Annotated in this window: 44 protein-coding genes and 2 tRNA genes (1 of these 46 only partly in view); 28 read left to right on the forward strand and 18 right to left on the reverse strand. The window is 58.5% G+C overall.

What is annotated here, in order from left to right; all coding sequences use genetic code 11:
* The 14 genes from folP to FW764_RS17515 form a co-directional block, all read left to right on the forward strand.
* On the forward strand, positions 1-291 hold the end of the coding sequence (folP, locus tag FW764_RS17450) for a dihydropteroate synthase (RefSeq protein ID WP_446434943.1). 561 nt of this gene lie to the left of the window's left edge; the window shows 291 of its 852 coding nt (coding positions 562-852); the start codon falls outside the window, past its left edge; it ends in the stop codon at positions 289-291.
* A 16-nt stretch (positions 292-307) separates the two neighbouring features.
* Positions 308-1645, forward strand: a complete 1338-nt coding sequence (gene glmM, locus FW764_RS17455; RefSeq protein ID WP_446434944.1) for a phosphoglucosamine mutase — start codon at positions 308-310, stop codon at positions 1643-1645.
* A gap of 66 nt (positions 1646-1711) precedes the next feature.
* Positions 1712-2467: a triose-phosphate isomerase gene (gene tpiA, locus FW764_RS17460; protein ID WP_446434945.1), complete on the forward strand. Its 756-nt coding sequence runs from the start codon at positions 1712-1714 to the stop codon at positions 2465-2467.
* A 4-nt stretch (positions 2468-2471) separates the two neighbouring features.
* Entirely contained in the window at positions 2472-2855 is a 384-nt protein-coding gene (gene secG, locus FW764_RS17465) for a preprotein translocase subunit SecG (RefSeq protein WP_083356723.1), read from the forward strand.
* A 22-nt stretch (positions 2856-2877) separates the two neighbouring features.
* Positions 2878-2963 (forward strand) — tRNA-Leu (locus tag FW764_RS17470).
* 96 nt (positions 2964-3059) lie between these two features.
* Positions 3060-3136, forward strand: a tRNA-Met gene (locus FW764_RS17475).
* A 140-nt stretch (positions 3137-3276) separates the two neighbouring features.
* The gene (gene rimP, locus FW764_RS17480; RefSeq protein WP_003235029.1) at positions 3277-3735 is read left to right on the forward strand and encodes a ribosome maturation factor RimP; all 459 of its coding nucleotides are present in this window, start codon (positions 3277-3279) and stop codon (positions 3733-3735) included.
* Between the two features lie 47 nt (positions 3736-3782).
* Complete coding sequence (nusA, locus tag FW764_RS17485; protein WP_083356724.1) at positions 3783-5264, forward strand: transcription termination factor NusA; 1482 nt, start codon at positions 3783-3785, stop codon at positions 5262-5264.
* A 27-nt stretch (positions 5265-5291) separates the two neighbouring features.
* Positions 5292-7817, forward strand: coding sequence for a translation initiation factor IF-2 (gene infB, locus FW764_RS17490; RefSeq protein WP_446434946.1), 2526 nt, complete (start codon positions 5292-5294; stop codon positions 7815-7817).
* Between the two features lie 159 nt (positions 7818-7976).
* Complete coding sequence (gene rbfA / locus FW764_RS17495; protein ID WP_057725021.1) at positions 7977-8372, forward strand: 30S ribosome-binding factor RbfA; 396 nt, start codon at positions 7977-7979, stop codon at positions 8370-8372.
* A gap of 3 nt (positions 8373-8375) precedes the next feature.
* On the forward strand, positions 8376-9293 hold the full coding sequence (gene truB, locus FW764_RS17500) for a tRNA pseudouridine(55) synthase TruB (protein ID WP_025857114.1): 918 nt from the start codon (positions 8376-8378) through the stop codon (positions 9291-9293).
* Positions 9294-9408: 115 nt separating this feature from the next.
* Positions 9409-9678 carry a 30S ribosomal protein S15 gene (gene rpsO, locus FW764_RS17505; RefSeq protein ID WP_003177875.1) on the forward strand — a complete coding sequence of 90 codons (270 nt, stop codon included), beginning with the start codon at positions 9409-9411 and terminating at the stop codon, positions 9676-9678.
* 194 nt (positions 9679-9872) lie between these two features.
* Positions 9873-11978 (forward strand): polyribonucleotide nucleotidyltransferase, encoded by a 2106-nt coding sequence (gene pnp, locus FW764_RS17510; protein WP_446434947.1) that lies wholly within the window; start codon positions 9873-9875, stop codon positions 11976-11978.
* A gap of 294 nt (positions 11979-12272) precedes the next feature.
* Complete coding sequence (locus tag FW764_RS17515; protein WP_083356728.1) at positions 12273-12893, forward strand: BON domain-containing protein; 621 nt, start codon at positions 12273-12275, stop codon at positions 12891-12893.
* Between the two features lie 290 nt (positions 12894-13183).
* Here the strand turns inward: FW764_RS17515 and FW764_RS17520 are convergent, their stop codons facing one another.
* The 14 genes from FW764_RS17520 to dksA all read right to left on the reverse strand — a co-directional run bounded on the left by FW764_RS17520 (position 13184) and on the right by dksA (position 32694).
* Positions 13184-16117, reverse strand: coding sequence for a DUF748 domain-containing protein (locus FW764_RS17520; protein WP_446434948.1), 2934 nt, complete (start codon positions 16115-16117; stop codon positions 13184-13186).
* A gap of 87 nt (positions 16118-16204) precedes the next feature.
* Positions 16205-17221, reverse strand: a complete 1017-nt coding sequence (locus FW764_RS17525) for a class I SAM-dependent rRNA methyltransferase (RefSeq protein ID WP_446434949.1) — start codon at positions 17219-17221, stop codon at positions 16205-16207.
* Positions 17222-17281: 60 nt separating this feature from the next.
* Complete coding sequence (locus FW764_RS17530; protein ID WP_446434950.1) at positions 17282-18151, reverse strand: oxygenase MpaB family protein; 870 nt, start codon at positions 18149-18151, stop codon at positions 17282-17284.
* 15 nt (positions 18152-18166) lie between these two features.
* Positions 18167-20104, reverse strand: a complete 1938-nt coding sequence (gene acs, locus FW764_RS17535; RefSeq protein WP_446434951.1) for an acetate--CoA ligase — start codon at positions 20102-20104, stop codon at positions 18167-18169.
* A gap of 105 nt (positions 20105-20209) precedes the next feature.
* Positions 20210-21874 (reverse strand): glucose-6-phosphate isomerase, encoded by a 1665-nt coding sequence (gene pgi, locus FW764_RS17540; RefSeq protein WP_446434952.1) that lies wholly within the window; start codon positions 21872-21874, stop codon positions 20210-20212.
* Between the two features lie 241 nt (positions 21875-22115).
* A complete protein-coding gene (gene panC / locus FW764_RS17545; RefSeq protein WP_446434953.1) occupies positions 22116-22967 on the reverse strand; it encodes a pantoate--beta-alanine ligase in 852 nt (283 codons plus the stop codon).
* The gene (panB, locus tag FW764_RS17550) at positions 22964-23764 is read right to left on the reverse strand and encodes a 3-methyl-2-oxobutanoate hydroxymethyltransferase (protein WP_446434954.1); all 801 of its coding nucleotides are present in this window, start codon (positions 23762-23764) and stop codon (positions 22964-22966) included. The genes panC and panB overlap by 4 nt, the downstream gene beginning before the upstream one ends.
* Before the next feature lie 284 nt (positions 23765-24048).
* Positions 24049-24528 carry a 2-amino-4-hydroxy-6-hydroxymethyldihydropteridine diphosphokinase gene (gene folK, locus FW764_RS17555; protein WP_446434955.1) on the reverse strand — a complete coding sequence of 160 codons (480 nt, stop codon included), beginning with the start codon at positions 24526-24528 and terminating at the stop codon, positions 24049-24051.
* Positions 24529-24530: 2 nt separating this feature from the next.
* Positions 24531-25934, reverse strand: coding sequence for a polynucleotide adenylyltransferase PcnB (locus FW764_RS17560; protein WP_083356737.1), 1404 nt, complete (start codon positions 25932-25934; stop codon positions 24531-24533).
* Between the two features lie 709 nt (positions 25935-26643).
* Complete coding sequence (locus FW764_RS17565) at positions 26644-28083, reverse strand: sigma-54-dependent transcriptional regulator (RefSeq protein WP_446434956.1); 1440 nt, start codon at positions 28081-28083, stop codon at positions 26644-26646.
* A gap of 22 nt (positions 28084-28105) precedes the next feature.
* Entirely contained in the window at positions 28106-31060 is a 2955-nt protein-coding gene (locus FW764_RS17570; protein ID WP_446434957.1) for a sensor histidine kinase, read from the reverse strand.
* Positions 31044-31220, reverse strand: a complete 177-nt coding sequence (locus FW764_RS17575; protein WP_003176118.1) for a hypothetical protein — start codon at positions 31218-31220, stop codon at positions 31044-31046. The genes FW764_RS17570 and FW764_RS17575 overlap by 17 nt, the downstream gene beginning before the upstream one ends.
* Positions 31221-31282: 62 nt before the next feature.
* Positions 31283-32170 (reverse strand): tRNA glutamyl-Q(34) synthetase GluQRS, encoded by an 888-nt coding sequence (gene gluQRS, locus FW764_RS17580; RefSeq protein ID WP_446434958.1) that lies wholly within the window; start codon positions 32168-32170, stop codon positions 31283-31285.
* Positions 32171-32253: 83 nt separating this feature from the next.
* Positions 32254-32694, reverse strand: coding sequence for an RNA polymerase-binding protein DksA (dksA, locus tag FW764_RS17585; protein ID WP_034100675.1), 441 nt, complete (start codon positions 32692-32694; stop codon positions 32254-32256).
* A 320-nt stretch (positions 32695-33014) separates the two neighbouring features.
* Here dksA and FW764_RS17590 point away from each other — a divergent pair, with 320 nt between their 5' ends.
* Positions 33015-34187, forward strand: coding sequence for a pyridoxal phosphate-dependent aminotransferase (locus FW764_RS17590; protein ID WP_446434959.1), 1173 nt, complete (start codon positions 33015-33017; stop codon positions 34185-34187).
* Complete coding sequence (gene sfsA, locus FW764_RS17595; RefSeq protein ID WP_446434960.1) at positions 34187-34900, forward strand: DNA/RNA nuclease SfsA; 714 nt, start codon at positions 34187-34189, stop codon at positions 34898-34900. The genes FW764_RS17590 and sfsA overlap by 1 nt, the downstream gene beginning before the upstream one ends.
* On the opposite strand, the gene FW764_RS17600 is transcribed toward sfsA, so the two are convergent.
* A complete protein-coding gene (locus FW764_RS17600) occupies positions 34897-35214 on the reverse strand; it encodes a Rieske (2Fe-2S) protein (protein WP_446434961.1) in 318 nt (105 codons plus the stop codon). The genes sfsA and FW764_RS17600 overlap by 4 nt on opposite strands.
* Positions 35215-35370: 156 nt before the next feature.
* On the opposite strand from FW764_RS17600, the gene FW764_RS17605 reads away from it, so the two are divergent.
* Genes FW764_RS17605 through FW764_RS17615 form a run of 3 tightly spaced genes read left to right on the forward strand, consistent with a single transcriptional unit; the run spans position 35371 to position 38050 of the window.
* Complete coding sequence (locus FW764_RS17605; RefSeq protein WP_446434962.1) at positions 35371-36249, forward strand: heme/hemin ABC transporter substrate-binding protein; 879 nt, start codon at positions 35371-35373, stop codon at positions 36247-36249.
* Complete coding sequence (locus FW764_RS17610; RefSeq protein ID WP_446434963.1) at positions 36246-37283, forward strand: FecCD family ABC transporter permease; 1038 nt, start codon at positions 36246-36248, stop codon at positions 37281-37283. The genes FW764_RS17605 and FW764_RS17610 overlap by 4 nt, the downstream gene beginning before the upstream one ends.
* Positions 37283-38050: a heme ABC transporter ATP-binding protein gene (locus tag FW764_RS17615; RefSeq protein ID WP_446434964.1), complete on the forward strand. Its 768-nt coding sequence runs from the start codon at positions 37283-37285 to the stop codon at positions 38048-38050. Before FW764_RS17610 ends, FW764_RS17615 begins: the two co-directional genes overlap by 1 nt.
* A 244-nt stretch (positions 38051-38294) precedes the next feature.
* Here FW764_RS17615 and FW764_RS17620 read toward each other — a convergent pair whose 3' ends face one another.
* From FW764_RS17620 to FW764_RS17630, 3 genes are all read right to left on the reverse strand, one after another.
* A complete protein-coding gene (locus tag FW764_RS17620) occupies positions 38295-38567 on the reverse strand; it encodes a TfoX/Sxy family protein (RefSeq protein ID WP_446434965.1) in 273 nt (90 codons plus the stop codon).
* A 201-nt stretch (positions 38568-38768) separates the two neighbouring features.
* Entirely contained in the window at positions 38769-39113 is a 345-nt protein-coding gene (locus tag FW764_RS17625; protein ID WP_446434966.1) for a pentapeptide repeat-containing protein, read from the reverse strand.
* A 93-nt stretch (positions 39114-39206) separates the two neighbouring features.
* Positions 39207-40763, reverse strand: coding sequence for a bifunctional aminoglycoside phosphotransferase/ATP-binding protein (locus tag FW764_RS17630; protein ID WP_446434967.1), 1557 nt, complete (start codon positions 40761-40763; stop codon positions 39207-39209).
* 118 nt (positions 40764-40881) lie between these two features.
* Between FW764_RS17630 and mrcB the strand changes: the two genes are divergently transcribed.
* The 9 genes from mrcB (at position 40882) to msrQ (ending at position 50698) form a co-directional block, all read left to right on the forward strand.
* A complete protein-coding gene (mrcB, locus tag FW764_RS17635; protein ID WP_446434968.1) occupies positions 40882-43206 on the forward strand; it encodes a penicillin-binding protein 1B in 2325 nt (774 codons plus the stop codon).
* A 16-nt stretch (positions 43207-43222) separates the two neighbouring features.
* Positions 43223-43957: a tetratricopeptide repeat protein gene (locus FW764_RS17640; protein ID WP_407020620.1), complete on the forward strand. Its 735-nt coding sequence runs from the start codon at positions 43223-43225 to the stop codon at positions 43955-43957.
* Positions 43957-44286, forward strand: a complete 330-nt coding sequence (locus FW764_RS17645; RefSeq protein ID WP_446434969.1) for a YqcC family protein — start codon at positions 43957-43959, stop codon at positions 44284-44286. The genes FW764_RS17640 and FW764_RS17645 overlap by 1 nt, the downstream gene beginning before the upstream one ends.
* Positions 44287-44717: 431 nt before the next feature.
* Entirely contained in the window at positions 44718-46442 is a 1725-nt protein-coding gene (locus FW764_RS17650; RefSeq protein WP_446434970.1) for an acetolactate synthase 3 large subunit, read from the forward strand.
* Between the two features lie 2 nt (positions 46443-46444).
* Positions 46445-46936 (forward strand): acetolactate synthase small subunit, encoded by a 492-nt coding sequence (gene ilvN / locus FW764_RS17655; RefSeq protein WP_057008762.1) that lies wholly within the window; start codon positions 46445-46447, stop codon positions 46934-46936.
* Positions 46937-46982: 46 nt separating this feature from the next.
* Entirely contained in the window at positions 46983-47999 is a 1017-nt protein-coding gene (gene ilvC / locus FW764_RS17660) for a ketol-acid reductoisomerase (RefSeq protein ID WP_007948647.1), read from the forward strand.
* Between the two features lie 144 nt (positions 48000-48143).
* Complete coding sequence (gene pssA / locus FW764_RS17665; RefSeq protein ID WP_446434971.1) at positions 48144-49001, forward strand: CDP-diacylglycerol--serine O-phosphatidyltransferase; 858 nt, start codon at positions 48144-48146, stop codon at positions 48999-49001.
* A gap of 63 nt (positions 49002-49064) precedes the next feature.
* Positions 49065-50078: a protein-methionine-sulfoxide reductase catalytic subunit MsrP gene (gene msrP / locus FW764_RS17670; RefSeq protein WP_446434972.1), complete on the forward strand. Its 1014-nt coding sequence runs from the start codon at positions 49065-49067 to the stop codon at positions 50076-50078.
* Positions 50078-50698, forward strand: coding sequence for a protein-methionine-sulfoxide reductase heme-binding subunit MsrQ (msrQ, locus tag FW764_RS17675; RefSeq protein ID WP_446434973.1), 621 nt, complete (start codon positions 50078-50080; stop codon positions 50696-50698). The genes msrP and msrQ overlap by 1 nt, the downstream gene beginning before the upstream one ends.
* Positions 50699-50705 lie beyond the last annotated feature (7 nt).

The raw sequence follows: 50705 nt of genomic DNA on the forward strand, positions 1-50705 counted from the left end.
AAGATCATCCTTGATCCTGGGTTTGGTTTCGCCAAGACCCTTCAGCACAATTTAAGCCTGTTCAAGCATATGCAAGCCTTGCATGCCCTTGGTCGGCCCTTGTTGGTCGGCGTTTCGCGCAAGAGCATGATAGGGCTGGCCTTGAACCGTCCTGTAGGCGAGCGACTTTACGGTGGGCTGGCGCTGGCAGCGCTTGCTGTGACCAGGGGTGCGCGTATTTTGCGTGTGCATGACGTCGCCGAGACGGTCGATGTGGTGCGTATGCTTGCTGCTGTAGAATCAGCCGAATAAGAATGATGGAGCACTTATGACTAAAAAATATTTTGGCACCGACGGTATTCGTGGTCGGGTCGGCGAATTCCCGATTACTCCTGATTTCATGCTCAAGCTGGGGTGGGCGGCAGGCATGGCGTTCCGCAGCATGGGCGCGTGCCGCATCCTCGTGGGCAAAGACACCCGAATTTCGGGGTATATGTTTGAGTCAGCGCTGGAGGCGGGTTTGTCCGCAGCCGGTGCTGATGTAATGCTGCTGGGTCCTATGCCGACACCGGCGATCGCCTACCTGACGCGTACCTTTCACGCTGAAGCCGGTATCGTGATCAGTGCCTCGCACAATCCCCATGATGACAACGGCATCAAGTTCTTTTCGGGCCAGGGCACCAAGCTGCCGGACGAGATCGAGCTGATGATTGAAGAACTGTTGGACGCACCGATGACGGTGGTCGAGTCCAGCAAGCTGGGCAAGGTCTCGCGCATCAATGACGCCTCTGGTCGCTATATCGAATTCTGCAAAAGCAGCGTGCCGACCAGTACCAATTTTGCCGGGCTGAAGATCGTTGTCGATTGTGCGCACGGTGCAACCTACAAGGTCGCCCCGAGTGTATTCAAAGAGCTGGGCGCCGACGTGACAGTGCTGTCGGCCCAGCCGAATGGTTTGAATATCAACGATAACTGTGGCTCTACCCACATGGAGCAGCTGCAGGCGGCGGTTCTGGCTGAGCATGCTGACTTGGGTATTGCCTTTGATGGCGACGGTGATCGCGTGTTGATGGTGGATCACACCGGTACCGTCGTTGATGGCGATGACCTGCTGTTTATCATTGCCCGCGACCTGCATGAGCGTAACAAGCTGCAAGGTGGCGTTGTCGGTACGTTGATGAGCAATCTAGGGCTTGAGCTGGCCTTGGCAGAGCTGGGGATCCCATTTGTTCGCGCCAATGTCGGTGACCGCTATGTAATCGCTGAGCTGCTGGAGCGCAACTGGCAGGTAGGTGGTGAGAACTCCGGGCATGTTGTCTGCTTCCAGCACACCACCACTGGCGATGCGATTATTGCTGCGTTGCAGGTGTTGTTGTCCTTGCGTCGTCGCGAAGAGAGTCTCGCGCAGGCGCGTCAGGCACTGCGCAAGTGCCCGCAAGTTCTGCTCAATGTGCGTTTTGCCGGTGGTGAAAATCCGATTGAGCACCCTGCTGTCAAAGACGCCTGTGAGCGTGTGACCCTGGCAATGGCGGGGCGTGGGCGGGTGTTACTGCGCAAGTCCGGCACAGAGCCTCTGGTGCGCGTCATGGTCGAAGGTGAAGACGAAGCACAGGTTCGCGGGCATGCCGAAGACCTGGCAAAACTGGTAACTGAAATTTGCGCCTGAATTCGGCTTGCCAGTGATGATGTGGTTGGGTAACATCTGCGCCCACTTTGACCGACGAGGTACAGCATGCGTCGCACTATGGTTGCTGGTAACTGGAAGATGCACGGTACCCGCGCCAGTGTCGCTGAGCTGATCAATGGCCTTCGTCACTTGGCCTTGCCTAGCGGTGTTGATGTTGCGGTTTTCCCGCCTTGCTTGCATATCAACCAGGTAGTTGATGGCTTGAAGGGTAAGTCGATTCAGGTCGGCGCGCAGAACTCTGCGGTGGAGCCCATGCAAGGTGCGTTGACCGGTGAAATCTCGCCGAGTCAGCTGGTCGATGCGGGTTGTTCCTATGTGCTTGTCGGGCACTCTGAGCGCCGTCAGATGATGGGCGAGCGTGATGTGACGCTCAATCGCAAGTTCGCAGCAGCACAGGCTTGTGGCTTGATTCCGGTGTTGTGCATAGGGGAGACCCTTGAGCAGCGTGAATCGGGCAAGACTCTGGAAGTTGTCTCGCGTCAGTTGGGCAGCATCATTGAGGAGCTGGGTGTTGGTGCATTTGCAAAGGCAGTAATTGCTTACGAGCCGGTCTGGGCCATTGGCACTGGGCTGACTGCTACGCCGCAACAGGCGCAGGATGTGCACGCAGCCATCCGCGCACAGTTGGCGGCAGAGAATTCTGAAGTCGCGCAAGGTGTGCGGCTTCTATACGGCGGCAGCGTGAAGGCGGCCAATGCGGTCGAACTGTTCGGCATGCCGGATATCGATGGGGGGCTCATTGGTGGAGCTTCCCTGAATGCAGATGAGTTCGGTGCGATCTGTCGCGCCGCGGGAAACTGAAAAAATGCTGGAAACAGTCGTAGTCGTTTTTCATCTGTTGGCTGCCCTGGGCGTAATTGCCTTGGTTTTGTTGCAACAGGGTAAAGGTGCGGATGCTGGTGCGTCTTTCGGTGCAGGTGCTTCAAATACTGTATTCGGAAGCCAAGGTTCCTCTACCTTTCTTAGTAAGTTTACTGCTATACTTGCCGCCGGTTTCTTCATAACCAGCTTGGGGTTAGGTTACTATGCTAAAGAGAAAGCTCATGTGCTGACTCAAGTAGGTCTCCCAAACCCAGCAGTGTTGGAAGTGCCAAAAGCAAAACCGGCTTCTGATGATGTTCCGGTGCTTCAAGAGCAAAAGTCGGCTACTCCAGCGACTGACGTGCCTCCAGCTCAAGAGCAAAAGTAAGAAGAGTTGTAATCGCTGTATTGCCGAGGTGGTGGAATTGGTAGACACGCAACCTTGAGGTGGTTGTGCCCATAGGGTGTAGGGGTTCGAGTCCCCTTCTCGGTACCAATTGTCAGGAGAGCCCGCTGTTGCGGGCTTTCTTGTAGGTGGAAGGTTACATTGACCCTGTAAGGGATCGGTCGTATACTTCCGCCCCAGCTTTGTCGCGGGGTGGAGCAGTCTGGTAGCTCGTCGGGCTCATAACCCGAAGGTCGTCGGTTCAAATCCGGCCCCCGCAACCAGTTTTAGCGGAGCCCCTTTTAAGGGGCTTTTTGTTAGCTGGACACTTTCAACGCCGCTGTTCGACGGCGTTTCAAGGATGGGCGTTTCGCCCATTTTTTTATTTTGCACAGCATGCACATACATGCACGAGGGGGTTCAGGTGTCGAGCAAGCTAGAAGAGTTGCAGGCCTTGTTGGCCCCGGTGGTCGTGGCCCTAGGCTATGAATGCTGGGGTATTGAGTTTTCGGCTCAAGGTCGCCACTCAATGTTGCGCGTTTATATCGATAAAGAGGGCGGCGTGCTGGTGGACGATTGTGCCATTGTCAGCCGTCAGATCAGCGGTGTGCTGGATGTTGAAGATCCGATCTCTGTTGAATACACCCTCGAAGTTTCCTCGCCTGGCATGGAACGCCCACTGTTCACTATTGATCAGTTTGCAAAATTTGCCGGTGAACAAGTGAAGATCAAGCTGCGCTCTCCCTTTGAGGGGCGACGCAACTTTCAGGGCCTTCTGCGCGGTGTAGAAGAGCAGGATGTCGTGGTGCAGGTAGAAGACCATGAGTTCCTGTTGCCGATCGATATGATCGACAAGGCCAACATTATTCCCAGTTTTGACTGAGACGCGGATCCCGCGGATCCAATGGCTTGCGAAAGGCGAGGCGTACGATGAGCAAAGAAGTACTGCTGGTTGTTGAGTCGGTATCCAATGAAAAGGGCGTACCGGCAAACGTGATTTTTGAAGCGCTGGAGCTGGCCCTGGCCACTGCTACCAAAAAGCGTTTTGAAGACGAAGTTGATCTGCGTGTGGAAATCAACCGCCACACCGGTGCCTATGAGACTTTCCGTCGCTGGACGGTCGTTGAAGAAGCCGATCTTGATGATCCGGCCATCGAAACCTGGCCAAGCAAGGTTGCGCAAACGCACCCTGGCGCCAATGTCGGTGATGTTGTCGAAGAAAAGATCGAATCGATCGAATTCGGCCGTATTGCTGCACAGACTGCCAAGCAGGTCATCGTGCAGAAGGTTCGCGAAGCCGAACGCGCTCAGGTCGTTGACGCTTATCGCGAGCGCCTGGGTGAAATCATCTCCGGCACCGTGAAAAAAGTTACCCGCGACAACGTGATCGTCGACTTGGGCAACAACGCTGAAGCGTTGCTGGCTCGCGAAGACATCATCTCTCGCGAAACCTTCCGTGTCGGCGTGCGTTTGCGTGCGCTGCTTAAGGAAATCCGCACCGAGAACCGCGGCCCTCAGTTGATCCTGTCGCGTACCGCGCCGGAAATGCTGATTGAGCTGTTCCGTATCGAAGTGCCGGAAATCGCCGAAGGCCTGATCGAGGTCATGGCAGCGTCCCGGGACCCGGGTTCGCGCGCCAAGATCGCGGTCCGTTCCAAGGATAAACGTATCGACCCGCAGGGCGCTTGCATTGGTATGCGTGGTTCGCGCGTCCAGGCAGTGTCGGGCGAATTGGGCGGCGAGCGTGTGGACATCGTCCTGTGGGACGATAACCCTGCGCAGTTTGTGATCAACGCCATGTCGCCGGCTGAAGTGGCGGCAATTATCGTCGACGAAGATGCCCATGCAATGGACATCGCCGTTGGCGCAGACAATCTGGCTCAGGCCATTGGTCGTGGTGGTCAGAACGTGCGTCTGGCCAGCCAACTGACCGGTTGGACCCTGAACGTGATGACCGAATCGGACATCCAGGCTAAGCAGCAAGCTGAAACCGGTGACATCCTGCGCAACTTCATCGACGAGCTGGAAGTCGACGAAGACCTGGCACAGGTGCTGGTAGATGAAGGCTTCACCAGCCTGGAAGAGATTGCCTACGTACCGTTGGAAGAAATGCTCAACATCGACGGCTTTGACGAAGACACCGTCAACGAGCTTCGCGCTCGCGCCAAGGATCGTTTGTTGACTAAAGCCATCGCTACTGAGGAAAAGCTGGCAGACGCCCATCCGGCCGAAGACCTGCTCTCGCTTGAGGGTATGGACAAGGATTTGGCGATGGAACTGGCGGTGCGCGGCGTAATTACCCGCGAAGACCTGGCCGAGCAGTCTATTGACGATCTGCTCGACATCGACGGCATTGACGATGATCGTGCCGGCAAGTTGATCATGGCCGCCCGAGCCCATTGGTTCGAGTAACTAGGCGCGGCCTGAGGAGAGAAGTGCATGACGCAAGTCACGGTGAAACAACTGGCCGATGAGGTCAAAACACCGGTAGAGCGCCTGTTGCAGCAGATGCGTGAGGCAGGTCTGCCGCACACCGCCGCCGATGAAGGTGTGAGCGACAGTGAGAAGCAGTCTTTGCTGACTCACTTGAAGAGCAGCCACAAGGCGAAAGTGGAAGAACCGCGCAAGATTACATTGCAGCGCAAAACCACCAGCACCCTGCGTGTTGCTGGTAGCAAGAGCATTAGCGTTGAAGTACGCAAGAAGAAAGTCTTCGTACAGCGCAGCCCGGAAGAAATCGAAGCCGAGCGCAAACGCGAACTGGAAGAACGTCGCGCAGTAGAAAATGCTGCTCGTCAGAAGGCTGAAGAAGAAGCCAAGCGTCGCGCCGAAGAAGAAGCGCGTCGCCAGCCTGCTGCTGCGCAACCTGCTGGTACAGAAGCGGTCGCCGCGCCTAGCGCACCTGTTGAAGCTGTGCGTGAGGCTGCTCCGGTTGCCGCCGCACCTGCTCCTGCAGCAGACGCTCGTAAGCGCGACGAACCTCGGCGTCCGGACAAACCACGTGCCGACGATAACAATCGTCGCGGTGGTGGTGGCGATGGCGAGCGTAAAAACGCGCCACACCGCGCCTCGGTCAAAGAGAAAGCGCCTGCTCCTCGCGTTGCCCCTCGTACTACTGACGAAGAAAGCGATAGCTTCCGTCGTGGTGGTCGCGGCAAGGCCAAGCTGAAAAAACGCAACGCCCACGGTTTCCAGAGCCCAACCGGTCCTGTCGTGCGTGATGTGCAGATCGGCGAGACCATTTCTGTTGGCGATCTCGCCAATCAGATGTCGGTGAAGGCTGCTGAAATCATCAAGTTCATGTTCAAACTGGGTACTCCAGCGACCATCAACCAGGTGCTTGATCAGGAAACTGCTCAGCTTGTGGCTGAAGAGTTGGGCCATAAAGTGACCCTGGTCAGCGACACTGCCTTGGAAGATTCCCTGGCCGAGTCCCTGAAGTTTGAAGGTGAAACCTTCTCCCGTGCGCCAGTTGTGACCGTAATGGGTCACGTTGACCATGGTAAGACTTCCCTGCTCGACTACATCCGTCGTGCCAAGGTAGCTGCTGGCGAAGCCGGCGGTATCACCCAGCACATCGGTGCCTACCACGTTGAAACCGAACGCGGCATGGTCACCTTCCTCGACACCCCAGGTCACGCCGCGTTTACCGCAATGCGTGCCCGTGGTGCCAAGGCGACTGACATCGTGATCCTGGTAGTTGCAGCGGACGACGGCGTGATGCCGCAGACCATTGAAGCTGTCCAGCACGCCAAGGCCGCTGGTGTTCCACTGGTTGTTGCAGTGAACAAAATCGACAAGCCGGGCGCTGATCTCGATCGCATCCGTAGCGAGCTGTCGGTTCACGGCGTGACTTCCGAAGAGTGGGGCGGTGATACGCCGTTCGTTTCGGTTTCGGCGAAAGTCGGTACCGGTGTAGACGAACTGCTCGAAGCGGTTCTGCTGCAAGCTGAAGTACTCGAACTGAAAGCAACACCATCGGCTCCTGGGCGCGGTGTTGTGGTTGAATCGCGTCTCGACAAAGGTCGTGGCCCGGTTGCAACCGTCCTGGTTCAAGACGGTACCCTGCGTCAAGGCGACATGGTGCTGGTCGGTTCAAACTATGGCCGTGTACGTGCCATGCTTGATGAGAACGGCAAGCCAATCAAAGAAGCCGGTCCTTCCATCCCTGTCGAGATTCTCGGCCTGGACGGCACCCCGGACGCTGGCGACGAGATGAGCGTGGTTGCCGACGAGAAGAAAGCCCGTGAAGTGGCTCTGTTCCGTCAAGGCAAGTTTCGCGAAGTCAAACTGGCCCGTGCTCACGCTGGCAAGCTGGAGAACATCTTCGAGAACATGGGCCAGGCAGAGAAGAAGACGCTTAACATCGTCCTCAAATCTGACGTCCGTGGTTCCCTCGAAGCGTTGAACGGCGCCTTGAATGGCCTGGGTAACGACGAAGTGCAAGTGCGTGTTGTCGGTGGCGGTGTCGGTGGTATCACTGAGTCCGACGCCAACCTGGCACTGGCTTCCAACGCTGTACTGTTCGGCTTCAACGTGCGTGCCGATGCTGGCGCTCGCAAGATCGTCGAGCAGGAAGGCCTGGACATGCGTTACTACAACGTCATTTACGACATCATCGAAGACGTCAAGAAAGCCCTTACCGGCATGCTTGGCAGTGACGTCCGGGAGAACATCCTGGGTGTTGCCGAGGTGCGTGACGTGTTCCGTTCGCCGAAGTTCGGCGCGATCGCCGGTTGCATGGTTATCGAAGGTGTTGTGCACCGTAACCGTCCAATCCGTGTACTGCGTGAAGACATCGTTATCTTCGAAGGCGAGCTGGAATCCCTGCGCCGCTTCAAGGATGACGCTTCTGAAGTACGTGCTGGCATGGAGTGCGGTATCGGCGTCAAGAGCTACAACGACGTCAAGGCTGGCGACAAGATCGAAGTCTACGAGAAGGTTCAGGTTGCTCGCAGCCTCTAACTCGCGTACTTCCGGAGCCACGCGACGTGTGGGCATGCAAATGCCCCGCGTAGCGTACGGACTCTAAACGCAACGCCCGGTCTGGCTTTTGTCAGGCCGGGCGTTTGCCGCTTTCAGACCCCACGGGTTTCACCGTGTGGCAGTAACAGGTAACAAGACATGGCAAAAGAATACAGCCGTACCCAACGTATCGGCGATCAGATGCAGCGCGAGCTGGCCCAACTGATCCGTCGCGAAGTCAAAGATCCCCGTGTTGGCCTGGTCACCATCACCGCCGTTGAAGTGAGCCGCGACGTTGGTCACGCGAAGATCTTCATCACCGTGATGGGGCAGGACAGCAGCGAAGAAATCGCGCAAAGCATCAAGGTGCTGAATGCGGCCGCAGGTTTCCTGCGTATGCAATTGGCTCGTGAAATGAAGTTGCGCAGCGTGCCTCAGTTGCACTTCCACTACGACGAAAGCGTCGTGCGTGGTGCGCACCTGTCGGCGCTGATCGAGCGCGCTGTGGCTGAAGACAGCCAGCACCCGTCCACACCTGAAGACGCCAAGGAGTAAGCGGTGGCTCAGGTCAAACGTATCCGTCGCAACGTCAGCGGCATCATTCTGCTCGACAAGCCCATTGGTTTTACCTCCAATGCCGCGTTGCAGAAAGTCCGCTGGCTGCTCAATGCCGAGAAGGCCGGGCATACCGGCAGCCTCGACCCGTTGGCCACCGGCGTGCTGCCGCTGTGCTTTGGTGAGGCGACCAAGTTCTCGCAATACCTGCTCGATTCCGACAAGGGTTACGAAACCCTGATGCAGCTTGGCAAGACCACCACCACGGCCGATGCCGAAGGTGACGTTTTGCAGGTTCGTGACGTGACCGTTGGTCGTGCTGATATTGAAGCTGCTTTGCCCGGTTTTCGTGGGGAAATCAGTCAGATACCGCCGATGTACTCGGCGCTCAAGCGTGATGGCCAGCCTCTATACAAGCTGGCACGTGCGGGCGAAGTAGTGGAGCGCGAACCGCGTTCTGTTACTATTGCGCGCTTGGAATTGCTCGCCTGTGAAGGCGACACTGCCCGACTGGCCGTGGACTGCAGCAAAGGCACCTATATCCGTACCCTGGTGGAAGATATTGGTGAAAAGCTCGGTTGCGGCGCGTACGTTGCAGAACTGCGGCGCACCCAGGCCGGGCCTTTCAGCCTGGCCCAGACGGTTACGCTGGAAGAGTTGGAAGCGGTACATGCCGAAGGCGGCAATGAAGCGGTAGATCGCTTCCTTATGCCATCGGACAGCGGTTTGCTTGATTGGCCATTGCTGCACTTTTCGGAGCACAGCGCGTTCTACTGGCTCAATGGCCAGCCGGTACGTGCCCCGGACGCTCCGAAGTTCGGTATGGTGCGGGTACAGGATCATAACGGTCGCTTTATCGGTATCGGTGAAGTGAGCGAAGACGGGCGCATCGCGCCGCGTCGACTGATTCGGTCAGAATGACCGGACGAGTGTGGCTGTTAACAGGCACGGTCAACACTCATTTTTAGATACAGGGATTTGTCCCTGGCCTGTTGAAATCGCCCTTTGGGTGGTTTCCTGAAAAAAGGATTGCCTCATGGCTCTCGACGTTCAAGAAAAAGCACAAATCGTAGCTGACTATCAGCAAGCTGTTGGTGACACTGGTTCGCCAGAAGTGCAAGTTGCACTGCTGACCCACAACATCAACAAGCTGCAAGGTCACTTCAAGGCCAACGGTAAAGATCACCACTCCCGTCGTGGTCTGATCCGCATGGTAAACCAGCGCCGTAAGCTGCTGGACTACCTGAAAGGCAAGGATCTGGGTCGTTATCAGACTCTGATCGGTCGCCTGGGTCTGCGTCGCTAATAAGCGATTGCGCTAGAGGTTGGTTGTCTGCCGTGTGCCAGTGGGATTCCCGCTGGCCCATTGCAGGCTCCCAGCCTCAAGTTTTATCTGGATACACGTTTTACCCTGGACTAGGCTCGGGCCGATTCCCGACATTGCCCAAGAATTTCGCAAGAAGACACGTTCCCCAAGAGCCACAAAGAAGGTAGGACACCGTGAACCCGGTTATCAAAAAATTCCAGTTCGGTCAGTCGACCGTTACCCTCGAGACAGGCCGTATCGCCCGTCAAGCCTCCGGCGCAGTGCTGGTTACCGTTGACGATGACGTCACCGTATTGGTGACCGTCGTTGGCGCCAAGACCGCTGACCCAAGCAAAGGCTTCTTCCCTCTTTCCGTTCACTACCAGGAAAAGACTTACGCTGCCGGTAAGATCCCTGGCGGCTTCTTCAAGCGTGAAGGCCGTCCTTCCGAAAAAGAAACCCTGACTTCCCGACTGATCGACCGTCCGATCCGTCCGCTGTTCCCAGAAGGCTTCATGAACGAAGTGCAGGTTGTCTGCACCGTCGTTTCCACCAGCAAAAAGACCGATCCGGACATCGCTGCGATGATCGGTACCTCGGCTGCCCTGGCCATCTCCGGTATTCCTTTCGATGGTCCAATTGGCGCTGCCCGTGTTGCGTTCCACGAAAGCACCGGCTACCTGCTGAACCCGACTTACGAGCAACAGAAAGCGTCGAGCCTGGACATGGTCGTTGCCGGTACTTCGGAAGCCGTGTTGATGGTTGAATCGGAAGCCAAAGAGCTGACCGAAGACCAGATGCTGGGTGCGGTACTGTTTGCTCATGACGAGTTCCAGGTTGTGATCAACGCTGTTAAAGAACTGGCTGCTGAAGCTGCCAAGCCAACCTGGACCTGGGCCCCACAAGCTGAAGCGACTGAACTGCTGGGCGCTATCCGCTCCGAGTTCGGCGCAGCGATCTCCGATGCCTACACCATCACCGTCAAGGCCGACCGTTATGCTCGCCTGGGCGAGCTGAAGGATCAGGTTGTGGCCAAGCTGTCCGGTGAAGAAGGCCAGCCTTCCTCCAGCGACGTCAAAGCTGCATTCGGTGAAATCGAATACCGCACCGTTCGCGAAAACATCGTTAACGGCAAGCCACGTATCGACGGCCGCGACACTCGCACTGTACGTCCGCTGAACATCGAAGTGGGTGTTCTGCCGAAGACTCACGGTTCGGCGCTGTTCACCCGTGGTGAAACTCAGGCCCTGGTCGTCGCAACCCTGGGTACTGCCCGTGACGCACAGCTGCTGGACACCCTGGAAGGCGAGAAAAAAGACCCGTTCATGCTGCACTACAACTTCCCTCCGTTCTCGGTTGGTGAGTGTGGTCGCATGGGTGGTGCTGGTCGTCGCGAAATCGGTCACGGCCGTCTGGCTCGTCGTTCGATTGCAGCCATGCTGCCTGCTGCTGACGTGTTCCCTTACACCATCCGTGTTGTGTCGGAAATCACTGAGTCCAACGGCTCCAGCTCCATGGCTTCGGTCTGCGGTGCTTCCCTGGCGCTGATGGATGCTGGTGTCCCGATGAAGGCACCGGTTGCCGGTATCGCCATGGGTCTGGTTAAAGAAGGCGAGAAATTCGCCATCCTGACCGACATCCTGGGTGACGAAGACCACCTGGGCGACATGGACTTCAAAGTAGCTGGTACCGCTAAAGGTGTTACCGCGCTGCAGATGGACATCAAGATCAAGGGCATCACCGAAGAGATCATGGAAATCGCTCTGGGCCAAGCCCTGGAAGCGCGCCTGAACATCCTCGGCCAGATGAACCAGATCATTGGTCAGTCCCGTACTGAACTGTCGGAAAATGCTCCGACCATGATCGCGATGAAAATCGACACCGACAAAATCCGTGATGTCATCGGTAAAGGCGGCGCGACCATTCGTGCGATCTGTGAAGAGACCAAGGCTTCGATCGATATCGAAGACGACGGCTCGATCAAGATCTTCGGCGAAACCAAAGAAGCAGCAGAAGCGGCGCGTCAGCGCGTTCTGGGCATCACCGCTGAAGCCGAGATCGGCAAGATCTACGTCGGTAAAGTTGAGCGCATCGTCGACTTCGGCGCATTCGTCAACATTCTGCCGGGCAAAGACGGTCTGGTACACATCTCCATGCTGAGCGATGCTCGCGTTGAGAAAGTGACCGACATTCTGAAAGAAGGCCAGGAAGTGGAAGTGCTGGTACTGGACGTGGATAACCGCGGCCGTATCAAGCTGTCCATCAAGGATGTAGCAGCCGCCAAGGCTTCGGGCGTTTAATCACCCGCAAGCGTCACGCTGAAAAAGGACTCTTCGGAGTCCTTTTTTTATGGACATGGGAAAATGCCGGTAAATCAGTCGCTTAGTAAATATCAAAAGCCGCAACTTGCACGTAGATACGGCCGGCTTCATGCAACTTGCACGATTTCGGAAATTGGATGTTTTTATAAGTTATTGTTTTATAAGGATATTATCCGATTGAGAAACTTGGCACACTGCCTGCAATAACCCTGTTAACGCTGCAGCATCAAGGTTCACACACTGCAGACTTTCAATAAAACAGGAGTTACTCGTATGAAGAAGTTCGCTCTCGCTACTGCTACCGCTCTGACCCTGGCCATGGGTGCTAACGTGGCCTTTGCTCAGACTTCCCAAGCTCCAATGACGCTGGCCGCTGGCGAAATGACCAAGGCTAAAGAATCCACTTCGGATACTTGGATCACCACCAAAGTCAAAGCTGACCTGCTGACAGAAAAAGGTATTCCTGGTTCGGACATCAAGGTTGAAACCAACAAAGGTGTGGTTTCCCTGTCTTCGACAGTTGCTATCTCTGACTCGCAGAAAGCCACTGCTGTAGCGATCACCAAGAAAATTAAAGGTGTGACTGCCGTTTCCGCTGACGGCCTGATGGCTGGCGGTGCTACTAAGGCAGACAACGTCGACAAAACCAAAAGCGCCGCAGCCGACGCCAAAGAGACCACTTCCGACACTTGGATTACCACCAAAGTGAAAGCTGACCTGGTAACCGAGAAAGGCATTCCTGGCACCGACATCAAAGTCGAAACTAACAAGGGCGTCGTTTCCCTGTCTTCGACTGCAGCCGTTACCGAAGCACAGAAAACTACCGCGGTGAATATCACCAAGAAAATCAAAGGCGTTAAAGCTGTATCGGCCGATGGCCTGAAAGCAGAGTAACGCTTAACGTTTCGTCTGAACTGGAAAGCGGCGGCTTAGGGTGAGTTAGATATCCACCCGATGCACCTCTGGAGTTCATGCGACCGACCACACGGATGTGGTCATTACAGGCCCCGGCACTTGTGTCGGGGCCTGTTCTATTCTGAGCAGAAACAAAATCTCCAGGCCGACCCAAAACAAAAGTGGGAGCTGGCTTGCCTGCGATAGCATCACCTCGACTCAACTGAATGACCGAGGTGTCTGCATCGCAGGTAAGCCAGCTCCCACATTTGCATGGTGCCGCTCAGGCGTTACTCAGCATCCAGATGCATCGGCGTCACCACCCGACCATCCTTCTGCGCCTGCCCCAGGTTGGCATCAATGAAGTACACCCGGTCATCTTCCAGTTGGCCCTTGTCCACCAAGTAGTCCTTGATGGCACTGGCACGATCTTGCCCCAGTTGGCGCAGCAAGACGTCACTGGCGCCCCAAAACTTGATCAAACCATCGCGCAGTTTGGCGCTGCGGTCATCGCTGCTCAGGTCTTTCCATTCGGCTGGTGGTTGTTGTTTCAGGCGGGTGCGGTAGATGCCCTCGAGCAACGGTGCCTTTTCCTTCTCTGGTACGACCAGCAAGGAGGCCTGGGCCGGAACCTTGTCGCCCCGGCGCTGGAGTATCTTGTAGTAGTTGTATTGGTATTCACGCTCCAGGCGCTCTGCGGCCAGGAACGGCCCGTCACTGCTGGCAGCCGCCGTGCCTTCGATTTCCAGGCGCAGGGTTGGGCGCTCTTTCAGCGCTTTGGCTAAGGTGTTCAGGGCGCCTTCGGCATCTTTGTTCAATTCGCTTGAGCCTGCGGCGAACGATACATTGCCGAGGTCTTCCGAGCCTCCGCCAGTCACCAGACCACCGATGAACTTGAACGGTGCAGTCGCCGCGCGCACGACCAGATTACGCAGTGTCTGCCACACGATTGGCATCACACTGAATTGCGGGTTATTCAAGTCGCCCGTCACGGGCAGCTCGATGGAGATCTTGCCGTCGGAGTCTTTGAGCAGGGCGATTGCCAGGCGAATCGGCAAATCCACGGCGTCGGCGCTGTCGACTTTCTCACCCAGTTGCAGTTGTTCAACCACCACTTTGTTTTCAGCCTTCAACTGGCCTTTGGTGATCACATAGTGCAGGTCAAGGTTAAGGCGGCCCTTGCGGATGCGGAAACCGGCGAACTTACCGGAGTATGGCGTCAATGTAGTCAGCTCGACGCGTTTGAAGCTGGTGGCGATATCCAGCGCCGCCATCGGATCAAACGGGTTTACGCTGCCTTTAATGGTCACTGGCGCATAGCGATCCACCTTGCCCTTGATGTCGACACTGGCCGGTTTGGCCTGGCGACTGTCAATGGTGCCGATCTGCCCGTTGAGCTGTTGAATGGCCGTGGCGAAGTTCGGTGTTAGGCTGAAATCGGCGAAGTTGGCCGAGCCGTCGTTGATAGCGATCTGGCCGATATGAATGCCCAGGGGCTTGTCTTTGCTGGCCGCTGGTGTGGCTGCTGACTTGGCACCGCTATTGGCTGGCTGTGGGATCAGCAAGTCGTCGATGTTGGTGGTGCGGTCATCGTTGATCATAAAGCGCGCGTACGGCTGCAGCAGGTTGACCTTGTCGATCGACAAGCTGTCGCCGTGTTGATAATTCACGCCTTCGAGCACCAGGCGCTGCCATTTGAGGAAGTCACGAGTCTTGAGCGTGTCCAAGGTGTGCAATTGATCAACCTGAGCGCGGCCGGTGATCTGGAGCGCCAATGGCTCAGTGCTTTTCAGGTTCACATCCAAGTGACTGCCGAGCATGCCGCTGCGCAGTTCCAGGCGAATAAATGGGCTGATATAGGATTGAGCGACCCGCAGGTCGATGTCCTGGGTATTCACTTTGAGTTTTGCACTGACAGGATTGAGGTTGACCTGACCGGTTGCCTGGATCTTGCCTTGCTTGCCCAGGCCGGTGTCGACCTTCAAGGTAAAGGGGCTTTGGTTGAGGCTGTCGAAGTTCTGCACGTCGACATTCAACGGGCCCAGTTCTAACGCCACTGCAGGTTTGACCTGACGGTCGGCCAAGTGCACCTGATAGTTACGCAGTTGCACATCTTTGAGCAGTACCTGCCAAGGTTTGCTTGGCGCTGCCGGAGGGGCTTTCGGGGAGTCGGCGGTGGCTGGCGCGGTAGCAGGTTCCGGCGCCTTGCCCGGCTTGCTCGGTTGGCTGGCGAACAGTTTCTGCCAGTCCAACTGCCCATCGGCCTCGCGGGCAGCCCAGGTTTCCAGCTTGTTGCTGCGAATCTTACCGACTACTACCTGCTGCTTGGCCAGGTCCACCGTGGTTTCGCTGACATCCAGGCGTTCCAGGCGCACCAACGGGCGGCCGTCCGGTGCCTTGATTGCAAATGGCGCGATGCTGGCGGCGGTGTTGGTCAGGTTCAGTTCGGTTTCTTTGGCCAGGCTGAATTTGTAGTCGGTGCTGAAATTCAGCACACCGTCTTCAAGCACCAACGGCACGGCGTCCCGCACATACGGCCACCAGGCTTTCATCTTGCCGTCGGTGACTTTCAGCGTGCCCTCGGACGTAATCGGTACCAGGCTGAAATTGCCTTTCCAGTCGATCTGCCCACCTTGAGGGCCGGCGGCCACCAGCGTCATGTTGGCATTGTCTTCTGGCAGCGTGCTGAGGTTTTTCAACTCAAAGTCGAGTTTGTCGTAGAGGAATTCGATGGGTTCGCTGGGGCGCAAATCTTGAAAATGCACGTAACCGCCGGCGAGCTTGATGCTGTCGATGCGCAACGGGAACGGCTTGGCGTTGGGGTCAGTCGGCGTGGGGTCACTTGGCGGCAGTTTGAATAACTGCGCCAGGTTCAGTTGGCCGGATTTATCGAACCGTAGCTCGGTCTTGGGCAGGTCCAACTGTACATCGGCCAGGTGCAGGGCGCGGGTCCATAGGCTGTCGATCTGCAGGTTGGCGTAGAGACGCTCGAAACCCACTTGTTCTTTGCCCGGTTCGCCTATCTTCAAGCCCCATGCCGTCACTTCCAGGCTGAAAGGGTTGAGCTCGATTCGCTCTATGCGTGCCGGCACCGTGGCGTAATTGGCCAACTGTTGGTTGGCAATGCGAAGGGCGATGCCCGGCAGAATCAGAAAGCCCAGCAAGCTGTACAGAGCCAGGGCGGTCAACAAGGCGCCAGCGGCGCGGATCAATCCTTTGGGCATGAGTAACGCCATCTATATCGAACAAGAGTGCCTTGGAGTATGGCACGGGATTTCGGTTCCGAAGTACCGGGCTGCTTGGGAAAAGTACTACAGCTGGAGGATCAGGGTTTTCAACGGCGGCTGCTGGTCCTGGGAAGGGAAGTCGGCTCCCGGGGTCATGATTTGCCAGTCGCGTACTGGGCGGCCGGCTTTCTCCGCGCAACGCAGTACCTGATCGCGCCAGTCATCCATGCTGACTTTCGCCAAGTTGTTGCAGCAGATCAGCACGCCACTGTCGGCGGTGGCCAGCAGCGCAGGCTTGAGCAGGCTCTGGTAGTCGCGCAGTAGGTCGACGGTGCCGAACGCGCTCTTGGCCCAGGCCGGTGGGTCGAGTAGCACCAGATCATATTGGCATTGCTCAAGGCGCGGATAGCTCGGCAGCTTTTGGCCGCGGCGCTGGGTGATTGGCAAGCCCGCCAGTTGGCGAATCGCGGGAAAGTAGTCGGATTGCACGAAATCCATGGTCGGCAAGTGTGGATTGAGCAGGCCGTTTTCGCGGCCTACCGCTAGGTTGCCCTCGGCAAAGTCCAAGTTGCACACCTCACGTGCGCCACCGGCTGCCGCGCTCAGGCCTACGCCACAGGTGTAGGCAAACAGGTTGAGCACACGCTTGCCGGCGCTGTGTTCCCTGACCCAGCCACGGGTGTTGCGCAGGTCGAGAAACAGCAGCGGGTCCTGCCCGGCATGGCGCCCGCGCACGCGGTAATTGAGGCCCCATTCGTGGCCGACCAAGTCTTCCAGTGCCTCCGGTTCAGCGCGGTACACGATGTCTTCACGGTCGATCCGTGAGTTGCCACGCGAGCGGTCGTTGTACACCAGCAGTAATTGCAGGCCCACGAACTGGTTTATCTGTTGGTGCAACTCCAGCAGCTCTGCTGTTTCCAGCGAGTGGTGGAAGCTTTGTACCAGCAGTTGCGGGCCGTAACGGTCGATGGTCAGGCCGCTGGCGCCTTCCTGGCTGCCGTGGAACAGTCGGTAGCAGTCGGTGCCCTGGGCATGCAGCTCGTTGATCAAATCTTGGCGATGATTGAGGGCGGCGCGCAGCGCCTGATTCAAGGGAGTCATGGAGCGCGCCTTGCTTGCGAGTAAATATGGGCGCGGAGTTTAACAGTTATGGGGCGCTGGCTACATCAACCCCATCCGCCGATGGGCGCGCTGCATCGAGCCATTGCGCATTGCCCAGCGCAGCAATGGCGCGCTGCGTTTGACCCCGGCGCGGACCATCTGGCGCTGCAGCGGGCTTTGGTGTTGTTCGAGCATGGTGCTTGCCCAATCCGGCAGCAGGTCTATGCCGGCCTGCATCATCAAGCTGCCAAAAGGTTTGGCCAATGTGCTGGGTGCGGGTGCATTGACCAGCAGGCGCAGCACCTCGCGACTACGCTCGTCACACAGCAGTTGCGGACGAATGCGTGCCAGGTAATCCGAAACTTCCTGCCGTGAACGCGGAACATGCCGAGCGCCCAAGCGCTCGGCGACCAAGGCGATTTCACTGTAATAACGGTCCTGGTCCCGACCCGAGAGGCTCGGGTTGCGATAGCGAAGGTGGGCCGCCAGGAAGTTGCTGACTTCCGCCACATGCACCCACGTCAGCAATTGCGGATCGCTGGCCGCGTATGGCCGTCCGTCCGGGGCATGCCCCGTCACTTTCAGGTGGATGGTGCGCACTTTTTCGATCAGCCATTCGGCGTCTTTGCGCGAACCGAAGGTGGTACCGGAAATAAATTGCGAGGTGCGCCGCAAGCGCCCGAGCATGTCCTGGCGAAAGCTGGAGTGGTCCCACACGCCAGCCAGGGCCAGCGGGTGCAAGGCTTGCAGCATCAACGCGCTGATACCGCCAATGAGCATGCTGCTGAAGTCACCATGCACTTGCCAACTGACCGAGTCCGGCCCGAACAGGCCTGGATCGCCCTTGGGGTTTTCCAGGTCCAACTGGCCCAGTGACAAGCCGGTAAGGCTCATCAACTGGGTTTCAATACGGCTGCGGATAAATTCCATGGTGACTCGGTGTTCCTAGCGGTTCAGGCGTTTGTCGATCAGGCCGTCGACGACGCTGGGGTCGGCCAGGGTTGAAGTATCACCCAAGCTGTCCAGTTCGTTGCAGGCGATTTTGCGCAAAATTCGCCGCATGATCTTGCCGGAGCGGGTTTTCGGAAGGGCCGGCGCCCATTGGATCAGTTCCGGTTTGGCAAAGCTGCCGATTTCCTTGCTGACCAGGTCCAGCAGGTGCTTTTTCAATGCATCGCTGGGCTCGACGCCATTCATTGGCGTGACGAAGGCATAAATCCCCTGGCCTTTGACATCGTGGGGGTAACCCACCACTGCGGCCTCGGCCACTTGGTCATGCAGCACCAGGGCGCTTTCGACTTCGGCGGTGCCGATACGGTGGCCGGACACGTTGATCACGTCATCGATGCGCCCGGTAATCCAGTAGTCGCCGTCTTCGTCGCGGCGTGCGCCGTCGCCGGTGAAGTAATAGCCGGGGTAGGGTTTGAAATAGGTGTCGATCATGCGTTGCGGGTCGCCGTAGACGCTACGAATCTGCCCGGGCCAGCTGGCTTTGATCGCCAGTACGCCACTGCCGGCGCCACTGATTTCTTTGCCTTGCTCATCCAGCAGCACGGGCTGTACGCCAAACATCGGTTGGGTCGCGCAACCTGGCTTGATCCGCTGGGCGCTGACCAATGGGCTGAGCATGATGCCGCCGGTTTCGGTCTGCCACCAGGTATCGACAACCGGGCAGCGTTGTCCGCCCACGGCGTTGAAGTACCAGTCCCAGGCTTCCGGGTTGATCGGCTCGCCGACGCTGCCCAACAGGCGCAAGCTGGCGCGGGAGGTAGTCTCCAATGGACCGTGGCCCTCACGCATCAGGGCGCGTAGCGCGGTGGGCGCGGTGTAGAAGATATTCACCTGATGTTTGTCGATCACTTGCCAGAAGCGCGAGCTGTCCGGGTAGCTCGGTACGCCTTCGAACATCAGCGAGGTGGCGCCATTGGCCAGCGGGCCATACACGATGTAGCTGTGCCCGGTAACCCAGCCTACGTCGGCGGTGCACCAGAACACTTCGCCGTCGCGGTAATCGAGCACGTATTTGAAGGTCATCGCCGCTTGTAATAGATAGCCGCCGGTGGTGTGCAGCACGCCTTTGGGTTTACCGGTGCTGCCCGAGGTGTAGAGGATGAACAGCGGGTCTTCTGCGTCCATCGGCTCGGGCCTGCAGTCGTCGCTGGCGGCATCCAAGGCTTGCTGGTACTTGAGGTCGCGGTCTTTGACCCAGATAAGATCGGCCCCTGTACGCTCCACCACCAACACCGTGCTGACGTTCGGGCAACTGGCCAAGGCCTTGTCGACGTTCTTTTTCAACGCCACCGGCTTGCCGCCGCGCACGCCTTCATCGGCCGTGATCACGGTGCGGCAGTCGGCGTCGAGAATGCGGTCGCGCAGGGCGTCCGGTGAGAACCCACCAAACACCACCGAGTGCACCGCGCCAATGCGCGTACAGGCCAGCATTGCGTAGGCCGCTTCCGGGATCATCGGCATATAGATGCACACCCGGTCGCCTTTCCTCACGCCACGGCTTTTCAGCACATTGGCCAGGCGGCTGACGTTTTGATGCAGTTGGCGGTAAGTGATTTTGGAAGATTTTGCCGGATCATCGCTTTCCCAGATAAAGGCAGGCTGATCGGCGCGTTGCGTCAGGTGCCGGTCGATGCAGTTGTAGCTGACATTCAGTTGGCCGCCGGCAAACCATTGGGCCGCGCCGGTCTTGATGTCTGACTGCTGGACGGTGTGCCAGGGTGTTATCCAGTCGAGAAAGCCCTTGGCCTGTTCGGCCCAGAAGGTGTCAGGCTGCTCAATGGATTGGCGATAGAGGCGCTGGTAGTCGGTTTGACTGAGCTGCGCGGCAAGACGGACGGCATCGGCGGCGGGAAACGTGCTGATATCGAACATGAGCGGTCCTTATTCTTGTTTTCGGGACAAGGCATAAAGATGCACGCTGTAGGGAGAGGGTTCAAGGCCAACGTCCAAACGGACGTTGGCCTTGGTGTACCGGCTTCAGCCGCGGTGACGACCGCGGAAGTAGTTGATCAGGCCTTGGGTCGACGCATCGTCAGCCAGGGTTTCTTCGGCGCCGGTCAGGCGGTTGTAAACGCCCTTGCCCAGTTCCTTGCCCAGCTCCACGCCCCATTGGTCAAAGGCGTTGATGCCCCAGATCACACTTTGCACGAACACTTTGTGCTCATACATGGCCACCAGCGCGCCGAGGCGACGTGGGCTGATGCGCTCCACCACCAGGGTGTTGCTCGGACGGTTGCCCGGGATCACCTTGTGCGGTGCCAGCTTCTGTACCTCGGCTTCCGGCATGCCCTTCTCGCGCAGTTCGGCTTCGGCTTCGCTGCGGGTCTTGCCGAGCATCAGGGCCTGGCTTTGGGACAGGCAGTTTGCGTAAAGCCACTGGTGGTGGTCGGAGACCGGATTGAAGCTGACGATCGGCACGATGAAGTCGGCCGGGATCAGTTGGGTCCCTTGGTGCAGCAACTGGTGGTAGGCGTGCTGACCGTTGCAACCTACACCGCCCCAGATAACCGGGCCGGTATCGGTGGAAACCGGCGTGCCGTCCTGGCGCACGCTCTTGCCGTTGGATTCCATGTCCAGCTGTTGCAAGTGTTTGGTGATGTTACGCAGGTAGTGGTCGTACGGCAGGATCGCATGGCTCTGCGCGCCCCAGAAGTTGCCGTACCACACGCCCAAGAGGCCCAGTAGTACAGGCATGTTCTGTTCGAACGGAGCGTTCTGGAAATGCTGGTCCATGGTGTAGGCGCCGGACAGCAGTTCCTTGAAGTTGGACATGCCGATGGCCAGGGCGATTGGCAAGCCGATGGCCGACCACAGCGAGTAACGGCCGCCGACCCAGTCCCACATCGGAAAGATGTTTTCTTCGCGGATACCGAAGGCCACGGCCGCCGCGTTGTTGCTCGAGACGGCGATAAAGTGGCGGTACAGTTCGGCTTCCGAGCCACCCTGGGCCAAGTACCAAGCGCGCGCGGCCTGGGCGTTTTTCAGGGTTTCCAGGGTGTTGAAGGATTTCGACGAGACGATGAACAGCGTGGTCTCGGCGCGCAGCTTCATGGTCAGCTCGTGGAATTCGCTGCCGTCGATGTTCGCCAAGTAGTGGCAGCGCACGCCTTTATGGGCGTAGGACAACAGTGCCTCAGAGACCAACTCCGGGCCGAGGAACGAACCACCGATGCCGATGTTCACCACGTCAGTGATCGGCTTCTCGGTGTAGCCACGCCACAGGCCATCGTGGATCCGGCCCACGAGGTCGGTGATCTGGTTCAGCACTTTGTGCACGTCCGGCATGATGTTCACGCCGTTGACCGATAGCTTGTCACCTACGGGGCGGCGCAAGGCGGTGTGCAGAGCCGGGCGGCCTTCGGAGGAGTTGACCGGTTCGCCGGCGTAGAGCGCGTCGATCGCGGCTTTAAGGTCGACTTCCTTGGCCAGCGCCACCAGCAGGTCGCGGGTTTCGGTGGTGATCAGGTTTTTCGAGTAATCGAGGAAAAGCCCGCAACTGCTCAAGGTGAACTCGGAAAAGCGCTGGGGATCGGCATTGAACGCCTCGCGCATGCTGAAATCCTGCATGGCTTGGCGATGTTTGTTGAGCGCTTGCCAAGCGGGCAGAGCGGTAACGTCATGAGGAGTGCGGTAATACGCCATCGCTGCGGGTTTCCTTTTTATTACGGGGGACTTGCCTTTAGGACACTTCTAAATCCGGAACGTCCAGTCTTTGATCAAGCGTTGGGTTCCGGTCAGCACCAACAATGGCGCAGGGCGTTTACATTAAACCTAGCGTGTCGATATGTCTTGGCTTTGTCTGCGCTGTGGCCGGTACTTTTTTATACCGGCACAGCGGGGAGGGCAACAGGTGCAGTGTTTTTTCAGTGAGAAAGGCGGGGGGTCAGGCCAGGTTCAGGTGCAGGTTATCGATCAGGCGAGTCGCCCCCAGATACGCGGCAACCAGGATCACCACGTCGAGATCCTCAGCCGTGGCCGGGCGCAAATGCACGCCTTGGCGCACTTCGAGGTAATCCATGCGCAGGCCAGCGGCTTCGATGTGCTGGATTTGCTCGGCACGCAGCTTGGCGAAATCGTGGTCACCGGCTTTGATCGCCGCGGCGATCTGGCTGAGGCTGCGGTACAGCACCGGGGCGATGGCACGCTGCTCGTCGGTGAGGTAGCCGTTGCGCGATGACAGCGCGAGGCCGTCAGCGGCACGTACGGTCGGCTCGCCGATGATCTGGATTGGCATGTTCAGGTCATGCACCATGGCGCGGATCACCGCCAGTTGCTGGTAATCCTTCTGGCCAAACACGGCCATGTCCGGCTGGACCATGTTGAACAGCTTGCTCACCACTGTGGCCACGCCTTCGAAGTGCCCGGGGCGGCTGGCGCCGCATAGGCCTTCGGACAGTTGCGGAACACTGACGCGGGTCTGGCCGGTCATGCCGCCGGGGTACATTTCTTCGACGGTCGGCGCGAACAGCAGGTTGCAACCGGCTTGCAGCAGCTTTTCCTGATCGGCCGCCAGCGTGCGTGGGTACTTGTCCAAATCTTCGCCTGCGCCGAATTGCAGCGGGTTGACGAAGATGCTCGCTACCACGAAATCTGACTGTTGCGCGGCCTTGGTCACCAGGGTGGCGTGGCCGCTGTGCAGGTTGCCCATGGTGGGGACAAAGCCTATGCGTTTGCCGGCACTGCGTGCGTGGGCGACGGCGGAACGTAGTTCTCGTACGGTCTTAACGGTGTTCATGCAGAAAATCCGTGTTCGGCGCCTGGGAAAGTCACGGCTTTGACCTCGCTGACGTAAGCGCTCAAGGCAGCCTGGATGCTGTCTTGGCCAGCCATGAAGTTTTTCACGAATTTCGGCGCACGGCCGGTCAGCGACAAGCCGAGCATGTCGTGCAACACCAGAACCTGGCCATCGGTATCGGCACCTGCGCCAATGCCGATCACCGGCACTTTGACGGCCTGCGTGATCTCAGCAGCCAGTTCGCTCGGCACGCACTCCAGCACGATCATCGCAGCCCCGGCTTGTTCCAGGGCGATGGCATCCGCACGCATCTGGCGCGCCTGGGCTTCATTACGGCCTTGTACTTTGTAGCCGCCGAGGATGTTCACCGACTGCGGTGTCAGGCCCATGTGCGCACACACCGGCACACCGCGCTCAGCCAGTAAACGGATCGGCTCGGCGAGCCACACGGCACCTTCGACTTTGATCATGTGCGCACCGGCTTGCATCAGTTTGCCGGCGTTTTGAAAGGTCTGTTCGAGGGTGGCGTAACCCATGAACGGCAGGTCAGCGATGATGAAGGCGCCGTCGTTACCGCGCTTGACGCTGGCCGTGTGGTAGGCGAGTTCATCAGTGGTGACGGGCAGGGTGCTGTCATTCCCTTGCAAAACCATGCCGAGGGAGTCACCCACCAGCAGCACCTCGACGCCGGCCTGGCAACAGGCCTGGGCGAAGGTGGCGTCATAGCAGGTCAGCATGGCGATTTTTTCACCTTTGAGCTTGAGGCTCTGCAAGGTGGTCAGGGTAATGTCTGGCATGAAAAGGGTCCTCGTTCAGGCGCTTGGAAACAGCGAGTAACGCGCGTGAGTCTTCGTTTATACAGGCGCACTGTCTTGAGAGCAGTGCTTATAAGGCCTGGATTGCGCCCTTCAGCGCCGGTTGGCGGCAGCGGGACGCCTATAGTCGTGATGAGGGCTCGGTAAGTCAATTGGATGTGTTACCGCATTGTTACGGTCGGGGTGTTACCGCTGTTACTGATGCGATTCAGCAGGTCCACCGGTGCATTCAAAGGCGCCGCAGCTCCCACATCATCGTGTCAGGCCTACGGCAGGCGTTCCAGGCCAACAAACGGGCACGCGTCCAGCAGGTCACTCAGCAAGCGCCCATCGGCCAGTTGCAGGCCGGCGGGAGCCAGTTCTGCCAGCGGGTAAAGCACGAATGCACGCAGGTGCATTTGATAGTGCGGCACCTTCAGGCGCGGCTCATCGATCAGCCGGTCGCCGAATACCAGGATGTCCAGGTCCAGGGTGCGTGGGCCCCAACGCTCAAGGCGCTCGCGGCCCTGGCCGTTTTCGATGGCTTGCAGCGCATCGAGCAGTTCCAGTGGCGCGAGGCTGCTGTCCAGGGCCGCGACCGCGTTGGTGTAGCGCGGTTGGCCCGGTAGCAGCGAATCACTTTGATAGAAGGCGGAAACGCCCACGAGGGTGGTGCCTGGCAATAACGCCAACGCTTGGACGGCGCTGCGCAATTGCTGGTCGGGGGCCGCGAGGTTGCTGCCCATGCCGATGTAGATGCGTTCCACGTTTATTCGCCCGCAGCGCCCGAGGCATCGGCAGACGTGCGTTTACGCTTGCTTGAGCTACGACGACGCTTTTTGGGACCATCGCCAGCGCCATCGCCTTTGCTGCCAAGGTCACGAATCATGTCGCGGCGTTGGCTGTCATTGGCGTCCTGGTAATCGGTCCACCATTCACCCAGGCCGTCGGTCTGCTCGCCCGCGCTTTCGCGCAGCAGCAGGAAATCGTAGCCGGCACGGAAGCGCGGGTTGTCCAGCAGCAGGTCGGCGCGTTTGCCGCTGCGCCGTGGCAGGCGCTCCTGCATGTCCCAAATCTCGCGGATCGGCATGGTGAAGCGTTTTGGAATAGCAATGCGCTGGCACTGTTCAGCGATCAGCTCGTGAGCGGCCTCTTGCATGGCCGGAATCGGCGGCATGCCACGGTCTTGTAAGCGCAGTACACGCTTGGGCAGGGCTGGCCACAACAAGGCGGCGAACAGGAACGCCGGGGTCACCGGTTTGTTCTGTTTGATGCGCAAGTCCGTGTTGATCAAGGCTTCGCTGATCAGCGTGTGCGTATACGTCGGGTTGTATTCCAGGGCCTCGGCGCTGGCCGGGAACAACGGGTCGAACAACTGCAGGTCGACAAGCATTTCGAAGGTATCGGCGGCATATCCCGAGAGGAATAGCTTGAGCACTTCTTCAAACAGGCGCGCCGAAGGAATCTCCCGCAGCATCGGTGCCAGTTCGCGAATCGGTGCGGCGGTGTGTTTCTCGATACCGAAGTTCAGCTTGGCGGCAAAGCGCACCGCACGCAGCATGCGCACCGGGTCTTCCTGGTAGCGCTGGGTCGGGTCGCCGATCAAGCGGATCAGGTTGTTGCGAATGTCGTGTACGCCGTTGGCGTAATCGAGGATGCGCTCGCTGACCGGGTCGTAATACAAGGCATTGATGGTGAAGTCGCGACGTTGCGCGTCTTCTTCCAGGGTGCCGTAGACGTTGTCGCGCAGGATGCGGCCGCTCTCGTTGCGGGAAGACTGGTTGGTGTCTTCCTCTTCATCGTTTTGCGGGTGGCCGGCGCGGAAGGTCGCGACCTCGATGATTTCGCGACCGAAGTGGATATGCACCAATTTGAAGCGGCGACCGATGATTCGCGCATTGCGAAACTCGGCACGCACCTGCTCGGGCGTGGCACTGGTGGCGACGTCGAAATCCTTAGGTGTGATATTGAGCAACATGTCACGTACGCAGCCACCCACCAGATAAGCCTGGTAGCCAGCGTTCTGCAAACGTTCGACGATGTTCACCGCATAACGGCTGAATTGAGCACGCTGCAATGAATGCTGATTGCTGTTAAGCACTTCAGGCGTGCTGCGAATGTGTTGCGTACGACGCAAGGGAGAACGGAATGACTGGAACAACTTCTTCAGCATGGGATGCACTGTTTGAAGGAATGTTCGGCCATAACGAAGAATGACCGCATGATGGGCCGGGATTCTAGCATTTAGTCGAGGGATGGTGTAGGAACAAGCTGCAGGCATTGCGCCATAAGCTTAAAAGAAGCGAAGAGCTGGACAAATCCCGGAAACTACAAGGGGAGCCGAAGCTCCCCCAGAAGTAGTTGCGTGCTCTATTTTTATTATTGATTTCGGGCTTCTTGTTTTTGTTGATCGCCCTCGCCATGAAGCTTTACCTTCAAGACACTCCCAATCGGGAGTCAAGAGCAAACGGATTGCTTTGGTCGCTGTGTTGCTGATCTACGATCCAACCAGTTCAGGCTCTGCCTTAGGACAGTTTTTGTTGTTCTCGGCCTGGTTGCGGGGCAAGCCCAAGATGCAACGCCTCTCCAAAAGAATCAATTAGCTGCGCCTCCGCCGTGTTGTTTTTATTATGCGTGAGTCGATTCGTCTTATTTTTATTGTCTGGTACTAAGCTTGTTATTGTTTTTGTACTAAGCATATAGCAGGGTGCGTGCCAACTTTTGTGCCGCCCAGCAAAACCGGGAGGTTGAAGCGCTTTCAGGTTTTTTGGAGGCCAAAAAAAGCCGGGGCTTCGTTACCGTAAGCCCCGGCTTTTGTTACGCGAAAAAGCTGCGGTAACAGTTTTTTCACATCTGAGGGTGTTACCTGTGGGGGCGCCCCCTCAACTCTCGCTGGTCACCCCAGTCTTGCGTCGCGGAATACCCAGACGTTGGCGACGCTCCCACAAGCACTTGCGGCTCACGCCTAGTTTGCGGGCCAGCTCGGTCTCGGTCATGTGGTCCTGATGCTCAAGGACGAAGTGCTGGAAGTAATCTTCCAGTGACAAGTCCTCGGTCGGCTCATGGCTGGTATTGCTAGCGCCGCCCTGTTGCGGTGCCAAGCCGATGAAATCGTCGTCTTCCAGGTCACTGAGCTCAATGTCGATGCCCAGCAGTTCGGCGGAAATTTCCGCGCTCTCCGACAGAATGACCGCTCGCTCGACCGCATTCTCCAGCTCTCGCACGTTGCCCGGCCACGAGTAGTGCCGAATCGCCTGCTCGGCGTCCGGGGCAAACGTGAGGTCGGTACGGTTGATGCGCGCGCTCTGGCGCAACAGGAAGGCGCTGGCGATCTCGTTGACGTCGGCGCCACGCTCACGCAGGGCCGGCAGTTTGAGAGCAATCACGTGCAGGCGGTAATACAAGTCTTCACGGAACTGGCCGATTTTAGCCAGGCTCTTCAGGTCACGGTGGGTCGCTGCGATCAAGCGAACATCGACCTTTTGCGATTGCACCGAACCTACGCGGCGAATTTCGCCTTCCTGCAGCACGCGCAGCAAACGTGCCTGGGCTTCCAGGGGCAGTTCGCCGATTTCGTCGAGGAACAAGGTGCCGCCGTCCGCCGCTTCGACCAGGCCCGCACGCCCGGCGCTGGCGCCGGTAAACGCGCCTTTTTCGTGGCCGAACAGCTCGGACTCGATCAGGGATTCAGGGATTGCCGCGCAGTTCACCGAAATCATTGGCGCCTTGGCGCGCTTGGACAGGTTGTGCAGGGCGCGGGCCACCAGTTCTTTACCGGTGCCCGACTCGCCTTGGATCAATACATTGGAGTCGGTTGGCGCCACTTTGCGGATTTTGCTGTACAGGTCTTGCATGGGTGGGCAGGAGCCGATGATGCCGATTTCGCCATTGCTGTTGTCAGCGCCTGGCTTATCCGCACCGTTGGCAGCCTTTCCGGCGGGCCGCTGTTCGGCGGGCGCACCTCTGGCTGACTGATGGTCGCGCAGGATACGGGCCACGGCCTGGAGCATCTCGTCGTGGTCGAAAGGCTTGGCGATGTAGTCCACCGCGCCCATCTTCATCGAGTCCACGGCTGAGCGCAGGCTGGCGTAGCTGGTCATGATCAGCACCGGCGTGCCCTGGCCAAGCTTAATCAGCTCAGTGCCTGGCGCGCCCGGCAGGCGCAGGTCGCTGACAATCAGGTCGAACGTGGGAATGCTGAATCGCTCTTGGGCTTCCTGCACCGAGCCGGCTTCGCTGACCTGGTACTGATTACGTTCAAGCAGGCGACGCAAGGCAGAGCGGATAATTGTTTCGTCTTCGACGATCAAAATGTGCGGCATTGATTCAACTCTCTCGACGGTCTCAGTTCACAGCGGACGTCGCTTCGACATGACGCGGCAAGGTCACCCGAATACGGGTGCCGCGTTGGCTTTCGGTGTCAGCCGGGCTGTCGATGGTGATTTGTCCATAATGCTCTTCAACGATGGAATAGACCAGTGCAAGGCCCAGACCAGTACCTTCGCCTGGGTCCTTGGTGGTGAAGAAGGGTTCGAACAATCGGTCCATGATGTTCTGTGGAATACCGCTGCCTTCGTCCTCCACGATCAGATCGATCGTGTGCTCGAAAGCCTCGCTCTTGACGCGTACCGCACTGTGCGGCGGGGAAGCGTCGCGGGCGTTGGACAGCAGGTTGATCAGCACCTGCGCCAAGCGTTGGGAGTCGCCGTCGACCCAGTGGTCCGGGTCGCACAAATTGAAGAACTGTACTTCGAAATTGCGTCGGTTCAAGGCCAGCAGCCCAATAGCATCCTGCGCGACTTCGGCCAGGCACACGGCCTCGTCCTGGTTCTGGTGAGCGCCGGCATGGGCGAAACTCATCAACGACTGCACGATGCGTGAAACGCGCTTGGTCTGCTCAAGGATCTGCTCGCTGATTTCGGTGATTTCGCCGTCCTCTTCACGCTCTTCGCGCAGGTTCTGCGCCAGGCACGCGATACCGGTGATCGGATTGCCAATCTCGTGGGCCACACCCGCCGCCAGGCGGCCAATACTGGCCAGACGCTCGGAGTGCACCAGTTTGTCTTCGAGCATTTGCGTGTCGGTCAAGTCCTCGACCAGCAGCACCAGGCCGCTGTTGCCGGGCGCCAACGGCTCGTCGATGGCAGCTTTGTGCAGGTTGAGCCAGCGGGTCTGGCCGTCGAGCGCCAGGTGTTGTTTGTGCAAATGCTCGTCGGGCAGGTTGATAAAGCCTTGCAGCAGTTCTTTCCATGGATCGCCCAAGGTATTCAGGCGCGAGCCCACTACCCGCTGGGCGGCAATGCCGGTGAGTTCTTCCATGGCTTTGTTCCACATTAGGATCTCTTGATCCTTGGCCAGGGAACACACGCCCATCGGCAGTTCCTGCAGGGTCTGGCGATGGTAGCGACGCAATGCATCGAGTTCGGCGGCAAGACCGGTGAGGCGTGAGTGGTAGTCCTCCAGCCGACTCTCGATGAAATGGATGTCTTCGGTGACATAGTTCTCGCCGCCGGCCTTGTAGGGCAAGAACGTTTCGACCATGTCTTGGGACACGCTCGGCCCCATCAACCCGGACAGGTTGGCCTCGATACGGTCGCGCAAGCGGCGCAGCGCGTACGGTCGGCGCTCGTCGAACGGCAAATACAAGTCGCGGAGCGCTTGTTCGACTTCCTTTTGCGCGGCTTTTGCACCCAGTGGCTTGGCCAGTTGCGTGGCGAACTCCTGGGGCGAAGCGGCATGCAATTCGCGGCGTTGTGGGCGGCGCACGTTATCCACCGCGCAGGCTTCGGCCGCGCTGGTTTCTTCGGGGCTGGCGTTGGTGAACAGCGAGATCAAGGTGAACATCAATACGTTGGCCGCCAGTGAAGCAATGGCCGCCATGTGCCAGCTGGTGTCGTCCAGCACGTAAATCATGTTCAGCAGTGGGATGTAGAAACCCTGTAAGTTGCCGACCAGCGGCAGCAGCATGGTGACCATCCACACCAGGATTCCCGCCAACAGGCCGGCGATAAAGCCGCGCCGATTAGCGGTCGGCCAGTACAGCACCGACAGCACGCCCGGTAAGAACTGCAAGGTGGCGACGAACGCGACGATGCCGAGGTTGGCCAAGTCTTGCCCGGCGCCCAGCAGCAGGTAGAAGCCATAGCCGGCCATGATGATCGCGACGATCAGCGCGCGGCGCGTCCATTTCAGCCAGCGGTAGATATTGCCTTCAGCCGGCGGCTGATACAGCGGCAGCACTAGATGATTGAGTGCCATGCCCGACAGCGCCAGCGTGGTCACGATGATCAAGCCACTGGCTGCCGACAAACCGCCGACGTAAGCCAGCAACGCCAGGGATTTGCTATTGGCGGCAATGCCGACGCCGAGGGTGAAGTATTCCGGGTTGGTGGTCGCTCCCAGCTTGAGGCCGGCCCACAGGATCAACGGCACTGCCAGGCTCATCAGCAGTAGGAACAGCGGAAGGCCCCAGCTGGCGCTGACCAGTGAGCGCGGGTTGAGATTCTCGGTGAATGTCATGTGGTACATGTGCGGCATCACAATCGCCGAGGCGAAGAACACCAGCAACAGCGTGCGCCATGGGCCTTCCTGCAACGGTGTGTGCAGGGCGGCGAGGGCGGTCTGGTTTTGCAGCAGCCACAGTTCCAGCTGTTGCGGACCGTCGAACACGCCGTAGAGTGCGTACAGGCCGACACCGCCGATGGCGATCAGCTTGATCACCGACTCGAAGGCAATCGCGAATACCAGGCCTTCGTGTTTTTCACGGGTGGCGATATGGCGTGAACCGAAGAAAATCGTGAACAGCGTGATCAACGCGCAGAAGGCCAGCGCGACGCGATGCTGCACAGGCTCGCGGGTGAGGATGCTGATGGAGTCCGCCACGGCCTGGATTTGCAAGGCCAGCAGCGGCAGCACGCCGAGCAGCATGAAAATCGTGGTCAGCGCGCCGGCCCAGGTGCTGCGAAAGCGGAAGGCAAAAAGGTCTGCCAGGGATGACAGCTGGTAGGTACGGGTGATTTTCAGGATCGGGTACAGCAACACCGGCGCCAGCAGGAATGCGCCGGACACCCCGAGGTAACTGGAAAGAAAGCCGTAGCCGTACTGATAGGCCAGGCCGACGGTGCCATAAAACGCCCAGGCGCTGGCGTAGACGCCCAAGGACAAGGTGTAGGTCAACGGATGGCGAATGATCGCCCGCGGAATCATTCCGCGCTCACTGATCCAGGCCACGGCGAACAGTGCAGCCAGGTAGGCGGCGCTGATCAGCAGCATCTGGGTGAGGCTAAAGCTCATCGGCATCTTTTTGGCTCTGCAGGATGAAGGTCACGACGATCAGGATCAGCCACAGCAGATAAGGGCGATACCAGGCGCCTGTGGCGTCTATCCACCAATCCATGATGGCGGGGGAAAACAGGTAGATCCCGACGACCAGCAGCAGGACCAATCGATAGATGTACATGTTGGCCTCTGATTAAAAAACTGCGGCGATGGTAACGGATGGCTGGCAACCTGCAAGCGCCTTCAGCTCAATTGCGCTTCGGGCAGCGTGAGTGTGCGCGGGATTCTGGTGGCGTCCCAGTGCGCAATGCCCCAATCCAGCAGTTCCCGCGGGCTGGCGTACAGCAGTTCAGCACCGCCCGATTGACCGAGTGCGCGCAATGCCCTTAACAGCAAAGGCGTGGCTTGGTCAGGTGTCAACGGCGGTGAACGGTAGGTTTTGCCCAGCTTGTTACCGTCCGGCTGGACGATCAGCGGCACGTGCAGATAGCGCGGTTGGCGCAAGCCCAGCAGTTCTTGAAGGTACAGCTGGCGCGGCGTTGAATCGAGCAGGTCGGCGCCGCGCACGATATCGGTCACACCTTGCCAGGCATCGTCGAGCACTACGGCCAATTGATAGGCATACAGGCCGTCGCGGCGACGGATGACGAAATCGCCTACATCACGGCCCAAGTGCTGCCGGAATTCGCCCTGTACGCGGTCGGTGAAGTGATATTCCAGCTCAGGCACGCGCAGGCGGATGGCTGCGTCGTGCTGGTCATGCCCGGCGTTGCGGCACAAACCCGGGTAAATTCCCTGGTAGGGTTCCAGTTGTTTGCGCGAACAGGTGCAAGCGTAGGCCAAGCCGTGGTTGAACATGTCGTTGAGGACTTTGGCGTACGCGTCATGCCGCTCGCTTTGCCGGACCCGTTCGCCGTCCCATTCGAAGCCGTAGCTTTCCAGCGCGTGCAGAATCGCTGCTTGGGCGCCGGGCTCTTCGCGGGGTGGGTCGAGGTCTTCCATGCGCATCAGCCAGCGGCCGTGGTTGGCGCGGGCATCGAGGTAGGAGGCGAGGGCGGCAACCAGCGAGCCGAAATGCAAATGGCCGCTGGGCGTTGGGGCGAAACGCCCGATATAGGTAGAGGCTGTCATGGGCCGGATACTACTGGAAAAACGGTAAACGCCAGAAACAAAAATAGGGCGTTTGCACGCCCCATTCGTTCAGCCCGGCAGGATTACTTGCCGACCTGTTTTTCCTTGATTTCAGCCAAGGTCTTGCAGTCTACGCATAGGTCCGCGGTTGGGCGGGCTTCCAGGCGGCGAATACCAATCTCGACGCCGCAGGATTCGCACCAGCCATATTCCTCGTCTTCGATCAGTTGCAGCGTTTTGTCGATTTTCTTGATCAGCTTGCGTTCACGATCACGGGCGCGCAGTTCGAGGGCGAATTCCTCTTCCTGGCTGGCACGGTCTGCCGGGTCCGGGAAGTTGGCGGCTTCGTCCTTCATGTGGTCAACGGTACGGTCGACCTCTTGCATCAAGTCCTGCTTCCACTTTTGCAGGATCTTGGTGAAGTGCTGGCGCATGGGCTTGCCCATGTATTCCTCACCTTTCGTTTCGACGTAAGGTGTGAAGCCACTGAGGCTCTGCTGCTGTTGCTTTGCTTGGGTGGACATGAATAGACCGCCTCTCACTCTTCTAATCCATTGCGCAGGATTGCAACGTCACCGACACCTGCCGGCCCTGCGGCTGCAAGCGGGCGAACTTACCAGATAGATTCAGGGGGCGCCACTCCCGGTTGTCGAGGTCCAACGCGGCGGGGTTGCAAACAGCAGCAGCCCGCCATGGCTGGGTATAGCTCGTCTCGAATGTTGATTTTAGTCGTTTTGCAAGCGCGTGCTGGGTTCATCGTGGACGGCCGAGCAGGCAATAGAGCATGTTTTACCGTGAGGGTTCGGTAGAATCCAAATTTTGTCCTAACCGTTAAGGAAGGCTAATGGCTCAGCCCTACAGTGCGCGCAGTCGCGCCATCGAACCGTTTCATGTCATGGCGTTGCTGGCGCGAGCCAATGAGCTGCAGGCAGCCGGCCATGATGTGATCCATCTGGAGATCGGTGAGCCGGACTTCACCACCGCCGAGCCGATCATCCAGGCCGGCCAGGCGGCGTTGGCCAGCGGTAAAACCCGTTACACCGCGGCCCGTGGGCTGCCCGAGTTGCGCGAGGCCATCAGCGGGTTTTACCAGCAGCGCTATGGGCTGAGCATTGATCCTGGGCGCATCCTGATTACGCCCGGTGGCTCTGGCGCCTTGCTGCTGGCTAGCAGCTTGCTGGTCGATCCCGGCAAACATTGGTTGCTCGCCGATCCAGGCTACCCCTGCAACCGGCATTTCCTGCGCTTGGTGGAAGGCGCGGCGCAACTGGTGCCGGTTGGCCCTGAAGTACGCTATCAACTGACCGCCGATCTGGTGACCAAGCATTGGGACCAGGACAGCGTGGGCGCGCTGGTCGCGTCTCCGGCTAACCCGACTGGCACCATTCTCACGCGGGACGAGTTGGCGGGGTTGTCGAGCGCAATCAAGGCCCGTAACGGTCACTTGGTGGTAGACGAGATCTATCACGGCCTTACTTACGGCACCGACGCCGCCAGCGTGCTGGAAGTCGATGACGACGCGTTCGTCTTAAATAGTTTTTCGAAGTATTTCGGCATGACCGGCTGGCGCCTCGGTTGGTTGGTGGCGCCTCCTGACGCCGTAGGCGAATTGGAGAAGCTGGCGCAGAACCTCTACATCAGCGCGCCGAGCATGGCCCAGTACGCGGCGTTGGCCTGTTTTACCCCACAGACCTTGAGCATTCTGGAAGAGCGCCGCGCCGAATTCGGCCGCCGTCGCGACTTCCTGCTGCCCGCCCTGCGCGAGTTGGGCTTCGGCATTGCCGTAGAGCCGGAAGGCGCGTTCTACTTGTATGCCGATATCAGCGCGTTCGGCGGTGATGCCTTCGCGTTCTGCGGTCATTTCCTCGAAACCGAACATGTAGCCTTCACGCCGGGGCTGGATTTCGGCCGCTATCAAGCCGGTCACCATGTGCGTTTTGCCTACACGCAAAACCTCGATCGGCTACAGCAGGCGGTGGAGCGCATCGCCCGTGGTTTGCGGAGCTGGCAAGGCTGATGCGATTTCATCCTCCTCTCGAAGAAGCGCGGCTGATTCGCCGCTACAAGCGTTTTCTCACCGATATCGAAACCGTTAACGGCGAGTTGCTGACTATTCACTGCCCGAATACCGGTTCGATGCTCAATTGCATGGTGGAGGGCGGCCAGGTCTGGTTCAGTCGCTCCACCGACCCCAAGCGCAAATTGCCAGGCACATGGGAGATTGCCGAAACGCCCCAGGGCCGGCTGGCGTGCGTCAACACGGCGCGCGCCAATCAGTTGGTTGAGGAGGCATTGCATGCCGGGGTCATCACCGAGCTCAACTGCTTTACCGCCTTGAAGCGCGAAGTGCCTTACGGTCAGGAGAAAAGCCGCATCGATTTTCGCCTGGACTACCCGCAAGGCGCTGCGTATGTCGAAGTCAAAAGCGTGACTCTGGGCTTTGATGGCACGGCGGTGGCAGCTTTCCCCGACGCTGTGACCCTGCGCGGCGCCAAGCACTTGCGTGAGCTGGCACACCTGGCGCGCGATGGCGTGCGAGCGGTGCAGTTGTATTGCGTCAACCTGTCAGGGATCGAAGCGGTGCGCCCGGCCGTGGAAATCGACGCCGGTTACGCGGCAGCCTTGCGTGAGGCTAAGGCTGCTGGCGTGGAGGTGCTGGCCTACGGTGTACAGGTCACGGCTGAGGAAATTTACGTCGACCGCCGCTTGGATGTGCTGATCGGCGACTAGAGTTCCACCCACAAGCCCTGCGCGTCTTCGCGGCCGGGCAGGGCGGTGAGGCTTTGGCCCGCGCAAGGGCCGGCGATGCATTCGCCGCTCTCGATCAGGAATAATGCGCCGTGGGTGGCGCACTGGATCAGGCTGGCGCTGGTGTCGAGGAACTGGTCGGGCTGCCATTCCAGCGGGACACCGCGATGGGGGCAGCGGTTGATATAGAAGTAGGCAACGCCGTCCCGGCGTACGGCCAACAGTTTGCAACCGTCGATCTCAAAGCCGAGGCTGCTGTTGGGCGCGAGGGTAGCGGAGGAGCAGAGAAACTTCATTTCAATCCTTAAGTGCCTTGACGTTCAAATGCAAACAATTATCAAATGCCGGCTTCGCCCGTTAGCTGATTGGGCGCTCAGTACGATGCCAGGCGGGCTTAATCTGTCACATCGATGAGTGTTTGAGTGGCCCTGCCCTTGGAAGGAAACCCTGTTATGCGCCTGAGTACCAGAGCTATTGCGCTTGTTGCCTCACTGCTGGTCAACCACGGGGCGCAAGCCTCTGAACTGCCACAACGCTGGGTCAGCGCGGGTGGGGCTTTATCGGAGTGGGTGACAGCGCTGGGCGGTGAATCGAAGTTGGTGGGCGTGGATACCACCAGTCAGCATCCGCAATCTCTAAGGGCGTTACCGAGCATCGGTTACCAGCGGCAGCTATCGGCTGAAGGTATCCTCAGCCTGCGCCCGCAAGTACTCGTGGGTACCGAAGAGATGGGGCCGCCGCCGGTGCTTGCGCAGATTCGTGGCGCGGGCGTGCAGGTGGAGATGTTTTCGGCCGAGCCGGATCTCGTGACTCTGGAAGGTAATCTGCAGCACTTAGGCAAGTTGCTGGGCAATGAGGCGAAAGCCGACGAATTGTTTACCGGATATGAACAAGCGCTCAAGCAGCAGAAACGTTGGGTCACCAAGGCGCAGGCCATGCAAAAGGCGCCGGGTGTGCTGTTGTTGCTCGGCCATGCAGGCGGCAAGCCGCTGATTGCGGGTAAACACACCGCTGCCGATTGGATGTTGCAACAGGCGGGTGGGCACAATCTGGCAACCCACACCGGCTATAAACCGTTTTCGGTGGAATCGTTGGCAGGGTTGAGTCCTGATGTGCTGGTGTTTGCTGACCGCGCCCTGACCGGTGATGCGGCACGCGCGGCTTTGTTCAAGGAAAACCCGATTTTGGCCTCAACCCCCGCGGCCAAGAATGGCCGCGTATTTGAGTTGGACCCGACCCTGCTGGTTGGCGGCCTGGGGCCACGTTTGCCGCAAAGCCTGGTGAAACTGTCTGCCGGGTTTTATCCGTCCCAGGCTAAGCCTGCCCCATGACCACTCTGGTTAAACCTAAAACGCTATTTATCGGACTGGCACTGTTGTGTGTATTGGCAACCTGGCTTTCATTGGCCCTGGGGCCGGTCAGTCTGCCATTGCTGGATACGCTCCGGGCCGCCTTGCGTTTGATGGGCGTGCCAATTGAAGCCCAAGGTCTGGAGCAGGCCGAATTGATCCTGGGGCAGATTCGCCTGCCGCGCACATTGCTCGGCCTGGCGGTCGGCGGCGTGCTGGCCTTGTCGGGTGTGGCGATGCAGGGATTGTTTCGTAACCCGCTGGCTGATCCGGGGTTGGTCGGGGTGTCCAGCGGCGCGGCGCTGGGGGCGGCGGTTGCGATCGTGGGGGGGGCGTTGTTTGGCGGGCTGCCGGATGCGGTTGGGCCTTACTTACTGTCGTTATGTGCCTTTCTGGGCGGCTTGGGGGTCACGGCCCTGGTCTATCGCCTGGGACGCCGTAACGGCCAGACTAATGTCGCGACGATGCTGCTCGCCGGCATCGCCCTTACAGCCCTCGCCAGCTCGGCGGTGGGGTTGTTTACCTATCTGGCGGACGACGCCACCTTGCGCACTCTGACTTTCTGGAACCTGGGCAGCCTCAATGGCGCGAGTTATTCGCGCTTGTGGCCGCTGCTGCTGGTGAGCGCCGGTGTGGCGCTGTGGTTGCCGCGCCGGGCCAAAGCGCTGAATGCATTGTTGCTGGGTGAGTCCGAGGCCAGTCACCTTGGGGTTGATGTGGAGAGGCTCAAGCGTGAGCTGGTGTTCTGCACCGCCCTGGGCGTGGGTGCGGCGGTAGCAGCGGCGGGGATGATTGGGTTTGTCGGGCTGGTGGTGCCGCATTTGGTGCGACTGCTGGCGGGGCCGGATCATCGGGTACTGTTGCCAGCCTCGGTGCTGGCGGGCGCGAGTTTGCTGTTATTTGCGGACCTGGTGGCGCGCTTGGCCCTGGCGCCGGCTGAATTGCCGATCGGCATCGTGACGGCGTTTATCGGTGCGCCATTTTTTCTCTATCTTTTGTTGCGGGGGCGTGCCTGATGCTGCGAGTGGAAGCGCTGCAGATCCGGCGCGGGCGCAAGACTGTGTTGGCCGACGTCAGCCTGGACCTTTTGCCGGGCGAAGTGCTCGGTGTGCTAGGGCCCAATGGTGCTGGCAAAAGTACCTTGCTCGGCGCGTTGTGCGGTGAGTTGCATCCGGACCAGGGCAAGGTGTGGCTTGATCAGCAAGAGCTGAAGGACTGGAGCAGCTCGCAGCGTGCACAACGCCTGGCGGTCTTGCCGCAAACGTCGACCCTGGACTTTGCGTTTCGGGTCGAAGAGGTCGTCGGCATGGGACGTTTGCCGCATCAGACTGGGCGAGTGCGCGATGACGAGATCGTTAACGCAGCGTTGCAAGCGGCGGATGTCGGGCACTTGAGTGGCCGCAATTATTTGGCGTTGTCTGGCGGCGAGCGCCAACGTGTGCACCTGGCACGGGTATTGGCGCAGTTATGGCCAGGTGAAGCGGGGCAGACGTTGCTGTTGGATGAGCCAACGTCAATGCTTGACCCGCTGCATCAGCACACAACCTTGCAGGCCATCCGCAGCTTCGCTGATCGAGGCGCAGCGGTGCTGGTCATCCTCCATGACCTGAATCTGGCAGCTCGCTACTGTGACCGCATCCTGTTACTGGAGGATGGGCGTCCACATGCCTTGGATACGCCTGCAGAAGTCTTGCGACCTGAGCCGCTCAAAGCTGTGTTTGGTCTGGATGTGTTGGTGCAACCGCATCCGGAGCGTGGGCATCCGTTGATTATCACGCGCTGAGGTTAGCTTTTTTATCGGCAAAAAAAGACCCGGCAAGAGCCGGGTCAAATAACCGTGATTAGCCTGATGAGGAGATAATCTGAGAGTCCGAACCAATGGTCTTTCAGTTATCGGCTGATCTCGCGACCAGTTGTGATAATCATAACGATTCTCATTTGAGAGTCAACATTTGTTTTTGGATGTGTTGCTGGTTTTCTCGAACGCTTGTTTGAAAGGCCCGAATACACTGGGCTTGATCCCTTAACTAATTCTTCGGCCGTGCTGAAATAGCATCCAGCTGTCGGTTCAAGGCTTCCTTTCGCTCCGCGGGAATGTCGTTCCAATGCACATCCATCAACGCGCCTTCAATTGCATACAGCAATACTTTCGATGCACGAAACCCGCGAGTCCGCACGGCTCGGTAGGCATCAACCGCTCCCAAGCGACGCAAGTCGGACGCGCTGTGGATGCCCACTGCGTGCAGCCACTGTGCCGACGTCTTGCCAAGGTTTCTCAGGTGTTGCAGCTCATCGTTCATCAAGCCTCCTTGCGACGGCCGGGGTGCGGTGGGTTTCGTGACCAGGCAAGCCTGAAAAGGAGTGTAGCGCTCAGTAGGAAAAGCGTAGTTCTTTGGTGGGGAACGGCTGAAAAGCTTATAAGAACGGTTTGGGAGGTTTGAGGGCGGGCATGCGTGAATCACCCGGCACGCTTGACGCGCGGCCGGGTCCGATGTGTGACGTCACTTGGTGCGGTAGCGCAGGCGAGTGCCGAAATTGACGGACATCAGGATTTCGTCGGCCGTCAGTTCAGTTGGGAAATAGGTGCCCGAGATCTGTGCATGGGCCAGGCTGGCGCCTTCCAATGAGCATTCACGTAAATCCAGGCCACGCAGGTCGGCAGAGCGGAAGTAGGCGTCGGTGAAGTCGACACCTGTGGCGTTCAGGTCACGCAGGTCTAGCCCACGGAAGTCGCCACCACGCATGTCGATAGCCCCGTCTCTAGGGCGTTCCTGGTTGAAGCCTCGAATGTCGTCCTTATGCAGGAGCGCATAGAGCGGGGTATCAAGAAGCTTGGGGTGACTCATGACGGCGACTCCTGTTGGAATTATGACGCCAGTATAGTGCCACTATTGCAGGGTCGTGCACCGTAGATAGGTGACACGACCAAGAAATATTTCTTACAGGCCAGGCAGGCGCTGGCGAATATGCGCCACCAGAGCATCCAGCGTCCCACTCTCATTGGTCTCTACACGCTTGCTGAGGAGCAGCTCTTCGGCTGTCAATGGATCGCGATTGGCCTGCTGCTCTTCGATGACGGTCAGCGTCGCGTCGGAAGGATCGCTCTTGTCCGCCTGACGTTGTGCCAACCAACTTGCGATAACGGCTTGCGGTGCGTTGCAGTCCAGGATGAGGAAGGGCGCACCGGTGGCCTCGGCAATCTTGGCCGCTGCGTCGCGCTGCTCACGCTTCAAGAAGGTCGCATCCAGCACGACCGGGTAGCCGGCACGCAAGACGGTATCGGCGATTTCATTCAGGCGAGCGTAGGTTGCTGCGCTGGCATCGGCCGCATAGATACCGGCCTGTGGCGTGTTCTCTACCTGCTGTTCGCCAAACAGGCGTTTGCGCTCCACGTCCGAACGCAGGCGCACAGCGCCCAATGCTTCCACCAGGCGCATGGCAACGTGGCTTTTGCCGACTGCCGATACGCCGTGGGTAATTGCCAGGAAGCGCGAAGGAATGGTGCTGTAACTTTCCGCCAGGTTGGCGTAGTTGCGGTACTGGCGCAGCGTGGTGGCGCGTTGCACCGGGCTGGCTTCGCTCGGCATGCTGAACAGCGCAATCTTGGCGCGTACCAGTGCTCGGTAGGCTTTATAGAAGTTCAACACTTCAAGGCCTTGGTAGTCGCCGGTCAATTCCAGGTACTGGCTGATAAAGCGGCGTGCCAGGGATTTAAGGCCACGGTCTTCGAGGTCCATCGCCAGGAAGCCGGTGTCGGCGTACACATCGGTGAAGCGGAACGGCTCGTTGAACTCGATGCAGTCGAAGATCACCACCTGGCCGTTGATCAGCGTGGCGTTGCCCAGGTGGATGTCGCCGTGACATTCGCGTGTGAAGCCATCGAGCTTGCGCTGTATCAGCAGTGGCTTGAGGCGTTCGAAGCTGCTTTCAGCCCAAGCTTGCAGAGCTTGCAGCTGTGCGAGGTCGGCTTTGTCGCTGAGAAATGGACGGATTTGTTCGAAGTTCTGGCGTACGGGTGCCATCACCTCATCCGGCGTACCGGCCGGATGCGCCTGTGGAACCTTTGGCGCAGTGAGGTGGAAATGCGCAATCTGCTTGGCCATTTCATCAATGTGCGCGCTGGTCAGTTCGCCATTGGCTTGCAGGGTGCTGAGCAGTTGGCTTTGCGGGAATTGGCGCATTTTCAGCGCGTACTCGATCACCGGGCCTTCGCCGCCCAATTGCGGGGCTTCGGCGGTGCCGGTAATCGGCAACACTTCAAGATACAAATCTTCGGTCAGGCGTTGGTTGAGGCGCAGCTCTTCGTTGCAGAAGTGGCCGCGGTCCTTGAGCTGGGTGAAGTCCAGGAAGCCGAAGTTCATCGGTTTCTTCAGTTTATAAGCGAAGGGGCCGGTCAGGATGACCCAGGAAATATGGGTCTCGATAACTTGAAACGCTTCAACCGGGTGGGGATACAAAGCCGGGTTTTGCAGGGCAGCGATCAGGGACTGGCTCACGGGCGATCCTTCAAAGTCTGGGGGAAATCATGGCGGGCATTATGGCGGTTACAGCTGGTCGTGCAAACCGCTGTCCGACTCATGTTGATCATCAATAAAGTGCGTATAATCCGCCGCCATGACTCGAACCCGATCTCCCCGTTCCCGTAAAAAACCTCCTTCGCGCGGCCTGCGCCCATGGCTGGGCTGGGCGCTCAAGCTCAGCCTGGTGGGCCTTGTGGTGCTCGCCGGCTTCGCGGTATACCTCGACGCCGTAGTCCAGGAGAAGTTCTCCGGCAAGCGCTGGACCATTCCGGCCAAGGTGTACGCCCGCCCGTTGGAACTGTTCACCGGCCAGAAGTTGAGCAAGGATGACTTCCTTACCGAGCTCGATGCCTTGGGCTACCGCCGCGAACCTGTGAGCAACGGCCCGGGCGCCGCAGCTGTCAGTGGCAATACGGTCGACTTGAATACCCGTGGCTTCCAGTTCTATGAAGGCCTGGAAAAAGCCCAGCCGGTACGCGTGCGCTTCTCCGGCGATTACGTCGCTGAGCTCTCGTCGCTCAACGGTTCGAAGCTGCCAGTGGTACGCCTGGAGCCGCTGCTGATCGGCGGCATTTACCCGAAGAATCTTGAAGACCGCATCCTGATCAAGCTCGATCAGGTGCCGCCGTATCTGCTCGAAACGCTGGTGGCCGTAGAGGACCGCGATTTCTACAGCCATTGGGGTATTTCGCCGAAGTCGATTGCCCGTGCCATTTGGGTCAACACCTCCGGCGGCAAGATGACTCAGGGCGGCAGTACGCTGACGCAACAATTGGTCAAGAACTTCTACCTGACCAACGAGCGCAGCCTGACCCGTAAACTCACCGAAGCCATGATGGCGATGCTGCTGGAGCTGCATTACAGCAAGCAGGAAATCCTTGAGGCGTACCTGAACGAGGTGTTCGTCGGTCAGGACGGCCAGCGCGCAGTCCACGGGTTTGGCTTGGCCAGCCAGTTCTTCTTCGGTCAGCCATTGTCCGAGTTGAAGCTGCATCAGGTCGCATTGCTGGTAGGCATGGTCAAGGGGCCTTCCTATTACAACCCGCGTCGCAACCCGGAGCGTGCACTCGAACGTCGTAACTTGGTGCTTGATGTCCTTGAGCAGCAAGGCGTTGCTAGTGCTGAACAAGTGGCTGCCGCGAAGAAAATGCCACTGGGTGTGACAACCCGCGGCAAGCTTGCCGACAGCTCCTTCCCGGGCTTTATTGACCTGGTCAAACGCCAATTGCGTGAAGACTATCGCGACGAAGACTTGACCGAAGAAGGCTTGCGTATCTTCACTAGCTTCGACCCGATTTTGCAGATGAAAGCCGAGGCGTCGGTCAACGACACCTTCAAGCGCCTGAGCGGCCGTAAAGGTTCGGATGAGGTCGAAGCCGCCATGGTCGTGACCAACCCGGAGACCGGTGAGGTTCAGGCCATGATCGGCAGTCGCCAAGCCAGTTTTGCCGGTTTCAACCGCGCGCTGGATGCGGTGCGGCCGATTGGCTCGCTGGTCAAACCAGCGGTTTATCTCACGGCCTTGGAAAAACCGAGCAAATACACACTGACCAGTTGGCTTTCGGATGACCCGCTGTCGGTCAAAGGCGCCAATGGCCAGGTGTGGACGCCGCAGAACTTTGATCGTCGCTCCCACGGTACGGTGTTCCTGTACCAGGGGATTGCGCACTCCTATAACATTTCCACCTCACGTCTGGGGCTGGAAGTGGGTGTGCCGAGTGTGTTGAAAACCATCGCGCGCCTGGGGGTCACTCGTGAGTTTCCGGCCTTCCCGTCGATTCTGCTCGGTGCTGGCGCCATGACACCGATGGAAGTGGCGACGATGTACCAGACCCTCGCTAACGGCGGTTTCAATACACCGATGCGCGGCATTCGCAGTGTGCTGACCGCCGAGGGCGAGCCGCTCAAGCGTTATCCGTTCCAGATTCAGCAGCGCTTCGACGCGGGCTCCATCTACCTGATCCAAAACGCCATGCAGCGCGTAATGCGTGAAGGTACCGGGCGCTCGGTCTACAGCGTGCTGCCGTCGAACCTGACGCTGGCGGGCAAGACCGGCACCAGTAACGATTCGCGAGACAGTTGGTTCGCTGGCTTCGGCCAGGATGTACTGGCCGTGGTGTGGCTGGGGCGTGACGATAATGGCAAGACGCCGTTTACCGGTGCGACCGGTGCGCTGCAGGTCTGGACCAGTTTCATGCGCAAGGCCGACCCGTTGCCGCTGAACATGCCGCAGCCGGATAACATCGTGCAGGCCTGGATTGATCCGCACACGGGGCAGGGCTCCGATGCGAACTGTCCGGGCGCGGTGCAGATGCCGTATATTCGCGGCAGCGAGCCATCGCCCGGAGCCGCATGCGGTGGCAGTGCCCCCGCTGACGCGGACTCGGTGATGGATTGGGTCAAGGGCTGGATGAATTAAGCAAAGAGGGTTTCAAGTGAACAAGTGGTTGATTCCAGCTATTACAGCGCTAGCGGTGCTCAGCGGTTGCTCAAGCGTGCAACGCGGCTCAATTCCGGTAGTTGACTCGAGCACTGCAGTCTCGAATAACGACCGCATCTCGGCCAACGGCGGTTTCCGCCAGACCGTGGTCAAGCGTCCTGCACAAGCCACGCCTCAATCTATCCCGCAAGATTCGGGGGTGGTGGTGATGGTGCCGGGTGGTGGTGCTGCCACCTCGGCGCCTATCAGTGCCGAGCCATGGACCCCAGGGCCAAGCACGTCGGGGCCGGTTGATGCCGCGCCGATCCAGACGGCGCCGGTCAATCAGGGCACCTACAACATGCCGTCGACGCCTAGCGGCATTCCATCGGCGTCCAGCGCTGGCGGCCTTTCGGCGGATGAGCAGTTAGACGGGCCGGTACTCGCGTTGCTGACTACCGCCCAGCAGCAACAGGCTGGTGGCGACCTGAACGGTGCATCATCGAGCCTCGAGCGCGCCCAGCGCGTTGCACCACGCGAGCCGCAAGTGTTGTATCGACTCGCCCAAGTGCGCATGGCCCAGGGCGATGCGCCACAAGCTGAGCAGTTCGCCCGTCGTGGCCTGAGCTTGGCCAATGGTCGCCCCGACTTGCAAGCCAGCTTGTGGGCTCTGATTGGTGATGCGCGGGCGGCACAAGGCGATGCTGCCGGTGCCGCTCAGGCTCGGCAAAAAGCCAAGGTCAGCCTCTGATGGATACGCGCGTCCCAGCGATTGCCGAACAGCTATTGCTGATTGAGCGCGAGTTGCGCGTGCAAGGCTGGTGGGACGAGGTGCCCCCCAGCGCTGAGGCGCTCAGCAGCGTCGAGCCTTTTTCGGTTGATACCCTGGATTTCCACCAGTGGCTGCAATGGATCTTTCTGGTGCGCATGAAGCAGATCCTTGAGCAGGATCTGCCGTTGCCAAATGCATCGGGGATCATGGAGATGGCTGAAATGGTTTACGCCGATCGGCCGCTGGAGAGCCTTGGCTTGCGTAATGCGCTGAAAAAGTTCGACCAACTCATCGTCGACGCTCGTTAATTGCCTGACTGTCGGTTTTTCCGGCAGCCTTGCGCATATTTCTACCGCTTGACGACATTCAGGCGAGTTTTATCCCTTCTCAAACACCTTTCTTATGCGTTCTCATGCGCTTAGTTGGAAAAAAGCGCAATTATTGCTTGACTTGAGAGGGCTGAAACAGAAGAATCCAAAGTCCGCTGTATCGGGACTGCCAGAAGCAGGCCCGCTCAGCAGATCATGAGGCGCACATCCGCGCCGACCTGTAACACCCGCAACGCGTTACCTCGCGCTGGGTGGGAAAAGCCCGCAACACTTGGGACGATCCCAATACTTGCTCAGTCAGTGCTGACGTAGTCGGCGACCACCGTCGCTCATGCTCTGTTGAGAAGTAAACCTATTAAGACCCGTCGGTTTTTTACGGACGGTATTCTGGCGTTTTAGAGGTGAACAACGTGGAGCTTTTATCTGGCGGTGAGATGCTCGTCCGCTTTTTGCGTGACGAAGGCGTCGACTATATCTACGGGTACCCTGGCGGTGCTCTGCTGCATGTCTACGACGCACTGTTCAAGGAACCGGCTGTTACCCACATCCTGGTTCGCCACGAACAGGCCGCGACCCATATGGCTGACGGTTACGCCCGTGCCACCGGTAAAGCCGGCGTGGTACTGGTAACGTCCGGCCCAGGCGCAACCAATGCCATTACCGGCATTGCGACTGCTTATATGGACTCCATCCCGATGGTGATCATTTCTGGCCAGGTGGCGAGCACCATGGTCGGTACCGATGCATTCCAGGAAACCGACATGATCGGTATCTCCCGGCCGATCGTGAAACACAGCTTCATGATCAAACATGCCTCGGAAATCCCGGAAGTCATGAAAAAGGCCTTCTACCTCGCACAGTCCGGTCGCCCAGGCCCTGTTGTGGTCGATATCCCGAAAGACATGACTAACCCGGCTGAAAAATTCGAATACATTTTCCCGAAGAAAGCCAAGCTGCGTTCCTACAGCCCGGCCGTCCGTGGGCACTCGGGGCAAATCCGCAAGGCGGCAGAAATGCTCCTCGCGGCCAAGCGCCCTGTGCTCTACTCGGGTGGTGGCGTGATTCTGGGCGGCGGTTCCGCGCCGCTCACCGAACTGGCCAAGATGCTCAACCTGCCAGTCACCAACACCTTGATGGGCCTTGGTGCGTTCCCGGGTTCGGACCGTCAGTTCGTCGGCATGCTCGGCATGCACGGCAGCTACACCGCCAACCTGGCCATGCACCATGCTGATGTGATCCTGGCGGTGGGCGCGCGGTTTGATGACCGCGTGATCAACGGCGCGAGCAAGTTTTGTCCGAATGCCAAGATCATCCATATCGACATCGATCCGGCGTCCATCTCCAAGACCATTAAGGCCGACGTGCCGATCGTGGGTCCTGTAGAAAGCGTACTGACCGAAATGGTTGCGGCGCTCAAGGACATCGGCGAAACGCCGAACAAGGAATCCGTTGCTAGCTGGTGGAAGCAGATCGACGAATGGCGCGGTGATCGCGGCCTGTTCCCTTACGACAAGGGCGACGGCAGCATCATCAAGCCACAAACCGTGATCGAGACCCTGTGCGAAGTGACCAAGGGCGACGCCTTTGTGACCTCCGACGTGGGCCAGCACCAGATGTTCGCCGCGCAATACTACAAGTTCGACAAGCCTAACCGCTGGATCAACTCCGGTGGCCTGGGCACGATGGGCTTTGGTTTTCCAGCAGCCATGGGGGTGAAGCTGAGCTTCCCGGACGCTGACGTTGCATGCGTCACTGGTGAAGGCAGCATCCAGATGAACATCCAGGAACTCTCGACGTGCCTGCAGTACGGCCTTCCCGTGAAGATCGTCTGCCTGAACAACGGCGTACTGGGCATGGTTCGTCAGTGGCAGGACATGAGCTACGGTAGTCGTCACTCCCATTCCTACATGGAATCGCTGCCTGATTTCGTCAAGTTGGTTGAAGCCTATGGCCACGTCGGCATTCGTATCACCGATTTGAAAGATCTGAAGCCCAAGATGGAAGAGGCGTTCGCCATGAAGGACCGCCTGGTGTTCCTCGATATTCAAGTGGACACCAGCGAGCACGTCTACCCGATGCAGATCAAAGACGGCTCTATGCGCGACATGTGGCTGAACAAGACGGAGCGTACTTAATCATGCGGCACATTATCTCCCTGCTTCTGGAGAACGAACCCGGCGCTCTGTCTCGTGTTGTCGGCCTGTTTTCGCAACGCAACTACAACATCGAAAGCCTGACCGTGGCCCCAACCGAAGACCCGACCCTGTCGCGCCTGACGTTGACCACCGTGGGCCACGATGAGGTGATCGAGCAGATCACCAAGAACCTCAACAAGCTGATCGAAGTGGTCAAGCTGGTCGACCTGTCGGAAAGTGCCCACATCGAGCGCGAGCTGATGCTGGTCAAGGTCAAGGCCACGGGTGCCCAGCGCGCCGAGATCAAACGCACGACCGACATTTATCGCGGGCAGATCGTCGATGTGAGCGCCAGCGTTTATACCGTTCAACTGACCGGTACGAGCGACAAGCTGGACAGCTTCATCCAGTCGATCGGGACGGCCTCGATTCTGGAAACTGTACGCAGTGGCGTCACCGGGATTGCTCGTGGCGACAAAGTACTCAGCGTCTAACCCAATTAGTGAATGGCCTAAGGGCCTGGATATATAGAGGAACCTCATGAAAGTTTATTACGAAAAAGATTGTGATCTGTCGATCATCCAGGGCAAAAAAGTCGCCATCATCGGCTACGGTTCCCAAGGCCACGCTCAAGCGTGCAACCTCAAAGACTCCGGCGTTGACGTGACTGTTGGCCTGCGTAAAGGCTCGGCCACTGTTGCCAAGGCTGAAGCTCATGGCCTGAAAGTGACTGACGTTGCTTCCGCTGTTGCTGCTGCCGACCTGGTCATGATCCTGACCCCGGACGAGTTCCAGTCCGCGCTGTACAAGAACGAAATCGAGCCGAATATCAAGAAGGGCGCAACCCTGGCCTTCTCCCACGGCTTCGCGATTCACTACAACCAGGTTGTGCCGCGTGCCGACCTCGACGTGATCATGATCGCGCCGAAAGCACCGGGCCACACCGTGCGCTCCGAGTTCGTCAAAGGCGGCGGTATTCCTGACCTGATCGCGATCTACCAGGACGCTTCGGGCAACGCCAAAAACGTTGCACTGTCCTACGCAGCGGGTGTTGGTGGCGGTCGTACCGGCATCATCGAAACCACCTTCAAGGACGAGACCGAAACCGACCTGTTCGGCGAGCAAGCTGTTCTGTGCGGCGGTACCGTTGAACTGGTTAAAGCCGGTTTCGAAACCCTGGTTGAAGCTGGCTACGCGCCGGAAATGGCCTACTTCGAATGCCTGCACGAACTGAAGCTGATCGTTGACCTCATGTACGAAGGCGGTATCGCCAACATGAACTACTCGATCTCCAACAACGCCGAATACGGCGAGTACGTGACTGGCCCGGAAGTCATCAACGCCGAGTCCCGTCAGGCTATGCGCAACGCCCTGAAACGTATTCAGGACGGCGAATACGCCAAAATGTTCATCAGCGAAGGCGCAACCGGCTACCCTTCGATGACCGCCAAGCGTCGTAACAACGCCGCTCACGGTATCGAAATCATCGGCGAGCAACTGCGCTCCATGATGCCGTGGATCGGTGCCAACAAGATCGTCGACAAAGCCAAAAACTAAGTCGTACGCATCAAGAGAAAACGCGGCTTAGGCCGCGTTTTTTCGTTTGGGAGGCAGGTTCTGGTATAAAGCTGCATCGTTTGCGGGCGAACACTCGCCGCAAGTATTTGTCGAATTTTTTCACACCGTTGCAAGGTAAAGTCCATGAGCGAACGTCCCGACGAGCCACACCAGGCCTCTGACGCCGAAAGCCTGCTACCCATCGATGAGCATGTCGAGGAAGGGCATGATGCGGAAGGTCGCAAGGTCCGGCATCGTGGCATCTATCTTCTGCCCAACCTGTTTACCACGGCGAACCTGTTTGCCGGGTTCTATTCCATCATCAATTCCATGAGCGCTCAAAGTGCGTTGGCGGCGGGTGATGCGGCGAGCGCCAGCAAATATTTCGGCTTTGCTGCCATCGCGATTTTCGTAGCCATGGTGCTCGACGGCCTGGATGGTCGTGTGGCGCGCATGACCAACACGCAGAGTGCCTTCGGTGCCGAGTATGACTCGTTGTCGGACATGGTTGCTTTTGGTGTTGCGCCTGCTCTGCTTGCGTTTGCCTGGGCGCTGGGTGATATGGGCAAGGTGGGATGGATGGTTGCCTTCATCTATGTGGCCGGTGCCGCTTTGCGTCTGGCACGCTTCAACACCCAGGTAGGTACTGCTGACAAGCGTTACTTCATTGGTCTTGCCAGCCCGGCGGCTGCGGGCGTAGTCGCAGGTATTGTCTGGGCATTCAGTGACTATGGCATCCAGGGTTCGAAGATGTCGTTCTTGGTGGCGTTGATGGTGGCGGCCGCCGGCATGCTGATGGTCAGCAACATCAAGTACAACAGCTTCAAAGAGTTCGACCTCAAGGGGCGCGTGCCTTTCGTGGCGATCCTGGTGGTGGTGCTGGTGTTCGCAGTCGTATTCAGCGATCCGCCGCGTATTCTCCTGCTGGCGTTCTTGGTCTACGCCGCTTCGGGGCCGATTCAGTACCTGCTGCATCTGCGCCGGGAGAAAACATTGCCTTAATGTAATGTTCCCCATACTCCGCAGTCTATTGGTGCATCAGTCCTCCAATGCTGCGGAGTTGCCATGTTAATCAAGATCCCCAAAGCGTCCGATTGTCACGAATCGGATGTCACGCCTGAATCCTTCTACCTCTCTCGCCGTAGCCTACTCGGTGGTGCACTTGCCGGAGTGGCTGCCAGCGCCTTGCCGCGCTGGGCCAATGCCGATAATGCTGCACGTTATGCCGATGTTGAACCGGGCAAGGCGCCGAACTGGTTTGCCGAGAAATTGCCAAGTACTCAATGGCAGGCAGTTACCGTGAAGGACGAGGCCATCACGCCTTTCAAGGACGCGACCCACTACAACAACTTCTATGAGTTCGGTACAGGCAAGGGCGACCCGGCGACGAATGCCGGATCACTCAAAACCGAGCCGTGGAGTGTTGTAATCGATGGGGAGGTTGCGAAGCCGGGGCGCTATGCCTTGGAAGACTTCATGAAGCCTTATCGGTTGGAAGAGCGGATCTACCGTTTGCGCTGTGTTGAGGCGTGGTCGATGGTCATTCCATGGATGGGCTTTCCGATCTCGGCCTTGCTCAAGCAGGTTGAACCGACCTCCAAAGCCAAGTACATCCGCTTTGAAACTCTGCAGGACTCAAAAAGCATGCCGGGCCAACGCTCGAGTTTTGGTTTGATTGACTGGCCCTATGTAGAAGGTTTGCGTCTGGACGAGGCGATGAATCCTTTGGCAATCCTTGCAGTAGGCATGTATGGGCGGGAATTGCCTAACCAGAATGGCGCACCGTTGCGTTTGGTGGTGCCGTGGAAGTATGGCTTTAAGAGTGTGAAATCCATTGTGCGGATCAGCCTGGTGAGTGAGCAGCCCAAAACCACTTGGCAAAGTATTGCTGCGGATGAGTATGGGTTTTACGCAAACGTGAACCCCACGGTCGATCATCCTCGCTGGACTCAGGCGCGGGAGCGTCGCTTGCCGAGTGGTTTGTTTAGTCCGAATGTGCGCGACACGCAAATGTTCAATGGCTACTCGGATGAGGTTGCCTCTCTTTATACCGGCCTCGATCTGCGGAAAAACTACTGATGCGCTACCCGATCTGGCGCATTGGCGTCTTCATAGCTGCTGCGGTGTGTCCATTTTTCTGGCTGTATGAGGCGTGGAGTTCTGTGCTTGGACCTGATCCCGGCAAAGTGTTGATGGATCGGTTGGGGCTTGGCACGTTAATTTTGTTGCTCATTACGCTGGGTATGACGCCGCTGCAGAAGATTAGCGGATGGGCAGGGTGGATTGCGGTCCGCAGGCAGTTAGGGCTCTGGTGTTTTGCGTATGTGGTTCTGCATCTGGTGGCGTATTGCGTATTCATCCTAGGGCTTGATTGGTCGCAGTTAGGGGTGGAGTTGCGCAAGCGGCCCTACATTATTGTCGGCGCGCTGGGCTTCCTTTGTTTGTTGGTGCTGGCGGTGACCTCCAATCGTTATAGTCAGCGTCGGCTGGGTAGTCGTTGGAAGAAGTTGCATCGCTTGGTATACGTGATCGTTGGGCTTGGTTTGCTGCATATGTTGTGGATCGTCCGGGCCGATCTAAAGGAGTGGGCTATCTATGCATCTATAGGGGTACTGCTTTTGGTCCTGCGGATTCCGCCTGTCATGCGCCGGATTCCACGTCTTATCGCGAAAAAACCAGTTTCCGCAATAAAAACGTAATTAGTGC

It is taken from the genome of Pseudomonas sp. 1152_12 (assembly GCF_052850675.1).

Coding starts and splice junctions, on each gene's coding strand:
- glmM (WP_446434944.1), top strand. CDS start 308: ATGACTAAAAAATATTTTGGCACCGACGGTATTCGTGGTCGGGTCGGC.
- tpiA (WP_446434945.1), top strand. CDS start 1,712: ATGCGTCGCACTATGGTTGCTGGTAACTGGAAGATGCACGGTACCCGC.
- secG (WP_083356723.1), top strand. CDS start 2,472: ATGCTGGAAACAGTCGTAGTCGTTTTTCATCTGTTGGCTGCCCTGGGC.
- nusA (WP_083356724.1), top strand. CDS start 3,783: ATGAGCAAAGAAGTACTGCTGGTTGTTGAGTCGGTATCCAATGAAAAG.
- infB (WP_446434946.1), top strand. CDS start 5,292: ATGACGCAAGTCACGGTGAAACAACTGGCCGATGAGGTCAAAACACCG.
- rbfA (WP_057725021.1), top strand. CDS start 7,977: ATGGCAAAAGAATACAGCCGTACCCAACGTATCGGCGATCAGATGCAG.
- rpsO (WP_003177875.1), top strand. CDS start 9,409: ATGGCTCTCGACGTTCAAGAAAAAGCACAAATCGTAGCTGACTATCAG.
- FW764_RS17515 (WP_083356728.1), top strand. CDS start 12,273: ATGAAGAAGTTCGCTCTCGCTACTGCTACCGCTCTGACCCTGGCCATG.
- FW764_RS17520 (WP_446434948.1), bottom strand. CDS start 16,117: ATGCCCAAAGGATTGATCCGCGCCGCTGGCGCCTTGTTGACCGCCCTG.
- FW764_RS17525 (WP_446434949.1), bottom strand. CDS start 17,221: ATGACTCCCTTGAATCAGGCGCTGCGCGCCGCCCTCAATCATCGCCAA.
- FW764_RS17530 (WP_446434950.1), bottom strand. CDS start 18,151: ATGGAATTTATCCGCAGCCGTATTGAAACCCAGTTGATGAGCCTTACC.
- acs (WP_446434951.1), bottom strand. CDS start 20,104: ATGTTCGATATCAGCACGTTTCCCGCCGCCGATGCCGTCCGTCTTGCC.
- pgi (WP_446434952.1), bottom strand. CDS start 21,874: ATGGCGTATTACCGCACTCCTCATGACGTTACCGCTCTGCCCGCTTGG.
- panC (WP_446434953.1), bottom strand. CDS start 22,967: ATGAACACCGTTAAGACCGTACGAGAACTACGTTCCGCCGTCGCCCAC.
- panB (WP_446434954.1), bottom strand. CDS start 23,764: ATGCCAGACATTACCCTGACCACCTTGCAGAGCCTCAAGCTCAAAGGT.
- FW764_RS17560 (WP_083356737.1), bottom strand. CDS start 25,934: ATGCTGAAGAAGTTGTTCCAGTCATTCCGTTCTCCCTTGCGTCGTACG.
- FW764_RS17565 (WP_446434956.1), bottom strand. CDS start 28,083: ATGCCGCACATTTTGATCGTCGAAGACGAAACAATTATCCGCTCTGCC.
- FW764_RS17570 (WP_446434957.1), bottom strand. CDS start 31,060: ATGCCGATGAGCTTTAGCCTCACCCAGATGCTGCTGATCAGCGCCGCC.
- FW764_RS17575 (WP_003176118.1), bottom strand. CDS start 31,220: ATGTACATCTATCGATTGGTCCTGCTGCTGGTCGTCGGGATCTACCTG.
- gluQRS (WP_446434958.1), bottom strand. CDS start 32,170: ATGACAGCCTCTACCTATATCGGGCGTTTCGCCCCAACGCCCAGCGGC.
- dksA (WP_034100675.1), bottom strand. CDS start 32,694: ATGTCCACCCAAGCAAAGCAACAGCAGCAGAGCCTCAGTGGCTTCACA.
- FW764_RS17590 (WP_446434959.1), top strand. CDS start 33,015: ATGGCTCAGCCCTACAGTGCGCGCAGTCGCGCCATCGAACCGTTTCAT.
- sfsA (WP_446434960.1), top strand. CDS start 34,187: ATGCGATTTCATCCTCCTCTCGAAGAAGCGCGGCTGATTCGCCGCTAC.
- FW764_RS17600 (WP_446434961.1), bottom strand. CDS start 35,214: ATGAAGTTTCTCTGCTCCTCCGCTACCCTCGCGCCCAACAGCAGCCTC.
- FW764_RS17605 (WP_446434962.1), top strand. CDS start 35,371: ATGCGCCTGAGTACCAGAGCTATTGCGCTTGTTGCCTCACTGCTGGTC.
- FW764_RS17610 (WP_446434963.1), top strand. CDS start 36,246: ATGACCACTCTGGTTAAACCTAAAACGCTATTTATCGGACTGGCACTG.
- FW764_RS17615 (WP_446434964.1), top strand. CDS start 37,283: ATGCTGCGAGTGGAAGCGCTGCAGATCCGGCGCGGGCGCAAGACTGTG.
- FW764_RS17620 (WP_446434965.1), bottom strand. CDS start 38,567: ATGAACGATGAGCTGCAACACCTGAGAAACCTTGGCAAGACGTCGGCA.
- FW764_RS17625 (WP_446434966.1), bottom strand. CDS start 39,113: ATGAGTCACCCCAAGCTTCTTGATACCCCGCTCTATGCGCTCCTGCAT.
- mrcB (WP_446434968.1), top strand. CDS start 40,882: ATGACTCGAACCCGATCTCCCCGTTCCCGTAAAAAACCTCCTTCGCGC.
- FW764_RS17645 (WP_446434969.1), top strand. CDS start 43,957: ATGGATACGCGCGTCCCAGCGATTGCCGAACAGCTATTGCTGATTGAG.
- ilvN (WP_057008762.1), top strand. CDS start 46,445: ATGCGGCACATTATCTCCCTGCTTCTGGAGAACGAACCCGGCGCTCTG.
- ilvC (WP_007948647.1), top strand. CDS start 46,983: ATGAAAGTTTATTACGAAAAAGATTGTGATCTGTCGATCATCCAGGGC.
- pssA (WP_446434971.1), top strand. CDS start 48,144: ATGAGCGAACGTCCCGACGAGCCACACCAGGCCTCTGACGCCGAAAGC.
- msrP (WP_446434972.1), top strand. CDS start 49,065: ATGTTAATCAAGATCCCCAAAGCGTCCGATTGTCACGAATCGGATGTC.
- msrQ (WP_446434973.1), top strand. CDS start 50,078: ATGCGCTACCCGATCTGGCGCATTGGCGTCTTCATAGCTGCTGCGGTG.